Origin of the sequence: Saccharothrix longispora, assembly GCF_030852425.1 — a bacterium.
In the GTDB taxonomy this organism is placed as follows: Bacteria; Actinomycetota; Actinomycetes; order Mycobacteriales; family Pseudonocardiaceae; genus Actinosynnema; species Actinosynnema longispora.
In genome coordinates, this window is the sequence record NZ_NSDM01000004.1 from 112,154 (window position 1) to 167,317 (window position 55,164).

Annotated in this window: 52 protein-coding genes and 1 pseudogene; 20 read left to right on the forward strand and 33 right to left on the reverse strand. The window is 74.9% G+C overall.

The genetic code is table 11. The features are described from left to right. Nucleotides 1-156: 156 nt before the first annotated feature. Together CKY47_RS11280 and CKY47_RS11285 are read right to left on the reverse strand one after the other, a co-directional pair. The gene (locus CKY47_RS11280) at nucleotides 157-1,599 is read right to left on the reverse strand and encodes a glycerol-3-phosphate dehydrogenase/oxidase (RefSeq protein ID WP_306745668.1); all 1,443 of its coding nucleotides are present in this window, start codon (nucleotides 1,597-1,599) and stop codon (nucleotides 157-159) included. Continuing rightward, a complete protein-coding gene (locus tag CKY47_RS11285) occupies nucleotides 1,596-2,162 on the reverse strand; it encodes a TetR/AcrR family transcriptional regulator (protein ID WP_306745669.1) in 567 nt (188 codons plus the stop codon). Before CKY47_RS11285 ends, CKY47_RS11280 begins: the two co-directional genes overlap by 4 nt. Before the next feature lie 16 nt (nucleotides 2,163-2,178). On the opposite strand from CKY47_RS11285, the gene CKY47_RS11290 reads away from it, so the two are divergent. Further along, entirely contained in the window at nucleotides 2,179-3,837 is a 1,659-nt protein-coding gene (locus CKY47_RS11290; protein ID WP_306745670.1) for an FAD-binding oxidoreductase, read from the forward strand. Beyond that, entirely contained in the window at nucleotides 3,827-5,023 is a 1,197-nt protein-coding gene (locus tag CKY47_RS11295; RefSeq protein WP_306745671.1) for an amidohydrolase, read from the forward strand. Before CKY47_RS11290 ends, CKY47_RS11295 begins: the two co-directional genes overlap by 11 nt. On the opposite strand, the gene CKY47_RS11300 is transcribed toward CKY47_RS11295, so the two are convergent. Continuing rightward, nucleotides 5,020-5,292 (reverse strand): hypothetical protein, encoded by a 273-nt coding sequence (locus CKY47_RS11300; protein ID WP_306745672.1) that lies wholly within the window; start codon nucleotides 5,290-5,292, stop codon nucleotides 5,020-5,022. The genes CKY47_RS11295 and CKY47_RS11300 overlap by 4 nt on opposite strands. A gap of 80 nt (nucleotides 5,293-5,372) precedes the next feature. Continuing rightward, the gene (locus CKY47_RS11305) at nucleotides 5,373-6,230 is read right to left on the reverse strand and encodes a GNAT family N-acetyltransferase (RefSeq protein WP_306745673.1); all 858 of its coding nucleotides are present in this window, start codon (nucleotides 6,228-6,230) and stop codon (nucleotides 5,373-5,375) included. A 36-nt stretch (nucleotides 6,231-6,266) separates the two neighbouring features. On the opposite strand from CKY47_RS11305, the gene CKY47_RS11310 reads away from it, so the two are divergent. Beyond that, complete coding sequence (locus CKY47_RS11310; protein WP_306745674.1) at nucleotides 6,267-6,674, forward strand: GNAT family N-acetyltransferase; 408 nt, start codon at nucleotides 6,267-6,269, stop codon at nucleotides 6,672-6,674. A 16-nt stretch (nucleotides 6,675-6,690) separates the two neighbouring features. On the opposite strand, the gene CKY47_RS11315 is transcribed toward CKY47_RS11310, so the two are convergent. The 5 genes from CKY47_RS11315 to CKY47_RS11335 form a co-directional block, all read right to left on the reverse strand. After that, nucleotides 6,691-7,146 carry a hypothetical protein gene (locus tag CKY47_RS11315; protein ID WP_306745675.1) on the reverse strand — a complete coding sequence of 152 codons (456 nt, stop codon included), beginning with the start codon at nucleotides 7,144-7,146 and terminating at the stop codon, nucleotides 6,691-6,693. Beyond that, a complete protein-coding gene (locus CKY47_RS11320; protein WP_306745676.1) occupies nucleotides 7,143-9,902 on the reverse strand; it encodes an FtsK/SpoIIIE domain-containing protein in 2,760 nt (919 codons plus the stop codon). The genes CKY47_RS11315 and CKY47_RS11320 overlap by 4 nt, the downstream gene beginning before the upstream one ends. 1 nt (nucleotide 9,903) lies before the next feature. After that, a complete protein-coding gene (locus CKY47_RS11325; protein ID WP_306745677.1) occupies nucleotides 9,904-10,146 on the reverse strand; it encodes a hypothetical protein in 243 nt (80 codons plus the stop codon). A gap of 10 nt (nucleotides 10,147-10,156) precedes the next feature. After that, entirely contained in the window at nucleotides 10,157-10,417 is a 261-nt protein-coding gene (locus CKY47_RS11330; protein ID WP_306745678.1) for a hypothetical protein, read from the reverse strand. 138 nt (nucleotides 10,418-10,555) lie between these two features. After that, nucleotides 10,556-11,347 carry a hypothetical protein gene (locus CKY47_RS11335; protein WP_306745679.1) on the reverse strand — a complete coding sequence of 264 codons (792 nt, stop codon included), beginning with the start codon at nucleotides 11,345-11,347 and terminating at the stop codon, nucleotides 10,556-10,558. Between the two features lie 218 nt (nucleotides 11,348-11,565). On the opposite strand from CKY47_RS11335, the gene CKY47_RS11340 reads away from it, so the two are divergent. Next, nucleotides 11,566-11,943, forward strand: a complete 378-nt coding sequence (locus CKY47_RS11340) for a hypothetical protein (RefSeq protein WP_306745680.1) — start codon at nucleotides 11,566-11,568, stop codon at nucleotides 11,941-11,943. 105 nt (nucleotides 11,944-12,048) lie between these two features. On the opposite strand, the gene CKY47_RS11345 is transcribed toward CKY47_RS11340, so the two are convergent. From CKY47_RS11345 to CKY47_RS11360, 4 genes are all read right to left on the reverse strand, one after another. Then, nucleotides 12,049-12,834: an alpha/beta hydrolase gene (locus tag CKY47_RS11345; protein ID WP_306745681.1), complete on the reverse strand. Its 786-nt coding sequence runs from the start codon at nucleotides 12,832-12,834 to the stop codon at nucleotides 12,049-12,051. Further along, nucleotides 12,835-13,464 carry a DUF4232 domain-containing protein gene (locus tag CKY47_RS11350; RefSeq protein ID WP_306745682.1) on the reverse strand — a complete coding sequence of 210 codons (630 nt, stop codon included), beginning with the start codon at nucleotides 13,462-13,464 and terminating at the stop codon, nucleotides 12,835-12,837. 98 nt (nucleotides 13,465-13,562) lie between these two features. Next, nucleotides 13,563-14,570, reverse strand: coding sequence for a gamma-glutamylcyclotransferase (locus CKY47_RS11355; RefSeq protein ID WP_306745683.1), 1,008 nt, complete (start codon nucleotides 14,568-14,570; stop codon nucleotides 13,563-13,565). 224 nt (nucleotides 14,571-14,794) lie between these two features. Next, entirely contained in the window at nucleotides 14,795-15,169 is a 375-nt protein-coding gene (locus tag CKY47_RS11360; RefSeq protein ID WP_306745684.1) for a winged helix-turn-helix transcriptional regulator, read from the reverse strand. A 95-nt stretch (nucleotides 15,170-15,264) separates the two neighbouring features. On the opposite strand from CKY47_RS11360, the gene CKY47_RS11365 reads away from it, so the two are divergent. Further along, the gene (locus CKY47_RS11365) at nucleotides 15,265-16,059 is read left to right on the forward strand and encodes an NAD(P)H-binding protein (protein ID WP_306745685.1); all 795 of its coding nucleotides are present in this window, start codon (nucleotides 15,265-15,267) and stop codon (nucleotides 16,057-16,059) included. Nucleotides 16,060-16,063: 4 nt separating this feature from the next. Here the strand turns inward: CKY47_RS11365 and CKY47_RS11370 are convergent, their stop codons facing one another. Beyond that, nucleotides 16,064-16,378, reverse strand: coding sequence for a type 2 periplasmic-binding domain-containing protein (locus CKY47_RS11370; RefSeq protein ID WP_306745686.1), 315 nt, complete (start codon nucleotides 16,376-16,378; stop codon nucleotides 16,064-16,066). Nucleotides 16,379-16,472: 94 nt separating this feature from the next. Then, nucleotides 16,473-17,063 (reverse strand): annotated as a pseudogene (locus CKY47_RS11375) (LysR family transcriptional regulator); the annotation flags it as partial. A gap of 310 nt (nucleotides 17,064-17,373) precedes the next feature. Here CKY47_RS11375 and CKY47_RS11380 point away from each other — a divergent pair. After that, nucleotides 17,374-17,799, forward strand: coding sequence for a nitroreductase family deazaflavin-dependent oxidoreductase (locus CKY47_RS11380; RefSeq protein WP_306745687.1), 426 nt, complete (start codon nucleotides 17,374-17,376; stop codon nucleotides 17,797-17,799). Here CKY47_RS11380 and CKY47_RS11385 read toward each other — a convergent pair. Beyond that, the gene (locus CKY47_RS11385) at nucleotides 17,796-18,689 is read right to left on the reverse strand and encodes a PhzF family phenazine biosynthesis protein (RefSeq protein WP_306745688.1); all 894 of its coding nucleotides are present in this window, start codon (nucleotides 18,687-18,689) and stop codon (nucleotides 17,796-17,798) included. The two genes, CKY47_RS11380 and CKY47_RS11385, sit on opposite strands and share 4 nt — an antisense overlap. Before the next feature lie 76 nt (nucleotides 18,690-18,765). Here CKY47_RS11385 and CKY47_RS11390 point away from each other — a divergent pair, with 76 nt between their 5' ends. Then, nucleotides 18,766-19,581, forward strand: coding sequence for a LysR family transcriptional regulator (locus tag CKY47_RS11390; protein ID WP_306745689.1), 816 nt, complete (start codon nucleotides 18,766-18,768; stop codon nucleotides 19,579-19,581). Nucleotides 19,582-19,678: 97 nt separating this feature from the next. Here the strand turns inward: CKY47_RS11390 and CKY47_RS11395 are convergent, their stop codons facing one another. The 3 genes from CKY47_RS11395 to CKY47_RS11405 all read right to left on the reverse strand — a co-directional run bounded on the left by CKY47_RS11395 (nucleotide 19,679) and on the right by CKY47_RS11405 (nucleotide 23,915). Continuing rightward, the gene (locus tag CKY47_RS11395; RefSeq protein ID WP_306745690.1) at nucleotides 19,679-21,103 is read right to left on the reverse strand and encodes a P-loop NTPase family protein; all 1,425 of its coding nucleotides are present in this window, start codon (nucleotides 21,101-21,103) and stop codon (nucleotides 19,679-19,681) included. Further along, on the reverse strand, nucleotides 21,100-22,902 hold the full coding sequence (locus tag CKY47_RS11400) for a dynamin family protein (protein WP_306745691.1): 1,803 nt from the start codon (nucleotides 22,900-22,902) through the stop codon (nucleotides 21,100-21,102). The genes CKY47_RS11395 and CKY47_RS11400 overlap by 4 nt, the downstream gene beginning before the upstream one ends. A gap of 95 nt (nucleotides 22,903-22,997) precedes the next feature. After that, nucleotides 22,998-23,915, reverse strand: a complete 918-nt coding sequence (locus CKY47_RS11405; protein WP_306745693.1) for an IniB N-terminal domain-containing protein — start codon at nucleotides 23,913-23,915, stop codon at nucleotides 22,998-23,000. Between the two features lie 226 nt (nucleotides 23,916-24,141). Between CKY47_RS11405 and CKY47_RS11410 the strand changes: the two genes are divergently transcribed. Together CKY47_RS11410 and CKY47_RS11415 are read left to right on the forward strand one after the other, a co-directional pair. Next, nucleotides 24,142-25,461: an Hsp70 family protein gene (locus CKY47_RS11410; RefSeq protein WP_306745694.1), complete on the forward strand. Its 1,320-nt coding sequence runs from the start codon at nucleotides 24,142-24,144 to the stop codon at nucleotides 25,459-25,461. Continuing rightward, nucleotides 25,458-27,881 (forward strand): helix-turn-helix transcriptional regulator, encoded by a 2,424-nt coding sequence (locus CKY47_RS11415; protein ID WP_306745695.1) that lies wholly within the window; start codon nucleotides 25,458-25,460, stop codon nucleotides 27,879-27,881. Before CKY47_RS11410 ends, CKY47_RS11415 begins: the two co-directional genes overlap by 4 nt. A gap of 27 nt (nucleotides 27,882-27,908) precedes the next feature. On the opposite strand, the gene CKY47_RS11420 is transcribed toward CKY47_RS11415, so the two are convergent. Then, entirely contained in the window at nucleotides 27,909-28,406 is a 498-nt protein-coding gene (locus tag CKY47_RS11420; protein ID WP_306745696.1) for a DUF2165 domain-containing protein, read from the reverse strand. A 98-nt stretch (nucleotides 28,407-28,504) separates the two neighbouring features. Beyond that, the gene (locus tag CKY47_RS11425; protein WP_306745697.1) at nucleotides 28,505-32,566 is read right to left on the reverse strand and encodes an nSTAND1 domain-containing NTPase; all 4,062 of its coding nucleotides are present in this window, start codon (nucleotides 32,564-32,566) and stop codon (nucleotides 28,505-28,507) included. 293 nt (nucleotides 32,567-32,859) lie between these two features. Between CKY47_RS11425 and CKY47_RS11430 the strand changes: the two genes are divergently transcribed. The 6 genes from CKY47_RS11430 (at nucleotide 32,860) to CKY47_RS11455 (ending at nucleotide 37,413) form a co-directional block, all read left to right on the forward strand. After that, complete coding sequence (locus CKY47_RS11430; protein WP_306745698.1) at nucleotides 32,860-33,045, forward strand: hypothetical protein; 186 nt, start codon at nucleotides 32,860-32,862, stop codon at nucleotides 33,043-33,045. A 130-nt stretch (nucleotides 33,046-33,175) separates the two neighbouring features. Then, entirely contained in the window at nucleotides 33,176-34,693 is a 1,518-nt protein-coding gene (locus CKY47_RS11435; RefSeq protein ID WP_306745699.1) for a DNA-3-methyladenine glycosylase 2 family protein, read from the forward strand. Nucleotides 34,694-34,713: 20 nt separating this feature from the next. Then, nucleotides 34,714-35,250, forward strand: coding sequence for a methylated-DNA--[protein]-cysteine S-methyltransferase (locus tag CKY47_RS11440; protein WP_306745700.1), 537 nt, complete (start codon nucleotides 34,714-34,716; stop codon nucleotides 35,248-35,250). A 31-nt stretch (nucleotides 35,251-35,281) separates the two neighbouring features. Next, nucleotides 35,282-35,866 (forward strand): ArsR/SmtB family transcription factor, encoded by a 585-nt coding sequence (locus tag CKY47_RS11445; protein ID WP_306745701.1) that lies wholly within the window; start codon nucleotides 35,282-35,284, stop codon nucleotides 35,864-35,866. Between the two features lie 2 nt (nucleotides 35,867-35,868). Next, a complete protein-coding gene (locus CKY47_RS11450; RefSeq protein WP_306745702.1) occupies nucleotides 35,869-36,609 on the forward strand; it encodes an SRPBCC family protein in 741 nt (246 codons plus the stop codon). A gap of 9 nt (nucleotides 36,610-36,618) precedes the next feature. After that, complete coding sequence (locus CKY47_RS11455) at nucleotides 36,619-37,413, forward strand: alpha/beta fold hydrolase (protein ID WP_306745703.1); 795 nt, start codon at nucleotides 36,619-36,621, stop codon at nucleotides 37,411-37,413. Nucleotides 37,414-37,499: 86 nt separating this feature from the next. Here the strand turns inward: CKY47_RS11455 and CKY47_RS11460 are convergent, their stop codons facing one another. Continuing rightward, complete coding sequence (locus tag CKY47_RS11460; RefSeq protein WP_306745704.1) at nucleotides 37,500-38,333, reverse strand: SAM-dependent methyltransferase; 834 nt, start codon at nucleotides 38,331-38,333, stop codon at nucleotides 37,500-37,502. 214 nt (nucleotides 38,334-38,547) lie between these two features. Here CKY47_RS11460 and CKY47_RS11465 point away from each other — a divergent pair, with 214 nt between their 5' ends. The 3 genes from CKY47_RS11465 to CKY47_RS11475 all read left to right on the forward strand — a co-directional run bounded on the left by CKY47_RS11465 (nucleotide 38,548) and on the right by CKY47_RS11475 (nucleotide 40,083). Continuing rightward, nucleotides 38,548-39,423, forward strand: a complete 876-nt coding sequence (locus CKY47_RS11465; RefSeq protein ID WP_306745705.1) for a Sco1979 family transcriptional regulator — start codon at nucleotides 38,548-38,550, stop codon at nucleotides 39,421-39,423. A 131-nt stretch (nucleotides 39,424-39,554) separates the two neighbouring features. Further along, nucleotides 39,555-39,794 carry a DUF397 domain-containing protein gene (locus CKY47_RS11470; RefSeq protein WP_306745706.1) on the forward strand — a complete coding sequence of 80 codons (240 nt, stop codon included), beginning with the start codon at nucleotides 39,555-39,557 and terminating at the stop codon, nucleotides 39,792-39,794. Next, nucleotides 39,778-40,083 (forward strand): hypothetical protein, encoded by a 306-nt coding sequence (locus tag CKY47_RS11475; RefSeq protein WP_306745707.1) that lies wholly within the window; start codon nucleotides 39,778-39,780, stop codon nucleotides 40,081-40,083. The genes CKY47_RS11470 and CKY47_RS11475 overlap by 17 nt, the downstream gene beginning before the upstream one ends. 204 nt (nucleotides 40,084-40,287) lie before the next feature. Here the strand turns inward: CKY47_RS11475 and CKY47_RS11480 are convergent, their stop codons facing one another. The 11 genes from CKY47_RS11480 to CKY47_RS11530 all read right to left on the reverse strand — a co-directional run bounded on the left by CKY47_RS11480 (nucleotide 40,288) and on the right by CKY47_RS11530 (nucleotide 52,653). Continuing rightward, the gene (locus tag CKY47_RS11480) at nucleotides 40,288-40,911 is read right to left on the reverse strand and encodes a TetR/AcrR family transcriptional regulator (protein WP_306745708.1); all 624 of its coding nucleotides are present in this window, start codon (nucleotides 40,909-40,911) and stop codon (nucleotides 40,288-40,290) included. Between the two features lie 256 nt (nucleotides 40,912-41,167). Continuing rightward, nucleotides 41,168-42,109, reverse strand: a complete 942-nt coding sequence (locus tag CKY47_RS11485) for a hypothetical protein (protein ID WP_306745709.1) — start codon at nucleotides 42,107-42,109, stop codon at nucleotides 41,168-41,170. A gap of 155 nt (nucleotides 42,110-42,264) precedes the next feature. Further along, nucleotides 42,265-45,045, reverse strand: a complete 2,781-nt coding sequence (locus CKY47_RS11490; protein ID WP_306745710.1) for a helix-turn-helix transcriptional regulator — start codon at nucleotides 45,043-45,045, stop codon at nucleotides 42,265-42,267. Beyond that, a complete protein-coding gene (locus CKY47_RS11495) occupies nucleotides 45,042-45,671 on the reverse strand; it encodes an MBL fold metallo-hydrolase (RefSeq protein ID WP_306745711.1) in 630 nt (209 codons plus the stop codon). Before CKY47_RS11495 ends, CKY47_RS11490 begins: the two co-directional genes overlap by 4 nt. A gap of 60 nt (nucleotides 45,672-45,731) precedes the next feature. Then, entirely contained in the window at nucleotides 45,732-46,907 is a 1,176-nt protein-coding gene (locus tag CKY47_RS11500; protein ID WP_306745712.1) for a cytochrome P450, read from the reverse strand. 25 nt (nucleotides 46,908-46,932) lie between these two features. Further along, nucleotides 46,933-47,772, reverse strand: a complete 840-nt coding sequence (locus CKY47_RS11505; RefSeq protein WP_306745713.1) for a DUF4097 family beta strand repeat-containing protein — start codon at nucleotides 47,770-47,772, stop codon at nucleotides 46,933-46,935. Between the two features lie 46 nt (nucleotides 47,773-47,818). After that, nucleotides 47,819-48,367 (reverse strand): toxin-antitoxin system HicB family antitoxin, encoded by a 549-nt coding sequence (locus tag CKY47_RS11510; protein WP_306745714.1) that lies wholly within the window; start codon nucleotides 48,365-48,367, stop codon nucleotides 47,819-47,821. Between the two features lie 58 nt (nucleotides 48,368-48,425). Beyond that, nucleotides 48,426-48,686 (reverse strand): helix-turn-helix domain-containing protein, encoded by a 261-nt coding sequence (locus CKY47_RS11515; RefSeq protein WP_306745715.1) that lies wholly within the window; start codon nucleotides 48,684-48,686, stop codon nucleotides 48,426-48,428. 131 nt (nucleotides 48,687-48,817) lie between these two features. Beyond that, nucleotides 48,818-49,678, reverse strand: a complete 861-nt coding sequence (locus CKY47_RS11520) for a GNAT family N-acetyltransferase (protein ID WP_306745716.1) — start codon at nucleotides 49,676-49,678, stop codon at nucleotides 48,818-48,820. A gap of 70 nt (nucleotides 49,679-49,748) precedes the next feature. Next, nucleotides 49,749-50,900, reverse strand: a complete 1,152-nt coding sequence (locus tag CKY47_RS11525) for a M23 family metallopeptidase (protein ID WP_306745717.1) — start codon at nucleotides 50,898-50,900, stop codon at nucleotides 49,749-49,751. Between the two features lie 160 nt (nucleotides 50,901-51,060). Further along, nucleotides 51,061-52,653, reverse strand: a complete 1,593-nt coding sequence (locus CKY47_RS11530) for a helix-turn-helix domain-containing protein (RefSeq protein ID WP_306745718.1) — start codon at nucleotides 52,651-52,653, stop codon at nucleotides 51,061-51,063. Nucleotides 52,654-52,798: 145 nt separating this feature from the next. Between CKY47_RS11530 and CKY47_RS11535 the strand changes: the two genes are divergently transcribed. Both CKY47_RS11535 and CKY47_RS11540 read left to right on the forward strand, forming a co-directional pair. After that, nucleotides 52,799-54,022: a peptidoglycan DD-metalloendopeptidase family protein gene (locus CKY47_RS11535; protein WP_306745719.1), complete on the forward strand. Its 1,224-nt coding sequence runs from the start codon at nucleotides 52,799-52,801 to the stop codon at nucleotides 54,020-54,022. A gap of 442 nt (nucleotides 54,023-54,464) precedes the next feature. Beyond that, nucleotides 54,465-54,650, forward strand: coding sequence for a hypothetical protein (locus tag CKY47_RS11540; RefSeq protein WP_306745720.1), 186 nt, complete (start codon nucleotides 54,465-54,467; stop codon nucleotides 54,648-54,650). Nucleotides 54,651-55,164 lie beyond the last annotated feature (514 nt).

Genomic DNA, 55,164 nt, shown 5'->3' on the forward strand with positions numbered 1-55,164 from the left:
TTCCCCACCCCGAAAGTCCACCCTCCAGGTCGCGAGAGTCCAACCCCGGGGCACGGTGGGTTCTTCACTCGCGAGTAAAGAACTCAGAGGCCCCGAGCGTCGGACTCTCGCGACTTGAGCGTTGGACCCTCGCGACCTGGAGGGTGGACTCTCGGGTCAGGGGAGGGTGGACAGGGCTTCTGCCACTTGGCGGGTCACGTCCGGTTCGGCTGCCGCGCGGTCGGCGGGGACCAGGCCCGTGCGGGTCCGGCGGTCCAGGACGTCGGCCGCGTCGAGGGCGCCCTCGTGGTGGACCGCCCACGTCACCTCGCCCGTCCTGGCGACCTCGGCGGCTTCGGCGCCGTAGCGGGGGGTCAGGTGGGCGGGGCCCGTCGGAGCGCCGGCGCCCACCAGGGGGAGGGTGGCGGTCCGGCTGCGGGCGGCGGTGAGGGCGGTGGCGTCCACGGCGTCGGCGGCCATGCGGCGGTAGGTGGTGAGCTTGCCGCCCACGACCGTGGTCACGTTGTCCCGCTTGATGATCGCGTGGCGGCGGGAGAGGTCCGCGCTCGCGCCCGCGCCCGCCAGGAGGGGGCGCAGGCCGGCGAACGAGCCCAGGACGTCCGACCGGGTCGGGGGGCGGTCCAGGACCGAGGACGCCACCCCCAGGAGGAAGTCGACGTCGGAGCGCGGGACCTCGGGCACGTCGGGGATCGGGCCGTCCACCGGCTCGTCGGTCAGGCCCACGTAGACACGGCCGTCCTGCTGGGGGAGCAGGAGGGCGAAGCGGTTCCGGGTCCCGGGCACCGGGACGGTCAGGGCCGTGGTGGTCAGGCCGAGGGCGGAGGCGGCCAGGACCAGGTGCGAGCCGCGCGACGGGCGCAGGTCCACGTCCACCAGCCCGCCCGCCCACACGCCCGCCGCGTTGACGACCGCGCGCGCCGTCACGGTGAACGACTCGCCGGTCAGGGTGTCGGTGGCCGAGGCGCCCGAGGGGGTCAGGGCGTCCACGCGGGCGCGGGTGACGATCCGCGCGCCGAAGCCGGCCGCGGTGCGGGCCAGGGCGACGACCAGGCGGGCGTCGTCGACCAGTTGGCCGTCGAACCCGAGCAGGCCGCCGCGCAGGTCGGTGCGGCGCAGGCCGGGCGCGAGGGCCAGGGCCTCGGCGGCGGGCACGCGGCGCGGTGGCGGCAGCACGCGGGACGGGGTGCGGGCCGCGCGGCGCAGCACGTCGCCCGCGCGCAGGCCCGCCATCACCAGCGGGTCGTGCGAGCGGCCGTGCAGCGGCACGAGCTGCGGCAGGGTGCGCACGAGGTGCGGTGCCGTGCGGGTCATCAGGATGCCGCGCTCCACGGCGCTCTCGTGGGCCAGGCCGACCTCGCCCTGCGCCAGGTAGCGCAGACCGCCGTGGACGAGCTTGCTGGACCACCGCGACGTGCCGAACGCCAGGTCGTGCGCCTCCAGCAGGCACACCGACAGGCCGCGCGACGCCGCGTCGAGCGCCACGCCGGCGCCCGTCACCCCGCCGCCCACGACGAGCAGGTCCACGGCGGTCGACGAGACGTGGTCGAGGTCGCGGGTGCGGCGCGACGCGTTCAGCGACGTGGTCGGGGGCGTGGTCACGACAGGGCCGCGTCCAGGTAGGCGGCCAGTTCGGCCAGCAGCTCGGCGAAGTCCAGGTCCGTGGTCGCGGGCCGGATCGACAGCACCAGCGACTGCGTCGTCAGCAGCACGAGCCGCGCCTGCGCGGCGGCCGACCCCGCCCGGATCGACCCGTCGGCGTGCCCCTCGGCGATCCGCGCGGTCAGGAACTGCTCGACCAGCTTCTGCGTGCTGCCGAGCCGCTGCACCAGGTACGGCAGCATCAGCTCGGCGTCCAGGTCGAGCACGCGCCGCATCAGCGGGTCGGCGGCGAGCAGCCGGATGCCCGTGACGGCCTGGTCGACCAACCGTTCCCGCGCGGTCGCCCCGGTCACCTCGATGCGCCCGAGCAGCTGGGTGAACTCCCTGGTCATCAGGGCGCGCACGAGCGTCCCGACGTCGGGGAACCGGCGGTAGAGGGTCATCCGGCTCACGCCGGCGCGCTTCGCGATGTCCGTCAGCGTGGTGCGGCGGACCCCCACCTCGACCACGCAGTCGCGGGCCGCGTCGAGGAGCGCGTCATCACTGTGACGTTGAGACGTCATGTGTCACACTGTAGCGGTGACCGAGCGCATCGACCACACCCTCCGGGGCCGGTGGACCACCGAGCAGGCCCACGTGCCGCCGCACGCCCTGAAGTGGCTCCGCGCACGCATCGGGGCCGGCGCCGGGGCCGTCACGCCGGCGCGCACGCCCGCCGTGCCCGACTCGGCCCTGGGCGACGCCGCGCGCACCGCGCTGGACGCCGTCGTCGGCCCCGGCCACGTGCGGGTGGACCCCGGCTCGCGCCTCGGCCGCGCCGGCGGCCTGTCCTACCTGGACCTGCTGCGGCAGCGCGGTGACGGCGACCTCGCCGTGCCCGACGCCGTCGTGCTGCCCGGCACGCCCGAGCAGGTCACCGAGGTCCTGGAGACCTGCGTCGAGCACGACGTGGCGGTGGTCCCGTTCGGCGGCGGCACGTCCGTCGTCGGCGGCGTCACGGCCCTGCGCGGCGACAAGGCCGCGGTGATCGCCCTGGACCTGTCCAGGCTCGACCGGCTCGTCTCGGTCGACCCGGTGTCGCGCCTGGCCGTGCTCCAGGCCGGCCTGACCGCGCCGGAGGCCGACCGGCTGCTCGCCGCGCACGGCTTCACGCTCGGCCACGTCCCGCAGTCCTACGAGCGGGCGACCGTCGGCGGGTTCGCCGCGACCCGCTCGGCCGGTCAGGCGTCCTCCGGCTACGGCCGGTTCGAGGACCTGGTCGAGGGCGTGCGGCTGAGCACTCCGGTGGGCGAGTGGCGGCTGGGCGCGGCGCCCGCGTCCGCCGCCGGCCCCGACCTCAAGCAGCTCGTCGTCGGCAGCGAGGGCGCGTTCGGCGTGATCACGGAGGTCGGCGTGCGGCTGCGCCCGCGCCCGGCGGTCGAGCGCTACGAGGGGTTCTTCGTGGACGGTTGGGCGCGCGGCGCGGACGTCGTGCGCGACCTCGCCCAGCGGCGCGTGCTCGCCGACGTCACCCGGCTGTCCGATGTGGACGAGAGCGAGGTGTCGCTGGCGCTGGCCGGCGGCTGGAAGACCACGGCGCTCAAGGCCTACCTGGGGGCGCGCGGGATCGGGCAGCCGTGCCTGCTCGTGCTCGGCTGGCACGGTCGGGACCGGCAGGAGGTCCGGCGCCGCAGGCGGGAGACCCTGCGCGGCGTCGAGGCCGTGCGCCTCGGCACCCCGCTCGGCGAGGCGTGGCGGCACGGCCGGTTCAACGGCCCGCGCCAGCGCGACGCGCTGGTGGAGGTCGGCGTGTGCGTCGAGACCCTGGAGACCGCCGCGCACTGGTCGCGCCTCTCCGAGCTGCGCACCGCCGTGCGCGGGGCGCTCGTCGACGCGCTCGGCGACGGCTGCCTGGTCATGTGCCACATCTCGCACGCCTACGAGACCGGCGCGTCCCTCTACTTCACCGTCCTCGCCGCCCGCGACGCCGACGACCCGGTGCGCCAGTGGCAGGTCGCCAAGGCCGCAGCCGGCGAGGCCATCGCCGGGCTCGGCACGATCACCCACCACCACGCGGTGGGCACCGACCACGCCCCGTACCTGGAGGGCGAGGTGGGCGCGCTCGGCGTGGACGTGCTGGCCTCGGTCAAGCGCGCCCTCGACCCGACCGGCGTGCTCAACCCCGGCAAGCTGATCCCCGGCCGGACCCTCGCCGGCGGGTTCCCGCCGGCCGGGCTAGCGTCGCGGGATGACCGGTGACCTGCTGATCCGCTCCGTGCGGCCGTGGCCGAACGTCCCCGGCACGCCCGCCGTCGACGTGCTCTGCCGGGACGGCCGCATCGCCGCGACCGCACCCGACCTGGACGTCCCCGCCGGCGCCGCCGAGGCCGACGGGCGCGGTGGTGTGCTGCTGCCCGCGTTCACCGACGCGCACGCGCACCTCGACTCCACGCGCCTCGGCCTGCCGTTCCGCCCGCACAGCGCCGGCGCCGGCCTCGCCGAGCTGATCGACGACGACCGCCGGAACTGGCGCACCGCCGAGGAGTCCGTCGCCGACCGCGCCACCCGCACGCTGGGCCGCACCATCGCCGCCGGCGCCACGCACGTGCGCAGCCACGCGCAGGTCGACGTCGACTCGGGGCTGGACAAGCTGGACGGCGTGCTGGCCGCCCGCGAGGCGCACGCCGACCGCGCGCACGTCGAGGTGGTGGCGTTCCCGCAGTGCGGCATCCTGCGCGAGAAGGGCACCGCCGACCTGCTCGACGCCGCGCTGCGGTCGGGCGCGGACCTCGTCGGCGGCCTCGACCCGGCCGGGTACGACCGCGACCCGGTGCGGCACCTCGACCTCGTGTTCGGCCTGGCCGAGAAGCACCAGTGCGGGGTGGACGTGCACCTGCACGACGCCGGCTCGCTCGGCGCGTTCGAGGTCGAGCTGATCTGCGAGCGGGTCGCGGCGCTCGGCATGCGCGGGCAGACCACGATCAGCCACGCGTTCGCGCTGTCCACTGTGGACGATGACCGGCGGCGCGAGCTGGTGGACCTGCTGGCCGAGCACGACGTCGCGGTCACCACGGTCGCGCCGGGCGTGCGGGAACCCCTGCCGCTGCTCGACCTGCGCCGCGCCGGCGTGCGCCTGGGCCTCGGCCAGGACGGCATCCGCGACTACTGGTCCCCGTACGGCGACGGCGACATGCTCGACCGGACCTGGCAGCTCGCCTACCGCAACGGCTTCCGCCGGGACGACCAGGTCGAGATGTGCGCGGACATCGCCACCCGGGGCGGCGCCGCCGTGCTGGGGCGCACCCTCGGCCTCACCGAGGGCGCGCCCGCCGACCTGGTCGTGGTGCCCGGCGACACGGTCACCGCCGCCGTGATGGACCGCGCGCCCCGCACCCTGGTCGTGCACGGGGGACGCGTCGTCGCCGCCGACGGCGAACTGGTCTAGCCGCGGCTCCGCGGCACGGCCCGCGCCCACACCGCGTCGGCCGGCCCGTCGAGCTCGTACACCTCGTCGTCGCGGCCCTCGGCGATCAGCGCGGCCACCTCGCCGTCCACGTCGCGCCCGGGCAGTGCCAGGGACTCGAACTCCGCCCGCCGGTCCGGTCGGCAGCCGTCCAGCACCTCGTCGAGGAAGTCGAGCGGGTCACCGCGCACGTCGAGGGCCCGCGGGTCGGACAGGGCGGCCAGGACGGCGGGCAGGGCGTGCGGCGTCACCGACCACACCGTGCTCTGGTGCACCACCGCCGACCGCAGGTGGCGCGCGGCGCGGGCGCGGGCGGCCGGGTCGTCCCCGGTCAGCGCCGCCAGGTGGGCGGGGTGTCGGACGCGACGCCGTGGGCGTGCAGCAGGCGGGGGAAGTCGGCGGCTCCGGGGACCCCGGAGCCGTGCCGCGGCGGACGGGGCGCGGCGACGTCGCCGACCGCGCGATCCGGGCCGGGCAGGGCCGCCACGCTCCGGTAGGCGAACCCCAGCCGGCGGTAGACGGCGATGGCGGCCGGGTTGTCGGCGTTCACCATCAGCGCGCAGCCGCCGTGCTCCGCCAGGAGGTCCCGGGCGACGAACGCGCAGACGGCCGTCGACAACGAGCGCCCCCGGTGGTCGGGGTGCGTGGCCACACCCGCGAGGAACCCCACGCCCGGCGCCGACCACGCGTCCGCCGCCACGGCCGCGAGCACGCCGTCCACCCGGATGCCTGCCCACCGGCGCGGCCCCGGTTCGTGCGGCCACACGTACGAGTGAGGGCTGGCCTTGCGCAGCAACGACTCGACGGCGTCCCACTCGTCCTCGCCCAGCCACTCCGGGGCGCCGTGCGAGGAGGTCGGGTCGTCCGGCAGCCGCCCGCCGCGCTCCATCCAGCCGAACACGACCCGGTCCGGCCGGTCCAGCTCGACCGCCAGCTCCTCGGTGACCAGCGGCGTGACCCCCGGCCGGTCGTGCGCGCGGAGCAGCACGGCCACGTCGTCCACCGGTCCCACCGCCACCAGCCGGTCGCGCCGGTTCAGGCCGGGCGCGAGCACGGCCACCGCGTCGCCGTGCGCCCACGCCGCGCCGCCGCCGCGCCAGTGGCCGGGCAGGAGGACCTGGGCGGCCCAGCGCACCAGGGTGTCGGGGCCGGCCGCGGCCACGTCGGCGGGGGTGGGCAGTTCGCGCATGACCGCATCATCACCCGGGGGACTACCCTCGCGCGCATGGACATCCGCCGCGTCACGTCGTTCGACGCCGTCCTGGCCGCGGGCCACCTGTTCGACGGGCCGCCGCGCGAGGACGCCACCCGCGCGTTCCTCGCCGACGACCGGCACCACCTGCTCGTCGCCTACGTCGACGGCGCGCCCGCCGGGTTCGCCTCCGGCGTGGAGACCATCCACCCCGACAAGGGCGTGGAGATGTTCCTCTACGAGCTGGGCGTGGACGACGCGTTCCAGCGGCGCGGCATCGGCACCGCGCTCGTCGGCGCCCTCGTCGAGCTGGCCCGCGAGCGGGGCTGCACCGGCGCGTGGACCGGCACCGAGAAGGACAACGCCGCCGCGCTGGCCACCTACCGCAAGTCGGACGCCGAGCTCGACTTCGACACCGTCGCCGTCTCCTGGGGCTTCTAGCCCCCGGACGGCCCGCTCAGGCGCTCTTGCGGCGCAGCAGCGTGCGCCGCTGGAGCGACTCCTCCAGCGCCTCGAACGCGCGGTTCATCGCCGCGTCGTACTCCTCCTGCGGGCGTGGCGGCACCGACTCGTCCGGCGCGGGCACCGGGGTCATCGTCATCCACCGCTCCTCCCAGAGCAGCTCGACGACGGCCTCCCAGTGCACCCGCACCACGGCGCGCACCAGCTTCTCCCGCTCGACGACCTCGACCACCTGCTCCTGCGACGCGGCCAGCCGGGCCATCAGCTCGCGGACCCTGTCCCGGTCGCGGGCGCGCATGCGGTCGACGGACTCGGCGGCGAGGCCGACCAGCTCCTTGTACCGCTCGACCGCCGAGACCGCCGGAACCGCCCCGGCGTCACCTCCGGCAGCACCTCCGGCGGGCACCCCGCGGGTGCGCTGCGCCGGCACCGCGGACACGTGGCTGATCATGGTTCCTCCCCGGTGTCGAACGGGATGACGACCTCGGGCCGCGAGTGCTCGAACCGGTCGAAGAACAGGCCGCGCCGCGGTCGGGGCGACCACGACAGCACCGGCTCCGGACCGAGCGACAGCAGCTCCTTGCCCTGGATGTCGAACGCCACCCACGCGCCGATGTCGTCGTAGGCGCCGGGCGACAGGCTGTTCTTCAACCGCTGCACGCCACGCCACCAGCCCAGCACGTGGGTGCGGTGCTCCGGGCCGTGCCGCAGCACGGTGCGCAGCCGGTCCACCCCGGACGTCCTGGACTCGTCCTTCTGCTCCAAGAGGGTGTGCGCCGCGTCCACGCCGTAAACCACCAGGTAGTGGGGAACCGGCGGGGCGGGCGTCTCGTCGGTCGTCCGCACCTGGATGTCCCCGGCGATCTCCTTGAGCAGGGCCTGCACGTCCTTGAGGTCCTTCAGGCCCGTCTCGTGGCCCACGTCGTGCAGCTGCTTGCACAGCCTCTCGGCGAACGGCTTCGCGTCCTCGACCAGCCACACCACGCTGAACCGGGCCTCGCCGGGCTCGTGCTGGCGGGCCAGGGACAGCGCCGCGCCGTTCAGCACGGCCGCCGCCTCCGCGGCGATGGAGCCGAGCACCGCGACGTTGCGCCCCGGCGTGCGGGCCAGCCGCACCTTGGCCGCGCTGCCCGCCACGTCGATGACCTGGCCCAGCAGCACGGTCGGGTTGCCGTCGCTCGGCCGCAGCGCCCGGAAGTCCGGCAGCGTGGCCAGCGCGGGCACCTTGCTGCCGTCGAACAGGATCGGTTCGGCCAGGTCGGGCGGCCGGCGGCGGTGCAGCTCGGCCTGGAGCGCGTCGATCGTGCCCCGGGCGGTGGCGTCCGGGATGCGCGCCACCTCGTTGCCCGGACGCACGCCCGACTCGTGGTTGACCACCGCGTGCCAGCGCGGCAGCTCCGTGGCGGCGTCGTTCATGTCGGCCAGCACCCGCCGCGACTTGGGCAGCGCGATGCGCACGGTGAACTGCTCGAAGATCGCCGACCGACCCCAGAACGCCTGGATGCTCGACACGTCCTGGCTCGACAGCACCAGGTGGATGCCCTGCGACCGGCCGCGCCGGGCCACGTCCTCCAGCAGTTGCGTCGCCTGGGCGGTGACCGGGTCGCGCTCGCCGAACATGTACTGGAACTCGTCGATCACGGCCACGATCCGCGGCCAGTGGCCGGTCGGGTCCTCCTCGCGCAGCTGCTCCAGCTTGGTGACCTCGTGCCGCTTCGCCGCGTCCGCCCGCCTGCGCATCTCGTCGGACAGGAACGCCAGCAGCGCCACGCCGAACTCGCGGTCGGTGTTGACGTTCACGCCGACCAGCCGGGCGTGCGGCAGCCACGTCGGGTCCTTGCGACCCGGCGCGAACTGCGCGAACGACACGCCCTCCTTGAAGTCGAGCAGGTACAGCTCCAGCTCGTCGGGCGAGTACCGGGCGGCGAGGCTGCCCAGCATGGCGTAGAGGAAGTTCGTCTTGCCCGAGCCGCTGGGGCCGCCGATCAGCGCGTGCGGCGAGGTGTCGCCCAGCGCCACCGGCACCGGCTCGCCGTCCTGGTGGCCGACGGGGGCCGCGACGCCGGCGGCGGACGACTCCCGCCACAGGTGCTCGGGCAGCAGGTCGGCGAACGTGCTCTGCCGCGTGCGGCGGGCCTCCCGCTCGTCGGCGATGGCCGCGCAGGCCCGCGGCACGGCGGCGCGCGGGAACGGCGGGTCCAGCGCCACGGTGACGTGCGCGCCGGTCATGGTGCACGTCGCGGTCTGGTCCGGGGCGATCGTCACGGTCTCGATCGGCGAGTTCACCGTGATCGGGATGTCGACGATGACCAGCTCGATGCCCGCCGCGAGGCCGTTGCGGGCGACCCGCTGGAGCTGCTGCTGGTGCTCCTCGCGCAGCGGTCGCCGGTTGCCGAACAGCACGGCCACCCGCCACGGTTCGGTGCGCCGCCCGCCGGCGGCCCGCACCGACTGGTGGCCCTCCACCAGCACGCCGGTGTGCACCCGCCGGATGTGGTCGGACAGCTCGTCGAGCAGCTCGTGCAGCCGGGCCGGGTCGTGCACGGTGAGCAGACCCGCCCTGGTCAGCGGGTACAGGCCGGGCAGCGAGCCGGTGAGCGCGTTGACGTCCCACACGTGGACGTGCACCAGGCCCGGCTGGAAGTGGCTGAGCACCCGCAGCAGGAGGTTCTCCACCAGCCCCTCGGCGGTGTGCCGGCTCTCGTGCGTGGACGCGACGTGCAGGTGCGCGTGGTCGAGCAGCGGGACCGCCACCGGGAACCGCCGCGGCTCCGGCGCGCTGCGCACCACGCCCGTGCCGACGCGCCACAGCTCCGGCACGGGCTCGCTGCCGTCCGCCGTGCCGGGCCGGCCCAGCCACGACTCGTGCGGCTGCGACGCCGGGCCCCTGGCGACCGAGTCGACCAGGGCGGCCAGCTCGTCGGGGCCGTGCTCGGACCACTCGCGGAACGCCTCGACCCGGTCCACGAGCGCCCGCGCGAGCTGCTGGGAGAACAGCGGGTTCGCCAGCGCCCCGGCGAGCAGCGGGTCGTCCAGCGCCCGGTCCACGCCGTCGCCGCGCAGCATCACCTCGAACATGTCGCGGGCGCGCTCGTCGGCGAGGAGCCGGTGCTCCCGCGAGGCGTTGCCCAGCGCGGCGGCGACCGCCGCGCGGAACTCCTCGAAGGCGCCCTCGATCCTCCTGCGGCGTTCGTCGCGCCTGCTCACGTCACAGCTCCCCGGCCACGCGCTGGACCAGCTCGATGCTGCCGACGATCAGCTCCAGCTCGTCGGCGAACAGCTCACCGGCCTTGGTGAACTCCGGCGGCACGAGCGACTCCGGGTGGTTCGCGCTCGCGGCGACCAGCAGCCCGACCGCCTCGTCCAGCGCTTCCCCGGCCTCCCTGACGCAGCGGTAGGCGTCGCGGAGGTACTCGCAGCTCTGGTCGAGCGCGGCCCTGATCTCGCCCACCGTCGCCACGTCAGAGCCCGGAGTTGTAGCTCTCGGCCTGGTTGATCCCGGCCCGGAGTTGGTTCTGCAGGTCGGTGACGCCGTTGGCGACCTCGGCGAAGTGCGCGTTGGCCTGCTCGACCTCGGACTGGCCGCTGCCCTGGGTCGTCTGGCTCAGCAGCGCCTGCGCGTCCGTGGCCAGGTCCGCGGCCTGTTGCAGGGCGTTGATGCTGTCGTTCGCCTTGCTGACGGCCTGGGCGATCGCCGTGCGGACTTCTTCGACGGTGGCCATGTCGGGTACCGACCCCTCCTGCGCTTTCGCTGGTGTTCCTATAGTTGAAAGTAGTACCCAAGGGTTCGCGTTCCACAAGCAAGATCGGCTGACCGGGTGGAATGGGGAATCCACTCGTTCGGTTCAGCGAAGTGGATCTCAGTCGGGCACCGTCCACACGAATGCCGAGGCGGGCGTCGCTGTGAGTCCCAGGGCCGTGATCCCACTGGGTGGGAGGGCTGCTGCTGACCAGCGCGTGGTCGCGGACCCCTCGGACCACTCCACGGACGTCCACCCCGAACGGCCCAGCGACGTGACGGCGTCCTGTAGCGCCACCTCGGCCGAAGTTTCCGCCGAACCGAGGTCGACGTGCACGCTCAGTACGTGCCCAAGGGGAGCCACCCGGGTGATCTTGCCATTCCTCGCGACGCGGCTCGCTACCGCCCGCGCCCGCCACTCGGCCCGTTCCACCCGATCCGTTTCCACGTCGACGCGCAGCAGGAGGCGCGTGGTCGGCCGTTCGGCCCCCACCGGCTCGGCCGGCTCGGCCGCCGCCTCCTCCCGGTGCGCCGGGTCGCCGCCGACCCACGCCTCCACCAGCAGCCGCTCCGCGCCCGGCAGCAGGCCGTCGAGCCGGTCCGGGTCGTCCAGCACCGTCCACGCCGTCGGCGGCTCGCACGACACCCGCGGCACCGGCAGGTCGTCGCCCAGCCGCCGGACGTACGACCGCACCGCGCGCGCCAGCGCGGCGGCCACGTTCCGGGCCACCCGCTCGCCGCTCGGGCTGCTGATCGTCACCGACCAGCAGCCCGGCTCCTCGTCGGAGCAGTCGGAGGCGCGCACCACCCGCCCGCCCAGGCGCAGCAGGCCGGCGCAGGCCGCGCGCGCCTGCCGCTCGTCGTCGGCCGCCACCACCGCGGTGATCAGCAGCTCCAGGTCTTCTCCCACCATGTCGGGACGGAATTGTCCACGACACGGACAGGGGGTGTCAGCGGCCCTTTGCCGTCACCCACAAGCAGGGCTTACCGGACACCCCTCGTGATGAGCCCTGATCAGCGTGTTTTGGCACGTCGAAACAGCACGTCACCCGATGTGGTCGGCGGCGGGCGGCGGCGTGTCGCCGAGGTGACGATGGCTCCCGCATGGTCACAAACACCCAGGAGGTTCCCATGCGCAGTGTCATCCGGTTCATCGCCGCCGGCGCGGTCTCGCTGCCCCTGCTGATCGGAGCCGCGGGCATCGCGTCGGCCGATTCCGGCACCCACGCCGAGCACGAGAACTACACCGTGGCCGCCTCGTCGGAGGGCGCGCTCGTCCACGAGGTCCAGGCCGGTGCGCACGAGTACGGCGTGGCGTACTTCCACGAGAGCTTCGTGGGCGCCGGGTCGGAAGGCGCGGGCTACTACGAGGTGAGCGCGGTGTCCTACCCCGGTGGTGCGCACTACGAGGACGAGTACGCGTTCGCGGGTCCGCACGGCGCGGTCGTGGGCGGTGCGGAGAGCAGCGCCGACAGCGGTGACGGGGACGACGAGGGCTGGGACGACTGACCCGGTCCCGACCCGACCCCCCGGACCCGGGCGCGCGACGCGCGCCCGGGTCCGGGGGTCACCCGCTCGACCCGGAGCGCGTTCCGGTACCACCCGACCGGGTGATCAGTCCAGGTCCAGCACCCGCCGGACGAACGCGACCACGTCCGCCAGCACCTCGGCCGCGTTGGTCTCGTTGAACACCTCGTGCCGGGCGCCGGGGTAGACGCGCTCCTCGAACAGCAGGCCGCGCAGGCGGTCGGTGCCGGTGCGGGTGTCCGCGAGCGGCACCAGCCCGTCGGCCTCGCCGTGCAGCCAGAGGGTCGGCAGGTGCTCCAGGGACGGGCCGTAGTTGACCTCGTCGAGGGCCCGCTCCAGGGACTCCAGCGTGGGGCGCTTGAACGGGCCGTGCCAGACCAGGGGATCGGCGGCGTAGCGCTTGCCGACCTCCGGGTCGCGCGAGAGGGTGTCCGGGTCGATCGGCGTGTCCGGCACCTCCGGCAGCGCGAGCGCGTCCAGGCCCTGCCAGGTGCCCAGCACGGGGGCGGAGAGCACGAGGGCGGCCGGCGGGTGCAGCTGCGCGTACCTCGCCGCGACCAGGCCGCCCATCGAGTGCCCGACGAGCACCAGCGGCAGCTCGGACGCGGCCGAGGCGATCGCGGCGCCGACGTCGGCGACCAGGCCCTCGAAGTCGGTGATCAGCGCGCGCTCGCCCTCCGAGCGGCCATGGCCGACGTGGTCGGCGGCCACCACCAGCGCGCCCGCCTCGACCAGCGCGTCCGCGACGTGCCCGTACCTGCCGCCGTGCTCGCCGTACCCGTGCACGAGCACGGCGAGCCAGGAGGCGTCCAGGTTGGGCCAGGTGCGGACGGCGAGTTCCCCGGCGTGGCCGGGGACGTTGGACTCGATCACCTACGCAGCGTAGAACGCGCTGATGGCGATCCGTCCCCCGGCGCACACCGGGCCGAAGTGCCAGTCCAGCGTCATCGGCTGGGTCTCGTCCGGCGGGATGGCCGCCGCCCGCGCCGCCTCCGGCTCGCACGGCCGCTCGACCGGCTCGTCACCGGTGGCCACGACCGTCCAGTGCAGGTTCGCCGCGGCCTGCGCCTTCGGCGGCAGCACCACCCGCGACGGACCCGGGTCGGCCTCGCGCTCCAGGTCGGTCGGCACCGGCTGCCCGGCGGCGTCGAGCAGTTGGAGGCCGCTGTAGCCGTTGAGCGTGCACGGCGTCGTGCCGTTGTTGGTCACCACCAGCTTGGCGTAGCGGTTGCCGGCGGCCGCGTCGGTCGGCCGGACCTCGCCCGCCAGCACGGCCGCCGTGCAGCGGTTCGACGCCGGGCCGGCCGTGGCCTGGTCCGTGGCCGGGGGCTGGGTCGTCGGCGAGCTCGGCGGCACCGGCGCGACGCCGGTCGTGGCGTCCGAGGACGGCGGCGCGAGCCCGATGCTCGACTCGTTCGCCGCCGGCCGGGCGCCGCCGCCGCACGCGGACAGCACGACCGCGAGGGCGCCGACCGCCGCGGTTGCCGCGAGTGGTCGTCTCATGTCCACCTCCTGGTCCAGTGAGTGGTCCCTGTGAGGAGGACGTACCCAACGGCCGGGAGGTTGGGTCGTTCTGCCAACAATTCACCGTATTGGGCGCGTCAGTGGTTGCTCTCGACCCAACCGTCGGGCAGGACGGGCATGTCGTCCAGTTCGGCGGTCCACAGGTAGGTCCAGCAGACCCGCCCGTCGGGCAGCGTGACGCGCACGCGGGTGTACTCGTCGCCCTCGTACTCGTCGAGCACGGGCAGGGCGTCCTCGGGGTTCTCCAGCCGCAGCACGTGGCCGGGCACGCCGGGGCCGACGCCGCCGTCGGTGGTGGCGAGGGGGCGCAGCGCCGGGTAGCCGCGGCCGGTGTCGTGCAGCGTGCCGGGCAGGCGGGCGGGCTCCGGGTCACCGCTGGTCAGCGGTTCCACGAGGGGCCAGGCGGCCATGCCGGGGCGGAGCGTGCCGTAGGTGAAGAGGCGGTCGGGCCAGTCGTCGGGGGACGGGTCGCCGTGCACCGGCGTCACGTCCAGGCCGTCGTTCGCGGCGGGCCGCCCGGCCAGCCGCGCCGCGCCCCGCTGGTCCACGTCGGCGCAGCGCACCGGCCGCCCGTTGACCAGCAGCGGCATCCGCCTCGACCCGGCGCCGGTGTAGGCGAGCACGGAGTCGACGACGCCGCCGTCGAACAGGGTCACCCGGCCGGTGCGCAGCCGCACGAGCCGGTAGCGCAGCCCCCGCCCCTCGCAGCGGTCGAGCACCCGCAACTGCTCCGCGGTGGCGAACCACACCGCGTGCTCCTCCTCGACGCCCGGCACGGCGGCGAGCGTCGCCGGGCGCTGCCCGTCGACCTTGCGCAGCCCGGCCGCCCAGACGGCGGCCAGCCCCTCGCACCGGGCGCGCAGCACGACCGCCGGGCCGGTCAGGCCGAGTTCCTCCCGCAGCCAGGTCACCTTGGCGGGGTTGGCGTTGGAGCCGTAGGCGAGCACCGGCATCCGGCCCGCGAGGGGCGGTTCGCCGTGCTCGGCCAGCCACTCGTCGAGGTCGCGGCCGTCCGGGGCCACGCGCCACCCCGAGTCGGCGCCCGGGTCGGGGGTGACCGGCCAGCCGGCGCCGTCGAGGTGCACGAAGCAGTGTCCCGGCCGAGCTCCCGGATAGGGCTCGGCCGGGTGACTATCGTCCGTGAAGGGCTGCGTCATGGCGCCCATTCTGGCAAAGCCCACCTGGAATTCACCCGTTGTTGGGTTCGGCCGACCGTCGGAGATCCGATCTCTGGCCGGGATCGCAGGGGCTGCTCCCGGGAATCGGGGGTGCGCGGATCGGTACAGATCGGATGTCCGGGCGTGAGCTGTCACACGTTCCCGTCCCGCCGCGCGTCGTAGGCGCGTTGGGCCGCCACCAGTTCCGGCAGGTTCTCCTGGATCCACCCGAACAACCCCCTGATCCGCTCCGCGACGTGGGTACCCGCCGGGGTGAGCGAGTAGTCCACGTGCGGCGGGATCACCGGGTGCACCTCGCGGTGCACGAGGCCGTCCCGCTCCAGCGCCTGCAACGTCTGGGCCAGCATCTTCTCGCTCACGCCGGTCACCGCGCGGCGCAGTTCGCCGAACCGCAGCGTGCCGTCCAGCAGCTTGCCGAGCACCAGGCTGCCCCACTGGCTCGTGGCGTGGCCGACGATCGCACGGGACGGGCAGTTGCGGTCGTACACATCACCCTCGGGCAGCATGGCACCGACCCTACCTGGAGGCTTTCCTCGACGTAAGTACCCCACCGAAAGGTGGGTACTGTCGAAAAGTTAGCGCTCGACCTAGCGTTGCCGGCATGACGATCCTGATCACCGGCGCGACCGGCCACCTCGGCTCACTGATCATCGAGCACGCCCGGCGGCTCGCCCCGACCGGCGAGGTCCTGGGGTCGGCGCGCGACCCGCGCAAGGCGGAGCACGCCGGGGTGGAGGTGCGGCCGGGCGACTTCGCGGGCGACCTGACCTCGACCTTCGCGGGCGTCGACCGGCTCGTGCTCGTGTCCGCCGACGGCCCGAACCGGCTCGACCTGCACCGGGCGGCGGTGCGGGCGGCCGTGGACGCGGGCGTGCGGCACGTGCTCTACACGTCGGTCACCGACGCCGACACCTCGCCGCTGTCGCTGGCCGCCGACCACGCCGCCACCGAGCGGCTGATCCGCGCGAGCGGCCTCGCCTTCACGTTCCTGCGCAACGGCATGTACCACGAGAACTACCTGAACCCCGGCCCGGTCGTGACGGCCGCGGGCGACGGGCGGATCGCGTCGGCGTCCCGGGACGACCTGGCGCTGGCCGCCGCCGTCGCGGCCACCACCGACGGCCACGAGGGCGTCGCCTACGAGCTGACCGGGCCGCGCGCGTGGAGCTTCGACGAGCTGGCCGCGCTGCGCGGCACCACGCACACCAAGGTCACGGCGGAGGAGCGCGCGGCCGGTCTGAGGGGCTTCGGCCTGCCGGACTTCCTGGTCGAGCTGCTGACCGACATCGAGGTCAACATCGGCCGCGGCGCGCTGTCGGAGGTGCGGCCCGACCTGGAGAAGCTGATCGGCCGCGCGCCCACGACCATCGAGGACGCCGCGCGCGCCGCGGCGTGACGGGTCAGTCGGCGGCGGGGCGCTCCAGGGCCAGGGCGGCGTCGATCTCGCGGTGCGCCCCGGGGTGCTCCTCCCACCACCTCGCGTAACGCGGGTTGCGGGGCAGCAGCGCCCGGTGCGCCCGCGCGGCGGCGGCGAACACGTCGTGCGCCCGCCCGGCGGCCGGTCCCTCCCGCCGCGTCGCGAGCATCAGGTCCACCATCAGCGGGGCACCGCGCAGGGGCCGGACGACGATGCCGTCGCCGCTGCGGGACTGCGGCAGCGCGAACGACACCGCGCCGTTGGCCACCAGGCCGCGCGCGGTGCTCGCCTCGTTCACGTGGTGGGTGAACCGGGGCGTGAACCCGGCCGCCGAGCACGCCGTGAAGATCGCGATGCGGTTGCCGAGCAGCTCGTCCGGCGGGGGACACCCAGTCGCGGTCGACGAGCTGCGCCAGGTCCACCTCGTCCTGCTCGCCGAGCGGGTCCGTCTCCGGCAGCGCCACGAACTGCGGCTCGCTGACCAGCCGCCGGATCTCCAGGCCGCGCGTCTCCCGCCGCTCCAACCCCTCGAACCGGTCGAACACGCCGAGCTGGACCCGGCCGGACACCAGCAGCTCCAGCAGGTCCGAGGGGCCCCGCGTGATCTCGGTGCGGACCTCCGAGCAGGGGATCGCGCGCCGCAGCTCCTCCACGAAGCGGCCGAAGAACAGCGTGGGCACGCCGCCGACGAGCAGCGGTCCGGGCGTGGCGCCGCGGGTGCGCTCGCGCGCCAGGGACACCAGCTGGTCGACCTCGTCCAGCACCAGCCGGGCCGTGCCGACGACCTGCCTGCCCAGGTCCGTGGGCGGCGACCCGGCGGGGGTTCGGTCGAACAACCGGCCGCCGACGATCCGCTCCACGGTCCGCAGCTGGGCGCTCATCGCGGGCTGGGTGAGGCCCAGGCGGGCCGCCGCCTTGGTGAGGCTGCCCTCGTCGGCGATCGCGCAGACCGCCCTGAGGTGGCGCAGTTCGAGCTCGGGCATAACGCTCTTCCATCCCCCTTTCGCATGACCTGCCAGCCCCCGCGCCGGTCATAGTCGGTGGAGTCCCCGCGACGGAGGAGAGCGCATGAGCCAGATCTGCCGAGCCGCGGCCGTCCCGGTCCCGGCCGCGCCGGGGACCGGTGACGAGCCGGGGGTGACGGGCGGACGTCCCACCCCGTGCGGGCCGCCGGCCGCGACTGCGGAGCAGCGACCGGCGGCCCCGATCCGTGATCGGCGCTCCGTGATCGGCGCTCCGTGATCGGCGCTCCGTGATCGGCGCGGTGGACCGGACCTCGGTAGCGTCGAGGCCATGTCAGTAGTGGACAGCCCCGTCGACTGGGTGAAGCAGCACATCCAGCGCTACGTCGAGACGAACGGCGCCGAGGGCCACGAGTGGCGGCCGGGCGTCTTCACCCTCCTGCTCACCACGACCGGCCGGAAGTCCGGCCGGCCGCGCCGCACCGCGCTGATCTACCAGCGGCACGGCGACGCGTACGTGGTGGTCGCCTCCCAGGGCGGCGCGCCCGACCACCCCGCCTGGTTCAAGAACCTCGTCGAGGACGACTCGGTCGAGGTCCAGGTCGCGGAGGACGAGTTCCGGGCGCGGGCGCGGGTGGCGACCCCCGAGGAGCGGCCCGCGCTGTGGGCGCTCATGACCGAGGTGTGGCCGGCCTACGACGAGTACGCCGCCAAGACCGACCGCGAGATCCCGGTCGTCGTGCTGGAACGCGCCTAGACCTCCCGGTCCGCGGTCCCCGCCGCGGGGATCTCCTCCGCGGGGATCGCCACCGCCGCGCCGGTCACCGCGACCCGCGGGTCGTCGGGGGAGACGCGCACGGTCAGCGTGCTCGGCCGGCCCATGTCCACGCCCTGGTGGACGGTCAGCACGCGCGGCGCGGTCACCAGGCCCAGCTCGCGCAGGTAACCGCCGAACGCCGCGGCCGCCGCCCCGGTGGCGGCGTCCTCGACGACCCCGCCCACCGGGAACGGGTCGCGGGCGTCGAAGGTGTCCTCGTCGCGCTGGTGCACCAGGTGCGCGGTGACGGCGCCGCGCGCCCGCAGCAGGTCGCCCAGGGCGTCGAAGTCGTAGTCGAGCGCGGCCAGCCGGGCCCGGTCGCGCACCGCGACCACGAGGTGCCGCGCGCCGCCGAACGCCCAGTGCCCGGGGTAGCGCGGGTCGAGGTCGGCGGCGTCCCAGCGCAGCGCCGCGAGGGCGGCGGCGACGTCCTCGTCGGGGGCGGGTTCGGACGACGTGGGGACGCTGGTCAGCGTCGCCGTGACGCCGTCGGTGTCGATCTCCACCGGGCCGGCCGCGGTGTGGAAGCGCAGCGTGCCGGTGCGGCCGAGGGCGACCGCGGTGGCGACCGTGGCGTGGCCGCAGAACGGGACCTCCACCAGGGGGCTGAAGTAGCGCACGTCGTACTCGCCGCCGGTGTCGCGGGGGACGGCGAAGGCGGTCTCGGAGTAGCCGATCTCGGCGGCGATCCGGAGCATCGCCGCGTCGTCGAGACCGGTAGCGTCCAGCACCACACCGGCGGGGTTGCCGCCCGCCGGGTCGCTGCTGAACGCGCTGTAGCGGAGGATCGCGGGTTCGGCCCGCCGGGTACCGGGTGTCGCGGTGGTCATGGGACCAGGGTCCCCCGGGTGCCGTCATCGAGTCCAACGATTCCCCGTGATGACCTCGATCGCTATCCTCGATCCGGTGGACACCCGCCTCCTGCGCACCCTCCTGGTGCTCGCGCGCACGAGCAGCTTCACCGCCACCGCGGCCGAGCTGCACCTCGTGCAATCCACGGTGACCAGCCAGGTCAAGGCGCTGGAGCGGCACCTCGGCGCGCGGCTGTTCGACCGCCTGCCCACCGGGGCCCGGCTGACCGAGGCCGGTCGGCAGGCCGTCGAGCACGCGCGGGAGGTGCTGACGGCCGAGCAGCGGCTGCGGGACGCGGTGCGCGGCGGCACCGCCGTGGAGGGGGACGTGCGGCTGGCGGCGCCGGAGTCCGTGTGCGCCTACCGGCTGCCCCAGCGGGTGGCCGACGTGGCGATGCGCTACCCCGGCATCCGCGTGCACCTGTCGCCCGCCGGGACCAGGCAGGCGCTCGCCGGCGTCCGCGACGGCACGCTCGACCTCGCCCTGGTGCTGGAGGACACCGTCGTCGCGCCGGGGTTGAAGGTGACGGCGGTCGGCGTCGAGCCGATCGAGCTGGTGTCCGCGCCGGGCGTCGTGCTCGACGACCGGTACTTCCTGCTGGAGGAGGGTTGCTCCTACAGCGACCGGTTCGTGCGCGAGCTGTCTGCGGCGTCGAGCGTCACCCGGTTCGGCAGCATCGAGGCCGTCCGCTCGTGCGTGGTGGCGGGCCTGGGCTGGGCCGTGCTGCCCCGCGTGGCGGTCGCCGATCACCTGGACGCGGGCACCCTGCACCGGGTCCGCGAACTCCCCGACAGCACCCTCTTCCTGGTCACCGACCCCCGCCGCACCCCCTCGGCCGCCGTCCGGGCCGTGATCACCGCGACGACCTGACCCGAACGCACGACTCGCGGGGCGCGAACGCACGACTCGCGCGAGTCGTAAGTTCGCGCCGGGTGAGTCGTAGGTTCGGGAGGGGTGAGTTCTGCGTTCAGGTCTGGGTGGCCAGGCGGGTCAGCATGGCTTCGCAGGTGCGGACCACCACGGCGGCCGCCTGGCGCTGGGCGTGGTCGAGGGTGGGGTCGGCGGTGTGGTCGCGCCAGCGGTTCAGGGTGTCCAGGACCGCGTGCCGGAGTTCGGGGGCGGTGGGCTCGTACTCCATGCCGAGGCGGGTCGGCAGGTCCGTGCCCAGGCCGCCGACCAGGCGGGACGCCTCGGGCTCCAGGTCGTCGGGGAGGCGGGTCCGGCCGCCTTGCAGCGCGGCCAGCAGGCGGAGTTCGCGGAAGTCGTGGGCCGTGGCCAGGACGCGCTCCAGGGCCGCCGCCAGCGGGGCCGAGCCGGGACGGGGTTCGGCGCGCAGCACGACGTCCAGCCCGAGCAGCGCGGACCGCGCCTTGAGCACCTCGCGCCGCTCGGTGAAGTACACGCCGATCGAGTCGCGCAGCTCGCCCAGACCGCTGCGCTGCACGAGCTGACCGGTCAGCTTGACCTGGGTGTCGAAGCCCTGGCGGATCAACGTCGTGGTCAGCCGCACGCCGAACACGCCGAACCGCTCCACCAGCCCGCGCCGCACCGCCGGGTCCAGCCGCACCGGGAAGTCGTCGCCCACGAACCGGTCGGCGGACAGCAGGTGGTCCTCCAGCTCGGTGCGGGCGAGGGAGGCCAGGGCCGACAGCGCGGCGAACTCGTCGGCGCGGATGGTGCGCCCGGCCACCGCGAGCAGCCCGGCCACCGCGACCACGTTCTGGCACAGCGGCTTCACCGCCGCTTCGCGCCGGTAGCGGCGGGCGATCTGCTTGGCCGAGGACAGCGCGTCGATCCGGCCGCCGCCGATCTCGTCGGCGCGCGCCAGCACCAGCACGGTGTTCACCGGCGCGGCCCGCGCCACGGGGTGGTCGTGCGCGGTGCGCAGGAACCGCACGTCGTCGGTGTGCAGGTGCCGGGTCAGGTACAGCACGGCGTCGGCCTCGCCGTACACCTGCTCGACCGGCGTGCCGCCGGGCGTGTCCACCAGGGTGAGGTCGCGCAGCGACCGCGACGGCCACTGGACCACGACCCGCTCCGCGTCCGGCGCGTCGACGAACGCCCTGCCGTCGCGCCGCACCACGGGCACCTCGTAGTGCCCGACCCAGGCGCGGGGCTGCTGCCCGTCGTAGTACCAGGTGGTCGCCCCGGTGGGCGCGAACTCCTCGCCGATCAGCGCGCTGACCACGGTCGACTTGCCGGAACGCGGCCCGCCCGCCACCGCCACCCGCACCGGCTCGGTGAACCGCTGCCGGTGCCCGCGCAGCCACGCCACCGCGCGCGGGCTGTCCCGGTAGACCACCAGCGCCTCCTCCAGCAGCGACCACACCTCGTCACCGAGCGAGTCGGGAGGGGCGGGAGGGGTGGGGGAGTCGGGTGGGGGGAGGGTCATGCGCTGATGCCCAGTTGCGGGGCCTGGCCCCCCGCCAGCGCCTGCACGCGCTGGTAGAGGGCGACGAGGGCGTCCAGCTCGCGCTTGGCCTCGCGGTCGCGGCGCTCCCGCTCGGACGTGTCGTCCTGCACGGCGCGGCGCGCGCTGCGGGCCGATTCGAGCAGCGTCTCCTGCATCTCCTCGGCCAGCGTGGAGAAGTGGTTGCGCAGGTTGCGCTGCACGAGCCGGGCCGCGTCGCGGCAGTCCTTGCTGAACTTGATGAAGAAGTCGTCGACGTGCCGGGCGGCGGCGGCCTTCGCGGCGGCCTGGCGGCGGCGCAGCCGCTGGTCGCCCTCGTCCACGATGGACTTGCCGCCGAACAGCGCGCCCGCGCCCAGCGAGATCGCGTTGATCAGCGGCATCCCGGCGAGGCTGGTGGCCAGGCCGAGCATCAGCACGCCGCCGTACGAGCCCTTCAGGCCGGTGAACGCCTTCTGCGCCAGCGTGAACCTCTCGATCAGCGGCTTGTCCATCGGCGACACGCGGTCGAGCACGTCGTCGGGGAACAGCGACTCGGGCAGCAGGTCGTCGCGCGGCACGGGGAAGCTCCTGGCCACCTTCCCGGCCACCCACTCGGAGCGCTCCAGCAGCCAGGCGAAGTTCGCGGTGGCGGCCTCGGTGAGGTTGTCCTCCAGCCACTCCTCGAACTTCTCCCAGCCCAGCACCGGGTCCGCCGTCTCGAACGTCCGCTCGACCTCGCGCAGGATGCGCCGGGTCCGGTCGCGCAGGTCGTGCTCGATGTCCGACACCAGGTCGGCCATCTCGTCGGCCAGCACCGTCTGCCAGCGCGCGGACCGGCGGCGCAGCTCGTCGATGCGGCGCTGCGCCTCGTTCAGCGCGGCCAGGGTGTCCTCGGCGCGGCGCGATCCCCGCGCGGACAGCTCCTCGCGGACCGGCGCGACGAGCTGCTTGATCGCGGACGCGGCGGTGACCGCGACCGAGCGGCGGGCCAGCACGTCGGCGGCGGCCACGATGTCCTGCTGCACGCACGCCAGCAGCTCGGGGAACCCGGACTCGGCGTTCAGCGCCTTGTCGCCGGTCCTGGCGGCGCGCAGCCGCAGCGCGGCCGACACCGGGACGATCTTCACGGCCACGCCCGCGCGCGTCAGGTGCGCCCGGTTGCGCTCGACGACCCGTCGCCACTGCGGCGAGATGTCGATCTTGGTCAGCACCACGGTGACGTTCGGGCACGACGTCATGACCTGTTTGAGCAGCTCCACCTCGGACGCGGTCAGCTCGGCCGTCGCGTCGGACACCATGAGCACCGCGTCGGCCTGGAGCAGGGCGGCGAACGTGCTGGCGGTGTGCGCGGGCCGCAGGTCGCCGACACCGGGGGTGTCGATCAGCACGAGGCCGGAGCCGAGCAGGGCGCGCGGGATGCCGACCTCGGCGCGCACCACGTCGCCGCCGAGGTGCTGCGCGGCGCTGCCCAGCTCGTCCAGCGGCACGGGGATGCGCTCGGTGGGCGTGTTCGCGATGGTCGCGCCCCGCACGAGCGCCGCCGACGGCGTCTCCGCGTGCTGCACGAACGTGGGCACGGGGGTCGTGACGTCGTCGCCGACCGCGCACACCGGGGCGTTCACCATGGCGTTGACCAGCTGGCTCTTGCCCTGCTTCGGCTCGCCCATGACGAGCACCCGGAGCTTCGGGTCCAGCTGGCGGGTGCGCTTCTCGCGCAACCGCTCCGCCAGGTCGGGCCGGTTGTGCGCGGCGCAGGCCCGGATCGTGTCGTCGAGCACGTCGAGCCAGGGCGCGGACATCACCCGGAAGAGTGTGCCGCTACTCCGCCCCGGAGTGGAAGTGAGGGCCGGCCCCGCCGCGTGGGCGGGGCCGGCCCCCTGGTCCTCGGTCGGCGTCAGAACAGCAGGTCGTCCACGCCGAGGGAGTCCACGACCGGCAGGTCGAGGCCGCCCACCGCGCCGGTGACCGTCCCGGTGACGTTGGTCACCACGCCGTCGACACCGGCGGTGTGCGCGACGGCACCCACCGTGTCGGTGACGGCCGCGAGCGGGGCGTCGTCCTCGACGGTGTGGTGCTGCCCCAGGCCCCGGCCGGAGACGTCCAGGTCGAGGCCCCGGGCGAGGTCGCCCGCGGGCAGGGTGCTGGTGAGGCCACCGGTCACGTCGCCGAGCACGCCGTGCAGCGTGTCGAGCGAGCCGAACGCGGTGCTGGTCAGGCCGTCCGCGCCGGGCAGCGAGCCGGTGACCCCACCCGCGGTGGCGACGGCGCCGTCGAGGCCGCCCGTCGCCGTGGAGGTCAGGTCGGAGACCTGACCGTGGGCGGTGTGCAGCGTGCCGTCCAGGGTGCCGGTCACGTCGTTCACCGCGGAGAAGTCACCCTCCACCGTCAGCTTGGCCGAGCCGGAGGCGTCGAGCAGGTCCCAGCTCGACACGCCGCCGAACACGGTGAGGCCGCCGGCGTCCGCGCTGAGCGTGCCCGCCACGGCGGCCTTCACGTCACCGGCGCCGGTCGCGCCCGACAGCGCGATCTGGTCGGTGACGGCCTTGAGCCGGAAGATGGCGCCCGCGTGCCCGGCGTCGGCCAGGTCCAGCGGCAGGTCCTCCAGCAGCGAGCCGTCGAGAGCGGGCAGGCTCCCGGTCGGCACGTAGTCGAGGACCAGCGGGATGACTTCCTGCACGTCCAGCGCGCTGATGTCGCCCAGGCCCGCCTTCGCCAGGGTGCCCGCCGCGTCGGCCTGGAAGTCGGCGAGGGCGGTCGGGTCGCTCAGCAGGTCGAGGACGAAGTCGTGCAGCGTGGTGGGGCTGGTGCCCATGTCTGTCTCCAGGTCGGGGATGGCGAACGCGAAGAGGCGCGGACCGGCAGGGGGAGCCCGGCGATGGAGATCACGTTACGACCGGGGGAAAGCCGGGCCATCGGGGATTACTCCCTGTAGATGCCGCATCCACGATGGGGTGGTACTCGTTCACTCCCTAGGGGATTAGGGGATGCGGTTGTGACCTCCTCGTGATCCATGTAGGTGTTGGTCGTACTTCGAACAGGTGAGCAAGGGAGGCTCCGAGTTGCCGTACGTCCTCGGGGTCGACGTGGGCACGACGCGCACCGCGGCGGCCGTGTGCCGGCTGGGCGGCGTCGGTCGGGCCGAGCCCGAGCCGGTGGGCCTGGGCGGTCCCGGCGGCGGCGTGGCCTCGGTCCTCCAGCTCACCCCGGACGGCGCGTTCGCGGTCGGCGAGCCGGGCGACCCCCGGTGCACGGCCACCGGGTTCGTCCGCCGGGTCGGCGACGCCGTGCCCGTGTTCCTGGACGGCGAGCCGTGCACCCCGGAGGAGCTGACCGCGCTGCTGGTCCGCTGGGTGGTCGACCAGGTGGCCCGCCGCGAGGGCGAACCGCCGGCGCACGTCGCGCTGGCCCACCCCGTCGGGTGGGGCGTCCACGCCAGGGGCCTCGCGCACCAGGCCCTGCGGGCGGCCGGGGTGGACGCCTCCCTGGTCCCCGAACCGGTCGCCGCCGCCCACAACCACGCGTTCGGCGGGCCGCGCCCGGGCGGTCCGGACGCCTTCCCCCCGAACACGTCCCCCTTGGGCGTCTTCGGCCTGGGCAGCCACGGTTCCTGCGCCGCCGTCGTGGGCCGGGACTTCGAGCTGGTGGCCGCGGTCGACGGCGTCGAGCAGGACGCGGGCGCCGCCTTCGACGACGCGGTCGCCGCGCACGTCCGGGCCTCCCTCGGCCGCGAGCTGGACGAGTTGGACGCCGACGACCCGCGCACCCGCGGCCTGTTCGCCCGGCTGCGGCGCGACTGCGAGGCGGCCAAGCGGCTGCTGTCCGGCACGGTGGAGACGTCGATCCCCGTGCACCTGCCGTCCGGGCGCGTCGACGTGCCGCTGACCAGGGCGCGGTTCGAGGAGCTCATCCGGCCCCCGGTCGAGCACGCCGCGGCGGCGTTCGCCCGGCTCGTCGCCAACGCCGGCGGCGTCGGGACCACCGTGCTGGTGGGAGGCAGCGCCCGCATCCCGCTGGTCGCGGCGGCCGTGCCGGGCCGGGTGGTGCTGGAGGCCGCCCCGGAGACCTCCGTCGTCAAGGGCGCGGCGCTGGCCGCCCGGCGGTTCGTCGTCGGCCCCGAGGACGAACCCGAGCCCATCGAGACGTCGGTGATGGTGCGGGACGACGACCCGCTGCTGCGCTTCCCTGTGGGCGGGCTGGACGCGTCGGACGCGGAGATCGCCGCGCCGCCGCCGCCCCGCCCGCCCGTCGACATCACGCCGCTGGACCTGCCGGAACGCCGCACGGTGAAGCGCGTCGTGCGCGCCCTCGCGGCCACCGGGGGCCGGCGTCGTGCCCGTGACCACGAGGACGGTCGTTGAGCCGGATCATGATCGCGCACCCGGTGCTGCCCGAACAGGTCTCGCGGGTGCTGGACGCCGTCGCGGACGGCGCGGCGCCCCGCTTCGGCATCGTCGCGCCCGGCGGGTACGGCAAGACGACCGTGCTGCGCGAGGTGGCGCGGGCCTGCGAGGACGCCGGGACCACCGCGACCACCGTGGACGACGCCCACCTGCTGCCCGACGCCGAGCTGCTCGCCCTGCGCGCCCGGGTGGAGCGCGGCGACGGGGCGGTGGTCGTGGCGTACCGGCCCTGGCCGAGGTCGCGGGCGCTGTCCGCGCTGGCCGAGTCGCTCGGCCGCGCCCGGCCCGCGCTGGCGCTGGAGCCCTTCACCCGCGAGCAGGTGCGGGCCGTGCTGCCCGCCCCGGCGCGCGCGCACGCCGAATTCGTGCACCGGCAGACCGGCGGCGTGCCGCGGTTCGTGCTGCGCTTCGCCGGGATCACCGCGGCCGAGGTGCCGCCGGACGTCGTGGCGTCCTTCCGGGCCGACCTGGACTGGCTGGACGTCGACGTGCAGAAGTTCCTGCTGGCCGCCGAGGCGGGCGCGGCGCTGCGGCTCGACCTGCTCGGCGGGCTGCTCGGCGGCGACGTGGACGCGGTCGGCGACGTGATCGAGGCGGGCCGCGCCACCGGCCTCCTCGCCCCCGACGGCGCGCTGCTGCCCGTCGCCCGGCTGGCGGTGGCCGAGCTGAGCCGCACCGACCGGCGCATCGCCGTGCGGCAGCGGCTCGCCGAACTCCAGCTGCGCTCCGGTGGACCGGTGCTGGAGCTGGTGCGGCCCCTGCTCGGGGCGGCCGGCCCGGAGGCCGCGGGGCCCGGTCCGGAGGCGGCGGGGGCGACGGTGGCGGCCGGTCCGGAGATGGCGGCGGCGTTCCAGGCGGCGGCGGCCGAGGCGCTGCCGGCCGACCCGGCGCTCGCCGCCCGGTTGCTCGCCGCCGTCGGCACGCCGTCCGCGGAGGTGGCCGTGCGCCGCGCGGTGGCCTGCGCGATGGCGGGCGACCTCGACGCCGCGCTGCGGCTGGCCGACGGGGTCATCTCCTCCGACCCGGCGCACCGGGGGCGGGCGGCCGAGGTCGCCGCCATCGCCCTGGCCCACCGGGGCCAGCTGGCCCGCGCCACCGAGCTGCACCGCTGGTCGCCCAGCTCGACGTCCACCGCGTTCGCGGTGATCGGCGAGGTCGGCACGGGCCGGTTGCCCGCCGAGCCGCTGCCGGTCGCCCCGCCGACCATGCTCGACGGCGGCGCGTCGCTGATGGCGCAGGGAGTGCTGGAATCCGTCACGGGGTCCGCCACCACCGCGCTGTCCACGCTGGTGCGCGCGGCCGGGCTGCTGGAACCCGCCGGGAGCGCCGTGCTGCTGCCGGACTCGCCCGCCGCCCTGGCCGCGCTCGTCGCGCTGCACGGCGGCGAGCCGGCGGTCGCGGAGTCCGTGCTGGACCGGGCCGTGGCCACCTCGCTCGGCGGCGCGCTGATGGCGGTGCGGCACCGGCTGCTGCGGGCGTGGGTGGCGATGCTGCGCGGCAACCTGGCCCGCGCCCGGGAGACCCTGGTGGCGCTGCGCAGGACGGGACGCCCGCTGGAGCCGCGCGACTGGGTGTTCGCCATCGCGCTGGAGGTCGGCATCGCCCGGCGCAACAGCGACCTGGCCACGCTCAGGCGTACGTGGGAGCAGGCGTGCGAGGCCGTGCTGCGGCACCCGGTCGACCTGTTCACGTTCCTGCCGCTCGGCGAGTTCGCGGCGGCGGCGGCCCGGATGCGCGACCAGCACCGGCTCGCGCCGCACCTGGCCGAGGCCCGCGAGCTGCTGCACGCGCTGGGCGACCCGCCGCTGTGGGGCGTGCCGCTGCACTGGAGCGCGCTGCACGCCGCCGTCACCGCCGAGGAGACCCGCGCCGCCGAGGAGCACGCCGCGTCGCTCGCCGCGGTCGCGGACCGCGGCCGCTACGCGGGCGTCATGTCGACGGCCGCGGAGAACTGGCTCGACGTCCTCGCGGGCCGGGTCGACCCCGACCGGGTCGAGGAGGCGGCCCGCGGCCTGCACGCGGTCGGCCAGTGGTGGGACGCGGCCCGGCTGGCCGGTCAGGCGGCGATCCGCACGTCCGACCGGCAGGCCATGGTGCGGCTGCTGGACTGCGCCCGCCTGCTCCAGGGCCGACCGGCCGGCGGCGCGGGCCGCGCGAAGGCACCCGAGCCCGTGGTGGAGCACGACGGGGGCAAGCTCAGCGACCGGGAGCGCGAGGTGGCCGAGCTGGTCGTGCGCGGCCTGACCTACAAGCAGGTCGGCGACCGGCTGTTCATCTCGGCCAAGACCGTCGAGCACCACGTGGCCCGCATCCGGCAGCGCCTGGGCTGCGGCAGCCGGGCGGAGCTGCTGGACCAGCTCCGCCAGATCGTCGGCTGACGCGGCGCGGCCCGCCGGACCGCGCGGTCAGCCGCGCCGGGGCGAGGTCGAGTGCAGCAGGACCAGGCCGAGGCCGGCGATCACGAAGTTCTGGAACGCCGCCGCCAGGCCGTTCCAGTCCTTCGACTGCCACATCACGAACCACTCGCCGCCGATGGCGATGAACCCGCCGCCGAACAGCAGCGCCTGCATCACCCAGCCCGTCGACGACAGCTGCCGGGCCGTCTCCTCGCGGCGGCGCAGCCACGTCACCAGCGCGGCCAGCAGCACCAGCGCGGTCACCGCCTCCCAGGCGATGATCATCACGTAGGCCGCGGTGACCAGCGCCGGGCTGGTGATGGCGCGCCACGAGGTGTCGGGCGAGCCGAACGTGGTGTCCATCGCGAGGACGTGCCGCACGAACGCGTGGTTGGTCTCGTAGTCGGTGACGTTCCCGAACACGACGAGGGTCATGTAGAGCGCGCTGACGCCGGTCAGGGCCGCGATCGCCGCCCGGGGGCTCCCCACCCTGGAAAGAAGACGCATGTCCCGCAACCTATCCACAACCCGAAGGAAATCCACGAAAATCGGTGCCCGCCGGCGGGCGGCCGTGCGGTCCGGGTCCCGCGCGGGTTCGGGGTCCCTCACCGGCAGGGCGGCTCGTAGTCCAGTTGCGGCAGGTGCTCCCGCCACTCCTCCTCCGGCAGCACGCCCCGCGTCTTCGCGCAGATCCGCTCCTCGGCGTGCGACTGGTCGAGGTCCCACACCCGGACCGTGCTGTCCGTGCTGGTCGAGCCCAGCCGGGTGCCGTCCGGCGAGAACTCCAGGTCGCGCAGCGCGCCGTCGTGCCCGGTCAGCGACTGCCCCAGCGACGCCGGCCGCAGCGGGGTGCGCACGTTCCACAGCCGGATCGTGCGGTCGCCGCCGCCGGACGCCAGGACCCGCCCGTCCGGGCTGAACTCGACCGCGACCACGCTCTCCACGTGCCCGGTGATCGGCGCCCCGATCTGCCGGACCCGGTCCGGCGACGTCAGGTCCCACAGCCGGATCGAGCTGTCGTCGCCCGCGGTCACCAGGGTCCGCCCGTCGGGGCTGATGTCGCCGGCGCGCACCGCGCCCGAGTGGCCCCGCAACGGCTGCCCCAGCGGTTGCGCGCCGGCCGGGTCGGCGGTGCCCCACAGCCGCACGGTCTGGTCCGCGCCCGCCGTGACCAGGGTGCGGTCGTCGGGGGTGAACCCCGCGTAGTAGACGTACCCCTCGTGCCCGACGAGCGGTTCGCCGAGCCTCCTCGGGTGTTCCCGGTCGCCGATGTCCCACAGCTGCACGGTCTTGTCGTCGTGCCCGGTGAGCAGCACCCGGCCGGAGTGGCTGAACGCCACCGGCGAGCTGTACCGGGTGCCCAGCTCGACCGGCAGGCCCAGCGAGCGGGGTCGCGCCGGGTCGGCGAGGTCCCACAGCCGCACCACCTTGTCGCTGGCGGTGGCGAGCGTGCGGCCGTCGTCGCTGATCGCCGTCGCCCACACCGGCGCGCCGTGGTCCACGACGCCGACAGCGGTCGTGCCCCCCGGCGCGCCGGTGTCCCACACCCGCACCAGCCGGTCCTCGCCCGCCGACACGACGTACCGGCCGTCGGGGGTGAACAGGGGGCCGGTGGTGCGCGCGGCGTGGCCCACGAGCACGTCCCGCGGCAGGGACCACAGCCGCACGACGGCGTCGTTGCTGCCGGTGGCCAGGGTGCGCCCGTCCGGGCTGAACGACACCGCGTACACGGGTCCGCCGCGGCTGCCCAGGGGTTGGCCGAGCTCCAGCGGGTGCGCGGGGTCGGTGACGTTCCACAGCCGGGTCGTGCCGTCCGAGCTGGCCGACGCCAGCACCCGGCCGTCCGGGCTGAACGCCACCGACCACACGCCGTTGGTGTGCTCGGTCATCGGCCTGCCGAGCGCGTGCGGCACGGCCGGGTCGGCCACGTCGTACAGCCGCACGGACCAGTCCTCGCTGCCCGCCGCCAGCACCCGGCCGTCCGGGCTGAACGCGAGCGAGCGGACGATGTTGTCGAACCCGGAGATCGGGTCGCCGAGCTGCTTCGGGTGCGCGGGGTCGCGCACGTCGAACAGCACCGCGGTCCGGTCGTCGCCGCCGGTGGCGAGCAGCGTGCCGTCCGGGCTGAACGCCACCGAGCGCACCTGCCCGGTGTGCCCGCCCAGGGGGGTGCCGAGCCGGGCAGGGTGCGCCGGGTCGCCCACGTCCCACAGCCTGGCCGTGTGGTCGGCGTTCGCCGTGACCAGCGTCTTCGAGTCCGGGGTGAACGCGAGCAGGTAGATGGTGCCGTTCCCGCCGAGCAGCGGCTCGCCCAGGGAACGCGGGTGCGCCGGGTCGCCCACGTCCCACAGCCGCAGGGTCCCGTCGTCGCCCGCGGTCGCCAGCGTCCGCCCGTCGGGGGAGAACACCGCCGAGGTCACCCAGCTCTGGTGGCCGATCAGGGGCGACCCGAGGGCCTTCGGGTCGTCCGGGTCCCGCAGGTCCCACAGCCGCACGGTGTCGTCGTAGCTGGCCGAGGCCAGCGTCTTCCCGTCCGGGGAGAACGACGTCAGGTAGACCGCGCCGGTGTGCCCCGCCAGCGGGGCGGCCAGCGGCGACGACTGCGTGGACAGCAGCCGCGTCCGCACCTCCTGGTCGTCGGGGCGCATCCGGTGCGCCACCAGGTCGAACTGCGCGGACAGCGACGGGTCGCTCTCGCGCAACCGGTCGGCCTCGGCGACGACCTGCCGGAACACCGCGTCGTCGCGCTGCCGCACGGCCAGCACCGCGGCGGTGCCCGCGATGACCGCCAGCACGACGACGCACGCCACCGCCGCGCGCCTGGCCCACGCGGCGCGCCTGCGGTGCTGCGTGGAGACGGCCAGGAAGTCCTGCGCGGTGCCGGTGAGGCCCTCGGGACCGGCCGCGCCCGCCCAGTGCCGCGCCGTCTCCAGCCGCGCGCCCCGGTAGAGCAGCGACGAGTCGCGGTCCTGCGCCGCCCACGTCGCCGCGTCCTCCTCCAGCCGCTGGCGCAGCAGCTGGCCCTCGCGGTCCTGGTCGATCCAGCTGCGCAGCCGGGGCCACGCCTGGAGCAGCGCCTCGTGCGTGATCTCCACCGACCCCGCGTCCAGCGTCACGAGCCGGGCGCGGGCCAGCACCTCCAGCGCCTCCTCGCCCGCAGCCCGGTCCGCGGCCTGCCCGACCAGCTCGTGCCGGGTGGAGCGGCGGCGCGTGTCCTGGGTGTCCTCGCCGATGCGGACCAGCCGCAGCAGCAGCGGGCGCGCCGCGTGCTGGGCGCCCGGCGCGAGGTCGGCCCACGCCCGTTCCGCGGTGGCCGCCACCGCGCCCTGGATGCCGCCCGCCGCCCGGTAGCCCGCGATGGTGAGCTTGCCGGACTGCCGCCGCTGCCACGTCGCCAGCAGCGCGTGCGACAGCAGCGGCAGCGCGCCCGCGTCGTACGCGCCCTGGCCGCCCCGGGGCTGCGCCCGCCCGCTGCGCACGCCCAGGTCGCGCAGCATCAGCTCGACCAGACCGGGCTCCAGCTGGAGCCCGGCGGCCCTCGCCGGGCGGGACACCGCCTCGCGCAGCTCCGCCGACGTCATCGGGCCGAGCACCATCTGCCGGTCCTGGAGCGCGTCGGCCAGCTCCGGGAACGCCAGGCACCGGCCGTAGAAGTCGGCCCGCACGCCCACCAGCACCAGCGCCGGGGCCGTGCCGCCGGGCACCGCGGGCGTGCACGCCACCGTGAGCGCCTGCACGAACACCTGCACCCGGGCCTCGTCCGGGGACAGCGTGAACGCCTCCTCGAACTGGTCGACGACCACCACGACCCGCTCGGCGCCGTGCCGCGCCGCGTGCGCCGCGAACGCGGCCCGGATCTGGGCGGCGAACCGCATCACGCCCACCAGCGCCTGGCCGAGGTAGGTGTCCACCCCGCCCTGGCCGAACGCGGGGAACTCGGTGTCCGCCCCTTCCTGGCCGAATGCCAGGTCGAGGACGTCCGCCAATTCCGGGATCTCGCCCACCAATTCCCCGATGGGGTCCGCGCCGGGCGTGATGACGATCGCCGGCCATTTCTCCGAGCCCTCTATCGCGAGCGCGCCGTTGCGGATGGACGGGATGACGCCCGCGCCCACCAATGACGATTTCCCGGCGCCCGAGGCGCCGACCAGCATCACTATTCCGCCGGTTTCCGCGGCACTGCCCATCCGGGACACGAGCGCGGCGGTGCTGCGTTCCCGGCCGAAGAACCAGTTCGAGTCCTCGCACTGGAAGGCGGCCAGCCCCCGGTACGGGCACACGCCGATCCCGTCGGAGCTGGGCGGCTCCTCGGGCTCGCCCGTCGACACCGGGCTCGCCAGCGCCTCCTCCCACAGCCCGCGCCACGCGTCCAGGTCGTACAACCCGGCCACCGGGGGCTGCGGACGGGCCTTGCGGGCCTCGCCGATGAGGACTTCGAGGACTACCGAGAGTGCCGAGAACCGGGCCGGCACGTTGCGTCCGCGCCGCCAGTCGCTGACCCGCTGGGCGGTCGCCCGGACCGGCCTGCCGCGTTCGTCGGTGCGCCGCGCGCGGGACACGGACTCGGTCACCCGCTTCAGCGGAGGGTCGCCCGCCTCGGCGTAGAGCAGCGCGAACCGCTCGGCGAAGACGGTGCGGGGACCCGACCCCTGACCGGAACCAGCCATCCGCGGCGTGCCTCCTCGGGTCCGGTCTTCCGGACCGGAAAACCGGGTGTGAGCGCGTGAACAGGTCATTCGTGGACCGGTGTTGCTCCAGGAAGTCCACCCTAACGACTCACGCTGACAAGGTGTGGAGGACGTTCCGGTGGCGTCGTCGAGTTGCGCGGAAGGACCGGTCGAAGTGGTTTCGCAGACAGTCGGCGCGAGTGGCGGCACATTCTCCGCTGAGGGGTCCTGGGGGTCCTCTCAGCGGACGGCACGGGACGTCCCCGGTCGGTGGAACGGTTCGGCGACCTGCCATGCCGACCACCACCGGGGGTGATCCGACCGGCGTCACGCCGGTCACGGCCCGTGAGGACCGGGAACCCCCCGGTGAAGCACGGGTCTGCCCGATCCTGAGGACCGTCGCGGACGGCCACCGCCGGGGTCGCGCCGAGGTGGGACTGGCCCTGCTGGCCAGGATCGCCGCCCCGGCGCGCGGCTAGCGCCCTCCCCGGGCGGCGGGACCGGGTCGCCAGGACCGGGTGCGCACAGCGCGGTGCGACCCGCCCGGCCCGCCACTCGATGTCGCATTTCCGCCAGCGGCGACGGCCGCCGGTGCCGGATGCTGGACCGGTGCACGAAGACACGGAACGCTGCGTCCGGGCCGTCCGGTCGAAAGACGCCCGCTTCGACGGGTGGTTCTTCACCGCGGTCCTGACGACCGGGATCTATTGCCGGCCGAGTTGTCCGGTGGCGCCGCCCAAGGCCGAGAACATGAGCTTCCACCCGAGTGCGGCGGCGGCCCAACAAGCGGGATTCCGCGCGTGCAAGAGGTGCCGTCCCGACGCGAGTCCCGGATCACCGCTGTGGAACCACCGCGCGGACGCCGTGGCCAAGGCGATGCGGCTCATCGCGGACGGCGTGGTCGACCGCGAGGGCGTGCCCGGCCTCGCCGCCGGGCTCGGCTACAGCGTGCGCCAGGTCGAGCGGCTGCTGCTCGCCGAACTCGGCGCCGGACCGCTCGCGCTGGCCAGGGCGCAGCGCGCGCAGACCGCCCGGCTGCTCGTCGAGACCACGTCCCTGCCGATGGCGGAGGTGGCCCTGGCCGCCGGGTTCGCCAGCGTGCGGGCGTTCAACGACACGGTGCGCGAGGTGTTCGCCCTCTCGCCCACGGAACTGCGCGCCCGGCACCGGCCCGCGCCGGGAGGACCGGGGAGGGGCACGCCCGGCGTGCTGTCGCTGCGCCTGCCGTTCCGCGCGCCGCTGTGCCCCGACAACCTGTTCGGGCACCTCGCGGCCACCGGCGTGCCGGGGGTGGAGGAGTGGCGCGACGGCGCGTACCGGCGCACGCTCCGGCTCCCGCGCGGGCACGCCGCGGTGTCGCTGAGCCCCGGACCCGACCACGTGGCCTGCCGGCTGGCGCTGACCGACCTGCGCGACCTGTCGATCGCCATCGCCCGCTGCCGCCGCATGCTCGACCTGGACGCCGACCCGGTGGCCGTGGACGAGCAGCTGCGCGAGGACCCGCTGCTGGCGCCGGTGGTGGACCGCGCGCCCGGGCGCCGGGTGCCGGGCACGGTCGACCCCGCCGAGTTCGCCGTCCGCGCCCTGCTCGGCCAGCAGGTGTCCACCGCCGCCGCCCGCACGCACGCCGGCAGGCTGGTCGCGGCGGTCGGCGACCCCGTGGACGTCGACCACGCGGACGGCGGCCCGGTGGACGGCGGCCCGGTGGACGGCGGCGGCCTCACCCACCTGTTCCCGACGCCGGAGGCGCTGGCCGGGATCGACCCGGGGACCCTGGCCGTGCCGCGGTCGCGCCGGGCGGCGTTCCACGCGCTCGTCACGGCGCTCGCGGACGGCTCGCTCGACCTCGGGGTCGGCGCGGACTGGGCGAAGGCCCGCGCCGACCTGCTCGCGCTGCCCGGCATCGGGCCGTGGACGGTCGAGGTGATCGCGATGCGCGCGCTCGGCGACCCGGACGCGTTCATCCCCACCGACCTGGGCATCCGGTACGCCGCCCGCGACCTCGGCCTGCCCGACACGCCCGCCGCGCTGGTGCGGCGGGCGGAGGCGTGGCGCCCGTGGCGCGCCTACGCCGTCCAGTACCTCTGGGCCACCGGTGACCACGCGGTCAACCGGCTGCCCGCCTGAACCCGACCGGAGAACACGACGTGAAGACCCACACGACGATCGACAGCCCCGTGGGCGTCCTGACGCTCGTCGCCACCGGCGGCGTGCTGTGCGGCCTCTACATGACCGACCAGCGCCACCGGCCCGCGCAGGAGTCGTTCGGCGTCGAGGACCCCTCGTGCTTCGACGAGGCCACCGCGCAGCTGGGCGAGTACTTCGCGGGCCGGCGGACCTCGTTCGACCTGCCGCTGGAGCTGATCGGCACGCCGTTCCAGCGCACCGTCTGGCGCGCGCTGCTCGACATCCCCTACGGGGAGACCGTGTCCTACGGCGAGCTGGCCGCCGTGCTGGGCCGGCCGTCCGCGGCGAGGGCGGTCGGCCTGGCCAACGGCAAGAACCCGGTCGGCGTGATCGTGCCGTGCCACCGCGTCGTCGGGTCCACCGGCGACCTCACCGGCTACGGCGGCGGGCTGGCCCGCAAGCGGCAGCTGCTCGACTTCGAGCGCGGCGCGCGCGCCGACCACCTCCTGTTCCGACCCGACGGGGGACCCGCGCACCGACAAGTGCGTTTGTCTTGACAGATTCACTTGTCGGTGAGAGGGTTTCCCCATGCTCGAAGTAGCGGTGATCGAGGACCCGGCCGCGGCCGAGGTCTCACTGGACCCGGTGCGGGTGAGGCTGCTGGCCGAACTGGCCGAGCCGAACTCGGCGACCACGCTGGCGGCCAAGGTGGGGCTGCCCCGGCAGAAGGTCAACTACCACCTGCGGACGCTGGAGCGGCACGGCCTGGTCGAACTCGCGGAGGAGCGCCGCAAGGGCAACATGACCGAGCGGGTCATGCGCGCCACGGCCGCGTCCTACGTGATCTCGCCGACCGCGCTCGCCGCCGTGCAGCCCGACCCGGGGCGCTCGCCCGACCGGCTGTCGGCCCGCTGGCTGCTGGCCGTCGCGGCCCGCCTGGTCCGCGACGTGGGCACCCTGATCACCGGCTCGACCAGGGCCGGCAAGCGGGCCGCGACCTTCGCGCTCGACGGCGAGGTCCGCTTCGCGTCCGCGGTCGACCGCGCGGCGTTCGCCGAGGAGCTCGCGGTCGCGGTCACCGGCCTGGTCGCCAAGTACCACGACGAGCGCGCCGAGGGCGGTCGCGCCCACCGCGTCGTCGTGGCCGTCCACCCCGACATCCCCGAGGAGTGACGATGGGTCACGCGTTCACGTCGGCAGACGAGGAGGAGCTGCCCGGCGTCACGCCCGAGCAGGTGTGGGAGGCCATCGCGACCGGCCCCGGCATCGACTCGTGGTTCATGGGCGTCAACGAGGTCGAGCCGGGGGTGGCGGTGGAGCAGGCCTTCGGCGCGTACCGACCGCGCCACCCGATCACCGCGTGGGAGCCGGGCGAGCGCCTCGCCTACGGCGGCGAGGAGGAACCCGACGGCCGGTTCGTCGCCTACGAGTTCCTGGTCGGGGCCCGCGAGCGGGGCAGCACGGTGCTGCGCGTGGTCACCAGCGGCTTCCTGCCCGGCGACGACTGGGCGGACGAGTTCGAGGCCATGACGGCCGGCGGGCAGATGTTCCGCCGGACCCTCGTCACCTACCTGCGGCACTTCGCCGGGCGCACCGCGCGCCCGCTCACCGCGCCGGGCCCCCGGGTGACCGACTGGCCCGCGCTGTGGGCGGCCCTGGGCCGGCGGCTCGGCCTCGACCGGGCGGCGCGGACCGGCGACGAGGTCGTGCTCGACGGCATGCCCGGCGTCGTGTACTTCGCCAACGGGCAGACGCTCGGCATCCGCACCGACGGCGCGCTCTACCGCTTCTTCCGGGGCGTGCCGGACACCGTGACGGCGATGCACCACGTGTTCACCGACGACCACCGCGACGAGCGGACCTGGTCGACCTGGCTGGGCGACCTCCTGGTCGCGACGACCCGCTCCGAGAACTGAGGGAAGACGATGGGCACGGTCCTCTCGAAGGACGGCACGGAGATCGCGTACAGCCGGACCGGCTCCGGCCCCGCGCTGGTGGTCGTGGACGGCGCGATGTGCCACCGCGGGTTCGGCCCGTCGGCCGGGATCGCGAAAGCGCTTGCCGGGCACTTCACCGTCCACACCTACGACCGGCGCGGTCGGGGCGGGAGCGGCGGTGGCACCGAGCGCGACGTGCGGAAGGAGGTGGAGGACCTCGCGGCCGTGGTCGAGGAGGCCGGCGGGTCGGCGCACCTGTTCGGCATGTCCTCCGGCGGCACGCTGGTCGTCGAGGCCGCGCACCGGGGCGTTGCGGCGCGGCGGATCGCGGTCTACGAGTCGCCGATGACCCTGGACGGCACGCGCGCGCCGATGGACCCCGACCTGCCCGCGCGGGTCGACCGGGCGGTGGCCGAGGGGCGGCCGGGCGACGCGGTCAAGCTGTTCCTGCGCTACGTGGGCATGCCCGGCCCGATGGTCGCGCTGTTCCCGCTGCTGCCGGCGTGGAAGAAGCTCAAGGCCGTCGGGCACACCCTGCCCAACGACTTCGCGATCGTCGGCGAGTTCCAGCACGGCACCCCGCCCGCCGCGGACCGCTGGAAGGGCGCCGACGTGCCCGCCCTGGTGATCGCGGGCGGCAAGAGCCCGGAGCACCTGCGCAACGCGCAGCGCCACCTGGCCGAGGCCCTGCCCCAGGGCGAGCTGACCGTCCTCCCCGGACAGACGCACATGGTGAAGGCGGCCGTCACCGCGCCGGTGCTGCTGGACTTCTTCACCCGCTGACCGTCCACAGGGGACGGGCAGCCCCACGACCGCGCCCGCCGCACCCGCCGCCCGGGGTGCGCGCGGGGCGCGGTCGTCGGCGTCCGCTACGGCTTGTGCCCCACGCCGCCCGCGATGCAGTAGCTCACCGCGTCCAGCTCCTTGAGCCGCGGGCCGTCCGGCCACCAGTCGGCGCAGATGACGACACCGGGCTCGACCATGTCCAGGCCGCGGAACAGCCCGCGCAGCTCGTCCATGGTGGCGAACCGGCCGCTGCCCATCGGCGAGTGCAGGAAGGTGTCCTCCATGCGCCGCGCGATGGCCGAGTGCTCCTCGGTTTCCGGGTCCATGAAGTGCGAGATGCCGACGAAGGAGCCGGACGGCAGCGCGTCGATGTACTCGGCCATGATCTCGGCCGTGGACGGCGACGTGCCGTTGTAGTGGTGCAGCGTCCCCATCTGGAAGAACGCGATCGGCTCGGAGAAGTCGATGTGCTTGCGCACCACCGGGTCGTTCAGGATCTCCCGCGGGTTGAAGATGTCGGCCGCGGAGAAGTGCGTCCGGTCGTTCTCCTCCAGCAGCGCGCGGCCGTGGGCGAGCACCACCGGGTCGTTGTCGACGTAGACGACCCGCGCGTCCGGGTTGATCCGTTGGGCCACCTGGTGGGTGTTCTCCGCCGTGGGCAGCCCCGAGCCGCAGTCGAGGAACTGGGTGATACCCGTCTGGCTCGCGACGAACCGGGTGGCGCGGATGAGGAAACTGCGGTTGTCCACGGCCAACGTGGCCGCTTCCGGCGCGACCTGCTGGACGCGGCGCAGGACTTCCCGGTCGATCTCGTAGTTGTCCTTGCCGTTGAGGAACGCGTCGTAAACCCTGGCGATACTGGCCTTGGAGGTGTCGATGTAGACCGGGGCGGCGGCGTCCGGGGACGTACCCGACATTGTGTTGACCTCGCATTGGGGAAGAAGGGGCCGATGTTTTGTGCACCGCGTCACAGTCCGCTTAGCGTAAGAGTATGGGCTCGACGAGTGGGCGGCCCTCGGGTACGCGAGACGACGGGATCAGGGGTGTACGTTCAGTGACCTTGCGAGTTCACCCACCTCGCGCGCAACCGCTGTTCGGGTGGACGGGGCACGACGGTCGGGAGGAGCGGCGATGGTGACGGTAGAGCCCACACCCGAACGGGAGAGCGGTCCCACCGCGCTGCGCATCGTGCTCGGCGCGCAGCTGCGCAGGCTCCGCGAGGCGGCCGAGATCAGCCGCGCGGACGCGGGGTACGCCATCCGCGGCTCCGAGTCGAAGATCAGCCGCATGGAGCTGGGGCGCGTCGGGCTCAAGGAGCGCGACGTCAAGGACCTGCTGACCATGTACGGCGTCACGGACGAGGACGCGCGCACGAAGTTCCTGGAGATGGTGCGGCGGTCGAACTCGCCGGGCTGGTGGCACCGCTACTCGGACCTGCTGCCGGACTGGTTCCAGGACTACGTCGGACTGGAGGAGGCGGCGGCGCGCATCCTCACCTACGAGACCCAGTTCGTGCCGGGTCTGCTCCAGACCGAGGACTACGCGATGGCGATCGTCAGCAGCGGTCGGCCGGAGCTGGCGGGCCCGGCGGTGAAGCGGCGCGTGTCGCTGCGCATGCAGCGCCAGCGCATCCTGGCCAGGCCGGGCGCGCCGAGGGTGTGGGCGGTGGTCGACGAGTCGGTGCTGCACCGGCCCATCGGCGGCCGGGCGGTCATGCTCCGGCAGATCGACCACTTGCTGTCGGTGACCAAGGACGGTCCCGTCACCCTCCAGATCATCCCGTACCAGCTCAGCGGTTACGCGGCGGAAGGTCCGTTCACCATGCTGCGGTTCGGTGAGCCCGACCTGCCGGACATCGTGTACCTGGAGCACCTGGCGGGTGCGTTGTACCTGGACAAGCTCGAGGAGTTGGAGATCTACAGCCGGGTCTTCGACCGGCTGACGGTCGACGCGGAGACGCCCGACCGCAGCCGGCAGTTCCTGGCGAAGATCCGAGCGGACCTGTAGGGGTCCTCCGTCCGGGGGAGATTTGGGTTCGCATCTGCACGTGCATTTACCCGTGCGGGGCCCACTGCTACGGTCTGTGCACAGTCGGATGCACGTGCAGATGCATCACTGCTACGGGGAGGGTGGCGTCGATGGCCGGCAAGGTCCACAACGGCATGTCCGCGGCTGATCTCATCGGCGTGTCGTGGCGCAAGAGCGCGCGCAGCGGCAAGTTGGGCAACTGCGTGGAACTCGCCAGACTCGGCGGCGGCGACATCGCCATGCGCAACTCCCGCTTCCCCGACGGCCCGGCGCTGGTCTACACCCGCACCGAGATCGCGGCCTTCGTGGCGGGGGCGAGGGACGGGGAGTTCGATGACCTCCTCGACTGAGCACCCCTCGCGGACGACCTTCCAGCTGCGCGAGCTGGTCGCGCGCGGTTTCCAGTTCCTCCACCCGCGGGATGCCAGGGGAGAACTCGCGGCAGTGGTCGGGGTGCGGGCGCACCACGCCGTCATCGACGTCGTCCGCCTGCACGACGAGGACGACGCGGTGGCGATGAGGATGCCCGCCGACGAGGTGAACGTCCTGTCCCCCAGTCGTTTCTCCTGGCGCAGGCGCGGTTCGGCGACGAGCGTGCTGGAAGAGCTGCTCGAACTGCCCGACGACCGGATCGCCTGATGGACCACCCGTCCGCGCCGCGGTGGCGGACGGGCCGAGGGGCGTCCCAGGCCCCTCACCGGCGAACCTGACCTGGAGACGCAGCGGGAGTCGACACCGCGCCGGATGTCGGCACCACGCTCGGAGCGCAACTCCGTGTTCGTCGCGATCGGAGCGGGGGCCGAGGTCGGCTTCGGCCCCCGCACCGCTTTCCGGGAGCACCGTTCAGGGGCGGCGCAGGCCGCCCAGCACGACCATGAGACCGCGCCGGAACTCGTCGGCGGGCGACACCGCCCGCGCCGCCGCCGTCGTCTCGGCGAGCAGCGGGTGGTCCTCCGCCACCCCGGCAGCCATCCCGGCCACCGCCCCGGTCCAGTCCCCGGGCGACGGGCTGTGGTGCTCCAGTCCGATCGCGCCGGTGAGGTAACCGAGCAGGGCGTGCAACGCCACCGCCCGCTCCACCCCGGTGAAACCGGCCGCGGTCAGCACCTCCAGCACGGCCTCGTCCCAGCGCATCGCGCTCGGGCAGCGGTGCCGGTGCGCCGTGGTGAGCGGCACGGCGTTCGGGTGCCTGCCCACGGCCTCGCGCGCCCGTTCGGCGAGCACCAGGACCTGCTTGTCCCACAATGCGTTGCGCGGCGGCACGACGTCCACGGCGGACAGCACCAGTTCGGCGGCCAGGGCCTCCAGTTCCGCGCGGTCGGCGACGTACCGGTACAGCGACATGGTGCCCACGCCCAGTTCGGCGGCGACCGCGCGCATGGACAGCGCGGCCAGGCCGTCGCGGTCGACGACGGCCAGCGCGGTGGTGGCGAGCGCGGTCGGGGTCAGTGACTTGGGGCGGGGCATGCCGTGAGAGCGTACAGCATACGCGCATGACCTCGATCGTGAGCGTACAGCGTACGCTGACGAGGGGCGGTCGTGGTCCACCGGTGGGCCGCCGACGAACCGATCGCCCATGCACAGCCCGTGACCAGCAGGGACCGACTTGTCCACAGGCTTGTCCCCAGCTGTGGACGGATCGAACGCGTGTTCGATGTGACTCGTGGGGCGAACGTGGCGACAGGCCCCGCCCGGCATGGGCGGGGCCTGCCGGGGGTGGTCGTCAGCCCACCGGCGGGGACATCACGAACCAGTTGAAGCCCTCGACCATCGGGCGCGACGAGCCGATGTACTCCGGACCGCTCAGCTCCCAGCGCTCCACCGTGCGGTAGGTGCCCGGCTGCTTGCTCTCGTCGACGGGGGTGGCCTCGTCGTCCTTGACCGGCACGTACTCGAACACCGACCGGCGCACGAGGGTCACGTTCAGCGCCTCGTACTGCGACTGCGTGTCCAGGTAGCCGGGGTCGCCGCTGTCGGCGGCGCGGCCCGGGTCGGCGAGCTTGAGCTGCACGACGTCGCCGCCGAACGAGCCCTTGGCCTGGACGACCGTGACGATGTGCCCGCCGTCGCGCACCATGCTGCTCTGCGGACCGGTGACGTAGCGGCCGTACCACATCTGCACGGGCCCCTGGTTGAGCTTCTTCGCCAGCTCACCGGCGAAGTCCGTCGCGGTCGCGGTGCTCACCGCGCCGGTCGAGGCGGACCACCCGGCGTTCAGCGCCGGCTTCACCGCGACGTTCCACGCGGCGCGCAGACCGCCCGCGCTGGAACCGCTCTTGGCCGACCAGCCCGCGTCCGTCGCGATGCGGCCGATCGAGTTGGTGACGATGCCGTAGTCGGCGGGGTCCTTCGGGTCCAGGTCCTTGACCTTGGTGGTGAGCCAGCCGACGGGCGCCTTCTTCTCGTGCCCCCAGTAGTGCAGCACGTTGTAGAGCGACGCCGGCCCGCAGTGGGTGTTGCCGTTGCCGGCGAACCCGGCGCGGAACTGGTCGACGTCGCTGACGCCGCACTGGCGGACCTCGAAGTCCGGGCCGGTGACGTCGGCGACCCGCACGCACGGCTGGGGCGTGCCGAGCACCGGGTCGGCAGAGGCGGCGCCGGGCAGGGTGAGGGCCGCGGCGGCGGCGGCGGTGACGGCGGCGGCGAGAACGGTCCTGCGTGACATGGTCTACCTCCTGTGGAGCGGGCCACCTCCCTGCGGCCCGTTCGTGGACCAAGACTGACCTGCGACGACGTCGAAGGCATGAGGGGTGCTCCCTCAACCTCGGAGCGCCGGAAGTTGGGTGTATCAGACCCACCCCCAGGCGACTCCTCCTCTGATCAGGCCAGTGCGCGGGACAGGTCGCGACGACCGCTGATGCCCAGCTTCGCGTAGATCCGGCCCAGGTGGTTCTCCACCGTCTTGGGCGTCACGAACAGCTCCTGCGCGATCTCCCGGTTCGCCCGGCCCCGCGCCGCCAGGTCCGCGACCCGCCGCTCGCTCGCGGTCAGCGCCTCCGCGCCCGCGACGGAGAGGCGGCGCGGCCGGTCGCCCAGCGCCTCCAGCGCGTCCGCCGCCCTCGTGCGCAGCGCGGGCGAGCCGCACGCGTCCGCCAGGTCCAGGGCCCGGCGCAGCGGTTCCCGCGCGTCGGCGCGCCGCCGGTCCACCCGCAGCGCCTCGCCGAGGTCCACCAGCGACCGGGCCAGGCACAGCCGCGACGGCGCGCCCTCCAGCACCCGCACCGACTCCACGAGCAGGTCGGTGCGGCCGTCCGCGTCGGCGTGCGCCAGCAGCCGCAGCGCCGCGCCCACCTCCGTGGCGGCGCCCCACCGGCGGGCCAGCGCCACCTGCTCCTCGGCCAGCGCCACGGCCTCGGCGGTGTCGCCGAGCAGCATCGCCGCCCGCACCGCCGGCCCCCGCCACGGGATGGTCGGCGGGTCCACCTGGGCGGCGGCCATCGCGTCGCGCTGCCGGTGCGCCTCGGCGCGGGCCAGTCGCGGGTCGCCCTGGGCCAGGGCGACCCGGGCGCGCGGCTCGTGCAGCCAGATCGTCGGCATGATCTGCGGCGCCCCGGTGTGCTCCGCGTCGAACCGGGCCAGCACCGAGGCCGCGCCCGCCACGTCGCCGCGCTCGAACGCGCCGTAGGCCAGGAAGTGCGCGGCCGTGGCGCGCACGGCGACCACGTGCGGCACCGGGTCCTCGTCCCGCACCGCCGCCAGCGCGCCCTCCGACTCGGCCGTCATCCGGCGGACGTCGCCGGTCCGCCAGTGCAGGAACGAGGCGGCGTTGGCGACCATCGCGAACTCGACGGGCGAGCCGTGCGCCCGCACCCGCAGCCGGGCCCGCTCGACCTCCGGCTCCGCCTCCGCCACGCCGTCCGCGGCCATCAGGGCGAGCAGCGCCACCAGCCACGCCACCATCGCCTCCGTGCTGCCGGTGGCGTCGTCGAAGTACGCGCCGCGCGACAGCGCCCGCAGCGCGGTGGCGGCCACCTGGTCGGCGGGCCACACCTCGTAGCGCCCGGTCTGGGCGAGCAGGCCGAGCAGGGTGCGCTCGTCGGGGGTGCGGCCGGCGAGCCGGGCGTAGCCGCCCAGGTGCTCGGACGCGGTCCGCCGGTGCCGGGGCGAGAAGGACCGCAGCACCGCCAGCCGCGCCTCCAGGTGCAGCCTGCCCGCGTCCGGTCCGCGCGCCGCGACCGCGTCGGCCAGCTCGGCGATCGCCGCCTCCGGTCCGTCCACGGCGGCGGTGGCGGACGCGGCGGCGGCCAGCAGCTCGGCGTCCGGCAGGTCCGCCGCGGCGGTGCGCAGCTCCCGGCGCGCCCGCTCGGCGTCACCGGTGCGCAGCAGCGCCCGGCCCAGCTCCGCGCGCAGGCCCGCGTCGTCCGGGTGCTCCTCCACGGCGCGCCGCAGGTGCGAGGCCGCCGTGCCCGGGTCGCCCGCCGCCAGCAGCGCCGCCGCCGCCGTCCGCAGCACCTCCGCGGCCTCCGGGAGCGCGCCGCGCGGGGCGTGCGCGAGGTGCGCGGCGACCCGGTCCGCGGGGGCCTTCGCCTCCCACAACCGCCGTGCCGCCGCCGCGTGCAGCCCCGCCCGCGCCACCGGGCCGAGGTCCGCCAGCACCGCCTCGCGCACCACCGGGTGCACGAACGCCAGCTGCTCGCCGGTCAGCACGTGCGCCGCGACCAGCGCCTCCACCGCGTCGGGCAGGGCGTCGGCGGGCAGGTCGGCGACCGCGCCCGCGAGCCACGGGTCGCCACCGGTGCCCAGCACCGCCGCCGCGCCGGCCAGCCGCACCGCCTCGGCGGGCAGTCGGCCGAACGCCGCCCGGAACACCGTGCTCGGCCCGAGGCCCGCCACCCGCTGCGCCGTGCCCGGCTCGTCCACCGGCAGCGCCAGCGCGTCCAGCTCGTCCGCCAGCACGCCGACCAGGAACGGGTTGCCCGCCGCGGCCGCGTGCAGCGCCGCCACGACCTCGGGCGCCGGGCACACCCCCCGCGCCGCGACCAGTTCGCCGAGGGCGGCCGGCGTCAGCGGGCGGGGCAGCAGCCGCTCGGCCTGCCGCGCCACGCTCAGCTGCGCCAGCGGGCCCGTGCTGTCGTCGGGCGGGCGGGTGGCCACCACCAGCGCGATCGGCAGGTCCGCGACCCGTCGCGACAGGTAGGCCAGGAACCGCAGCGACGGCGGGTCCGCCCAGTGCGCGTCGTCCACCGTGATCAGCAGCGGCCGGGTCGCGGACAGGTCGATCGCCACCCACCACAGCGCGTGCAGCGTGCGGGCCAGCTCGGCCTCGCCCGGGTCGGCCGCCGCCGCGTCGAGCGCGGCCAGCGCGTCGCCCGACGGTCCCGCCAGGATCTTCTCCAGCACCTCGCCGCGGTACCGGGACACGGACCGCTCCACCATCTGCCGCACCACGCCCCACGGCATGGCGCTCTCCAGCGCGTCGCCGACCGCCTGGAGCCGGCCGAACCCCCGCCGCTTGGCGAGGTCGCGGGTGTCCTGCACGAGCCGGGTCTTGCCGATGCCCGCCCGGCCCTCGATCACCACGACCCGGCCGTCGCCGCGGGCGGCCGAGTCCAGCGCCGCGGTGATCCGGTCCAGCTCCCGGTCCCGCTCCAGGGTGCTCATCCGACCAGGCGCTTGAGCCGGTCGGGGTCGCGCAGCGGGCGGCCGTGCCCGAACAGGACGAGCTTCGGGCGCAGCTCCGCGAGCCGGCGCATCGACTCGCGGTTGCGCTCGGCGTCGTGGGTGAGGAACCTCGGCGGCCCCGACAGCCGCAGCACGTTGAAGAACACGTCGCCGCAGAGGAGCACGCCGTCGTGGTCGCGCCACAGGGCGATGTGGCCGGGGGAGTGGCCGGGGGCGTCCAGCACGGTGAACCCGGCGACCTCGTCGCCCTCCCGCAGGCCCCGGGCGACCGGGTGCGGGTCGGGCATCTTCATCTTCGCCAGCAGCGAGGGCAGCAGGCCGGGCGCGGGCACGGGGCTCGCCGTCTCGATCGCCTCCGCGTCCCGCCGCCCCGTCCACAGCGGCACGTCGTACCGCTCGCACACCGCGTGGCTCGACCCGAAGTGGTCGGGGTGGGCGTGCGTCACGACGTGCGCGGCGAGCGCGCGGCCGTCGAGCTGGCGCGTGATGCGCTTGGCGGCGGCCGGTGTGCCGGCGTCCACCAGCACGTCCTCGACCAGGTAGGCGTTCATCATGTGGGGCGGCCGGCCGAGCAGCTGGTGGACCCCGGGAGCCAGTAAGCGCACCTGCGGGATCGTAGCGTCCCCGCTGCTCAGCGCGCGGTCAGCGCGCGGTCCGCGCGTCGGTCACCGCTCCCCGTCGGTGGTCAGGTGCAGGGACCGGACGCCGACCGTGTTCGGCGACGGCATGAACACGGGCCGCCGGTCCGGGTCCGCGCGCAGGCGCGGGAACCGGTCCAGCAGGACGTCGAGCGCGACCCGGCCCTCCAGGCGGGCCAGCGGCGCGCCGAGGCAGAAGTGCACGCCCCGGCCGAAGGCCAGGTGCGGGTTGGGGTCGCGCCGGACGTCGAAGGCGTGCGGGTCGGCGAACCGGCGCTCGTCCCGGTTGGCGGCGCCCGGCCACAGCACGACCACCTGGTCCGCCGGGATCTCCACGCCGCCGAGCGCGGTGGCCGCCTTCGTGGCCCGCGCCACCGAGGCGAACGGGGTCAGGTAGCGCAGCGACTCCTCGACGGCGCCGGGCAGCAGGGCGCGGTCCTCCCGCACGGCGCGCAGCTGGTCGGGGTGCGCGTCCAGGCACAGCACGGTGTTGCCGAGCAGCATGGTGGTCGTGATGTGGCCCGCGACCAGCAGCACGCTCGCGAAGTTGACCACCTCGGCGTCGGACAGCCGCGCACCGTCCACTTCGGCCCGCACCAGGGCGGTCAGCAGGTCCTCGCGGGGCTTCACCCGCCGTTCGGCGGCGTGCCCGCGCAGGTAGTCCAGCATCGGCGCGAGCTGCTCGACGCTGTCACGCAGCGCCTCGCCCTGCTTCTCGGCGTCGGTGAGGGAGAACTCGTCGTCGTTCTCGAACATCGCGTCGACCCACCCCCGGAACAGGTCGCGGTCGCCGCTCGGCACGCCGAGGAGTTCGGCGATCACGATGACCGGCAGCGGGTAGGCGAGGTCCTCCACCAGGTCGAAGCCGCCGTCCACGCGGTCGAGCAGCTCGTGCGTCAGGCGGGCGATGCGCGGTTCGAGGTCGGCGACGACCTTCGGCGTGAACGCCCCGCTCACCAGCCGCCGCAGCTCGCGGTGCGCGGGCGGGTCCACCTGGAGCAGGTTGCCGTCGGTGAGCGACGGGTCCGGCTGCCCCGGGAACAGCCGCAGCACCTCGGACGAGAACCGCTCGTGGTCGCCCAGGGCCTCGACGACCTCCGGGTGGCCGTGGACGTTCCAGAGACCCAGCCGCTCGTCGAACCCGACGATCCGCTCCGGTCGTTCCCCGCGCAGCCAGAACTGCGCCGGGTGCGTGTCCCACATGTCCTGTCCCCCTTGTGCTTCGTGACTAGGCGCGGCGGACGAGGATGTCGCCGAGCGTGGTGCGGCCGCGGACCTCGACCCGCTCGTCGGTCTCGCCCGGCGCGTCCGAGGTGCTCAGCTCGTTGCGCACGCGGCCGGTCCGGGAGCGCACGTCGAGCCAGGCGGCCGTGCCCTCGCGGACGCCCACCTCCAGCTCGCCGACCGAGGTCTCCAGCGTCACCGAGCCGCGCGCGACGTCGTGGACGCGGATGTGGCCGTGGGCGCTCCTGGCGTGCACGTCGCCCCCGGCGCGGTCGATGACGATCCCGCCGTTGGCCGCGTTGACCCGCACCTCGCCGGTGACCTCGCCCAGGCGGGTCGCGCCGTTGGAGTTCTTGATCTCGCCGGACCCGTCGAGCGTGCCGATGCGCACCTCGCCGGAGCCGGTCCGCACGTCCACCCGCCCCGACGCCCGCGCCACCGCGATGTCGCCGGTGGACGTCTCCAGGCGCGCGGCCCCGGTGTCCTGGAGGCGGATGTGACCGGCGGAGGTCTTGATGCGGCACTCGCCGAGCGCGCCCTCGCCGCGGAAGTCGACGAGCTGCCCGCGCGCCGTGACGGCGGAGCCCGCCGGGAGTTCGACGACCAGGTCGACCGAGCCCGGCTTGGCGAGGAAGTTCGTGGTCCGGCGGCTGCGCACGGTCAGCCGGCCGTCGTGGAACTCGACGGTCGTGGTGCCGGCGGCCTTGACGTCCTTCTCCGAGGCCGGGTCGGTGGGGCGGACCTCGACGGTGGTCCGGTCGCGTTCGCCCGCGGTGAGCAGGGTGCCGCCGTAGACGAGGTCGAGGTCGACCTCGATCGGGTCGGGAGTGTCGAAAATGGGCATGGCTGTCCCCTCGGAATGGGTGGTGGGAGCGTTGTCGCAGGTGGGGCTAGCGGACCCAGCCCGTGTAGCGCTGGCCGACGCCGGTCGAGGTGGCGCCCGGGGCCGTGCCCGCCGCCCGCCCCTGGGTCGTCCGGCCCGGAGTCGCTCGGCCCGGCGCCCTCCCGGCCGGGCCGAGCCCGGCCGCCGCGGCCCGCACGAGCCAGGCGTTGACCGAGATCCCCTCGCGGGCGGCGGCCTCCTCGACCCGGGCCTTGAGGTGCTCGGGCAGGCGGAGGTTGATCCGCGCCACCGGACCCTCGTCCGACACCATCGGTGGCACCTCGGTGGCATCATCCTGGTGCACCGTGGCATCATCGGGCACCGCGACGACGAACTCGGGATCGCGTCCCCGCAACCGCACGTCGACGCTGCCCGGCGCCAGGTCCCGCGTGATCTCGTCGGCGGCGGCGGACAGCGCTTCGAGCAGCGTCAACCGCGCGGCCGACTCCAGCGGGAGGACCAGCCGCTCGGCCAGGGCGCGTGCCTCCGCGCCGCCGGCCTCGGCGGCGACGGCGAGTTCCCGGCGGAGGTTGTCGACGTAGGGCGTCAAGTCCATGGCACCACTATGGCACCACTGTGGTGCCACCGCAACCGCCTCGTGGTGCCACCGCGGTTCAGTCCTCGTGGGTGATCTCGAACAGGTCGTCGAACTGCATCGGTGAGAGCGCCACGAGCGCGCCCGCGATGAACGCCCCGCCGGGGCGGAGCGTCCCGTTGACCACGCGGCTGATCGTGGAGCGGTTCACGTCCATCGCCTGGGCGAGCGCGTAGTCGGACCGGAAGCCCGCCAGCCGCACGGCTTTGCTGAAGGCGGCGGTGCGGAGCTTGATGGTGTGCGGCATGCGGACCTCGGGCGGGTTGTGTGGTGGGCGCACAACGTCCAGTGTGTACTCGGGACCCTAGCTCCACGTTCCGGATGGCAACGGGCTTTCCCTTGCGCCACAACAACTCCGCACTTCATGGGCGTGTTCCGGCGTGGTCGCCGTTGTGCACGCGCCACGTGTCGTCACACGTTGGTGGCCAATGCCCGGTCCCCGTCGTCGGAGAAGGCGAACGCGGCGAAGTCGGCGACGGGGACGTACCCGATCCGCCGGTAGAGGGCGTTGCTGGTGGCGTTGCCGGGGTCCGTGAACAGCACGACGTGCGTGGCGCCCGAGTCCAGCGCCGCCCGGCTCACTGCGGCCGTGACGGCGGCCGCGTAGCCGCGCCCGCGGAGGTGCGCCGGGGTGTAGACGGGGTCCACCCGGGCCATGCCGGCGACCACCGGCGTGGAGCCGGCCATGGACACGGGGGTGCCGTCCGGGGTCTCCCAGAACGTGTAGTGCTTGTCGGCGTACCGGGAGTCCTCCCAGGGGGTGCCGGGGGTCTCGTCGACGGCGGCCATGAACCCGTGGCACCAGCGGACGACCTGCCCGCGGTCGTGCGGGTCCTCGGCGCGGGCCCGGCCGGCCGGCGCGGGCTCCGGCGGGGCGAGCGTGCCGAGCCGGTGGAGGCGCACCCCCTGGCCGGGCGTCGGGGTCGCCCCCGTGCGCCGTCGCCAGGCCTCGGCGAACGCGGCGGCGGTGTCCCGCACGGCGGTGACCCCGGCGAGCGGGCGGTCGGCCAGGCGGGCGGCGAGGGCGTCGGCCTGCTCGGGGGAGAGGGGGCTGGTGTTCAGCCGGCGCGACGACGGGAGCAGGTGGAACAGGGCGCGGACCCCGCCGCCGGACTCCAGCCAGCCGAACGAGGTGGCCGCGCCGCGGGTGCGCGCCTTCTCGGCGACCGTCGCCGTCATGGTGTGCAGGTCGGGGCGGGAGCGCAGGAAGTCCCCCGCCCGGGCGAGGAACTCGTCGACGTCATCGGTGAGGTGCCAGCTGTCCGAGCGCATGGTGCATGATCCCCTCCGCCCGTCCCGGGCCGGGCGGAGGGGAAGCCTGCGGGAGAGCCCGGCGGAGGGGTCAGCAGTAACCGTTGACCGGCACCGAGAGGCCGGTCCACATGTAGGCGTCGCTGACCCAGGTGCCGTCGGTGAGCCGGTTCCACAGGCTGGAGGTCCCCCACCTGCCGGTGTGGCTCGTGCCGTTGGCGGAGCAGGCGACGTTCACGGTCGCGCCGTCGGCCACCGTGCCCGCCGGCGCGTGCCCGGAGCCCGGACCGGTGCGCTTGTTCACCACGCCGCCGCCGTTGGCGTCCACGACGGCCTGGGTGAACCCGAGCGCGCCGTGGTTGTGGAGCGAGCCGCCCGCGTAGGCGCGCGCGCTGCCGTGCAGCGCCGAACCCTGGTAGGCGGCGGCCCCGTTCTGCAGCACCCACTTGCCGACGTCGTGGTTGGCGATGCCGATGTACGCGCTGTTCTGGCGCAGCGCGAAGTGCACGTGCCTGCCGGACGCGGCGCCGCCGCAGGTGACGTCCGTGCCGGTGTTGCCGAGGAACGCGCCCTGGCCGACGGACGCGCCGTTGACGTTGACGCTGTTCCACAGGTGGTAGTAGTCGGTGGAGTAGCCGCGGTCGTGGATGACCCGGATCCAGCCCGTGCACATCGTGTACGCCGCGCCGCCCCGGGCGGCGCGCACCACCTGGTCGCCGCCCGCCAGGTCGAGCGAGCTCCACGGCGCCGCCGCGCCGCTCCAGCCGTGGGGGCCGCCGGGCATCCCCCACGACTGGCCCACCGCGAACGGCAGGGCCATGCCGGTGCGCCAGTCGCCGGGCCCCAGCGCCGCCGGTCGGCCCAGCGCGGTCAGCAGCGGGCGCTCCGCCTCGGACACCACCGGCGCCCCGGCCGCGAGGTCGGCGAAGGCCGGCTCGCCCTCCAGGGCGACCTCCCACCCGGCGCCGTCCCGGTGGGCGACGAACAGCCAGCCCGTCGGGTGGTCGTCCGATCCCGGCGCGGTCGCCAGCACCGCCGTGCCGAACGCCCACTCCCCGTCCCGCTCGGTGACGTTCACCCGGGGCGTCGTCGACGCGGTCGCGGCGACGGGCGCGGCGGCGTGCATCCGCGCCGTCACCACCGAGGCGAGGTCGGTCACCGGTTCTGCGGCCGCCGCGCCGGCCACCGCCTGCGTGGCGACCAGCGCGACCACCACCGAGCCGGTCAGGAGTCGTGATCTCATGTCCTACCTCCGCTGTCGGGCGTGACGGCCGGGAGGGGGTCGGCTCCTCCGGGGCGTCCACCGCTCCGGAGGACAGGGAAGCCGGCCGAGTACGCGAGTCGATTCCACCAGGGAGCCCGGTGGCGGCAGGCGTTGTTGCCGGAGCCGCCGGTGATCGCAATTACTCCTCGGGTGCGACCCCGGGCCGCACCAGCCACCAGCCCGCCGCCGCGCGGACCCCCGCCGGCAGGTCCGGCCTGCTCCGCACGTCCGCCAGGACGGACGTCGCGCCCTGCATCCCGGCCGCGTAGACCACGGCGCGCAGCACCTCCTCCGCGTCGTCGCGCCCGCTCCGCCGCCACGCGCCGCCGTGCCGGCGCACGGCCTGCGCGAACACCTCGGGACCGGTGCGCCCCGGCAGGTTCCCGAGGCCCACGGCCGCCTGCGCCGCCACCGCGGACGGCACCCGGCCGCCGAGCAGCGCCTCCAGCGCGCGCCGGTGCCCCGCGCCGCCGAGCGCGCCGAGCGCGAAGACCCGTTCGCCCAGCAGCGGTGACCGGCCGCCGGTCGCCGCCGCCGCGACCAGGTCGTCCGCCAGCGCGTCCCCCAGCGGACCGCCGAACGGGCTCGCCGCCAGCACGGCCGCCGCGCCCAGCCGCACGTCGACCTTCCCGCTGAAGAGCAGCTCGTCCACCAGCCGCGACAGCATGCGGTTCTCGCTCGCCGAGGTCCCCCTGGCGGTCACGTCGAGCGCCGCCTCCGCCGCGGTGGTGAGCGAGGCGACCACCGCCGCGCGTCCCGCCGCGACGTCCTGGTCGCCACGACCCGCTCCGACGGCCGGCCGCGTCCCGGGTGGCGCCAGCCTGGCCGCCAGGTCCACGGCCGCCGGCCGGACGTGCGCGGGCAGGTCCCGGTCGGCCAGGTGGGCGCGGACGAGCACGTCGAGCGCGGCGGCGTCGTCACCGCCGAACCGCCCCGCCTCGGCGGCCAGCTCGCAGACGGCCAGCGCGGCGTGCAGCGTCCGCTCGCTCGTCGGCGCGGCGACCTCCCCCACCAGCAACCGGGTCGAGTGCCGGTCGTGCACCAGCAGCATGAGCGGGTCGACGACGACCTGGCCGGCCGGGTCCGCGACCATCTCGGCCACCGCCGCGGCGATCGCGCCGCGGGCCACGGGATGGCCCTGCAACCTGCGCAGCGCCTCCCACCGGGGCAGGTAGGCGTACCAGCGCGAGACCGACATCTCGGCGAGCAGGCGGGTCGTGAGCAGGCCCCACATGGCCCTCGGCAGGTAGACGTGGGGCAGCGCGAGCACCCGCGCGCTCATCGCGTCCCAGTCCGCGCCGCGCACCGGTGCGTCCCCGAGGCACCGGTCGAGCAGGTCGTCGAGCTCGGAGGCGAGGCGCGCGTCCGGGACGAACCGGCGGTCCAGGCGCGGTGCGCCGGGCCGGACCGAGCGGACCTGGTGCACGGTGTCGACCGCGGCGCTGAGACGTCCGGCGGGCAGGCCGAGGACTTGCTCGTAGGAGCGGATCACGCGGTAGGGCACGGGCTGCACCCCGTTCTCCCACCGGGAGATCCGACTGGGCGTGACCGGACCCAGGTGGGCGGACAGGGCCGTGACGCAGTGCCGCGCCACGGCCAGGTCGGGGTCGTGCCCGTACAGCCTGCTCGTCCGCAGCAACCAGGCGATCCGGGTGCGGCAGGCGAAGCGGCCCTCGTCGTCGACCATCTTGTTGGGGCGCCCCGTGGTCACCCTGCCGGTCGACGTCAGCACGCTCCGCAGTATCGGCGTCGTTCCGGGACAGGCACAAGACGGCGATCGCCGGGTTGTTGCGCGGGCCGGCGCGGCCGGGCAACAACGCCGTCGTCCGGCCGCACCGGCGTTAGCGTCGGGTGCTCGGAGCCACGGAGGTGTCGACATGGGCAGGACCGTCCGGTGGGTGGCCGCGGTCGCGGTCGTGGTGGTGGGGTCCGCGGTCGCCGTCCCGGTCGCGGGAGCGGTCGTGGTGACCCCGGTGACCCCGGTGGCTTCGGTGGCTTCGGTCGGGGGAGCGCCCTCGGCGGACCTGGTCGAGCAGGTGACGCGGGCGGCGCGCGACCGGGTGGGAGCGGCGGAGGCCGCCCACCTGACCGGTGCCGAGGTGCGCGTGCTGCGGTCGGACCGGCGGCAGGCGTACGGCACGGTCGTGCTCACCACGCCGCCGGGCGCGGACGCGCTGCCGAGGGACTGGCTGTTCGTCGCCGAGCGCGACGGCGCGGGACCGGCCTGGCGGGTGGCCCTCGACGGGCAGCCCGCGTTCGCCGACCTCGCCGCGCGGTCCGGCGTGCTCTCGGAGCGGGAGAGCGGCGTGTTCGCCGCGCACGGCGGTCGGCTGGGCGCGGCGGTGAACGGCGACTACCGGACGGGCATGGGCCTGCCGTGGGCGATCGGCCAGTCGTGGACCGCGCTCGGCGGTCCGCACGCCCACGACGCGGGCAGCGGACCGTGGAGCTCGCTCGACCTGGCGGGCGGCGACCAGCGGGTGCTGGCCGTGCGGGACGGGCTGGCCTACACCCCGTGCGTCGGCATGATCAGGATTCTGCACCCCGACGGTTACGCCAGCCGCTACTACCACCTGTGGAACCACCTCCGGGCCGACGGGACGCCGGTGTCGGTGGGCACCCACCTGGGCGACACCGGGACGGAGATCGGGTGCGGCGGCGCCGCGAACGCGCGGCACGTGCACTTCTCCCTGATGCACAACGGGAACTTCGTCGGCATCGCCAACCACATCATCGGGAAGTGGTTGTTCCGCAACGGCGGCGCCCAGTACGGCGGCTCGGCGCTGCACGGCAGCCGTTCCGTCCCCGTGGGCGGCCAGGTGCACAACTACGGCGCGCTCGGCCGCACCCAGGGCATCGTCGACGCCAACGACCTGGCCACGGTGAACCGCCGCTCCGGCCCGGGAGTCGGCTACCCGGTGTCCGGCACGGTGGCCGACGGGGCGACCGTGAGCATCGCCTGCTCGGCCGACGGCACGAGCCACACCGGCAGGTGGGGGACCTCCAGCCTGTGGAACCGGCTCACCGACGGCACCTGGGTCAGCGACGCGTACGTCTACACGGGGCTGGCCGGTCCCGTGAACGGCCGGTGCGGCCCCTGAGCCACCCGCCGGCGGGCGATTCGTACGGGGTGCCACACGAACTCACGGTCGCCGTGGACCGAGGGTTCCGCGAGAGGGTCGGTCGCCGTCGTCCGGGGCGCCTCCGGACCTCCGGGCCCTGTGACGTCCGAGCGGATCGAGGAACCACGACGGAACCGCCGCCCTCGGTGATGTCCTGTGTCGGGCAGGAGGCACGCGGGCGGTGGATCGACCCGAGCGTCGGGGTTCACGGGGCGGTGAGCGCAAGGACGAGAAGTCGCGGGAAGCTCCCCGGTGCTTCGAGGAGGAGATCAAGTCTCGTCGCGTCGCGGCCGGACGGGGTGTGACGCGCTGGCTCCGGTCCGTCCTCCCGCCCGGTTTCACGATGACGGTCCACGGTCCTGAGGGGGCGGGTTCAGGCGGGGATCGAGGGAGGCGGGACCTCGGAGTGGGTGCCTTGGACGTGTACTACCTGTACGAGCACGGCGACGCTCCCATTGTGCTGTCCACTGCGGATGAAGTGGGTGACTCGGTCGACCGTGTTCGCGCCGAGTCTTCGCCGGCAGCGGCCATCCTGATGGACGTCCACTTGTCCGACGACCGTACGCGCAAGGGGCGGACATCGGTATCGCGGTTGATCACGGCGTGATCCGGTACTCCGGGCGTGGCCGCGCGGTGTCGTCAGCGCGGGCGAGGGGGGCGGTGGACGGCGAACCGCGTCGGTACTTCTACAGGGGGCACGAGCGAGTTCCCTCCGAACTCGGAGGTGTCGATCGACATGGCGGGCGTGGACGAGGGGGCCTGAGGTGGGAGGCTGCGGGGTGCGCTGACGCGGTACCTGCTGCCTCCGTCCACTCGCGAGGGAGATTTGTCGACAAGTAACCAGTGGCGGTGGACGCCGTGGAGCAGGAGTTGATCCGGACAATCCGCCGACCGGGGTGCGGCAGTGGCCGCCGAGCCGTCGCCAGGGGACCACGCGTCGGGCGTCCTCGTGCCGGGCGGGGTGCGACCGGCGGCGGGGGAGCGACCGACTCGGGGCAGGCGCACGACTGGTGGGCCTGAAGCGCCGGGACGCGAAGGAGGTGCGGCCGGTGCCGATCCCGCCGGTCCTGGTCGGCCTCTGCGGGACCGCCTCGACCGGTACGGCACCGGGCCGGACGCCC

Coding starts and splice junctions, on each gene's coding strand:
- CKY47_RS11505 (WP_306745713.1), bottom strand. CDS start 47,772: ATGCCCATTTTCGACACTCCCGACCCGATCGAGGTCGACCTCGACCTC.
- CKY47_RS11285 (WP_306745669.1), bottom strand. CDS start 2,162: ATGACGTCTCAACGTCACAGTGATGACGCGCTCCTCGACGCGGCCCGC.
- CKY47_RS11335 (WP_306745679.1), bottom strand. CDS start 11,347: ATGGTGGGAGAAGACCTGGAGCTGCTGATCACCGCGGTGGTGGCGGCC.
- CKY47_RS11385 (WP_306745688.1), bottom strand. CDS start 18,689: ATGACCACCGCGACACCCGGTACCCGGCGGGCCGAACCCGCGATCCTC.
- CKY47_RS11470 (WP_306745706.1), top strand. CDS start 39,555: ATGGCCGGCAAGGTCCACAACGGCATGTCCGCGGCTGATCTCATCGGC.
- CKY47_RS11520 (WP_306745716.1), bottom strand. CDS start 49,678: ATGCGCTCGGACAGCTGGCACCTCACCGATGACGTCGACGAGTTCCTC.
- CKY47_RS11465 (WP_306745705.1), top strand. CDS start 38,548: ATGGTGACGGTAGAGCCCACACCCGAACGGGAGAGCGGTCCCACCGCG.
- CKY47_RS11420 (WP_306745696.1), bottom strand. CDS start 28,406: ATGCGTCTTCTTTCCAGGGTGGGGAGCCCCCGGGCGGCGATCGCGGCC.
- CKY47_RS11395 (WP_306745690.1), bottom strand. CDS start 21,103: ATGACCCTCCCCCCACCCGACTCCCCCACCCCTCCCGCCCCTCCCGAC.
- CKY47_RS11400 (WP_306745691.1), bottom strand. CDS start 22,902: ATGTCCGCGCCCTGGCTCGACGTGCTCGACGACACGATCCGGGCCTGC.
- CKY47_RS11455 (WP_306745703.1), top strand. CDS start 36,619: ATGGGCACGGTCCTCTCGAAGGACGGCACGGAGATCGCGTACAGCCGG.
- CKY47_RS11350 (WP_306745682.1), bottom strand. CDS start 13,464: ATGAGACGACCACTCGCGGCAACCGCGGCGGTCGGCGCCCTCGCGGTC.
- CKY47_RS11475 (WP_306745707.1), top strand. CDS start 39,778: ATGACCTCCTCGACTGAGCACCCCTCGCGGACGACCTTCCAGCTGCGC.
- CKY47_RS11450 (WP_306745702.1), top strand. CDS start 35,869: ATGGGTCACGCGTTCACGTCGGCAGACGAGGAGGAGCTGCCCGGCGTC.
- CKY47_RS11360 (WP_306745684.1), bottom strand. CDS start 15,169: ATGCTGCCCGAGGGTGATGTGTACGACCGCAACTGCCCGTCCCGTGCG.
- CKY47_RS11510 (WP_306745714.1), bottom strand. CDS start 48,367: ATGGACTTGACGCCCTACGTCGACAACCTCCGCCGGGAACTCGCCGTC.
- CKY47_RS11315 (WP_306745675.1), bottom strand. CDS start 7,146: ATGATCAGCCACGTGTCCGCGGTGCCGGCGCAGCGCACCCGCGGGGTG.
- CKY47_RS11305 (WP_306745673.1), bottom strand. CDS start 6,230: ATGCGCGAACTGCCCACCCCCGCCGACGTGGCCGCGGCCGGCCCCGAC.
- CKY47_RS11330 (WP_306745678.1), bottom strand. CDS start 10,417: ATGGCCACCGTCGAAGAAGTCCGCACGGCGATCGCCCAGGCCGTCAGC.
- CKY47_RS11485 (WP_306745709.1), bottom strand. CDS start 42,109: ATGTCACGCAGGACCGTTCTCGCCGCCGCCGTCACCGCCGCCGCCGCC.
- CKY47_RS11310 (WP_306745674.1), top strand. CDS start 6,267: ATGGACATCCGCCGCGTCACGTCGTTCGACGCCGTCCTGGCCGCGGGC.
- CKY47_RS11525 (WP_306745717.1), bottom strand. CDS start 50,900: ATGAGATCACGACTCCTGACCGGCTCGGTGGTGGTCGCGCTGGTCGCC.
- CKY47_RS11460 (WP_306745704.1), bottom strand. CDS start 38,333: ATGTCGGGTACGTCCCCGGACGCCGCCGCCCCGGTCTACATCGACACC.
- CKY47_RS11380 (WP_306745687.1), top strand. CDS start 17,374: ATGTCAGTAGTGGACAGCCCCGTCGACTGGGTGAAGCAGCACATCCAG.
- CKY47_RS11365 (WP_306745685.1), top strand. CDS start 15,265: ATGACGATCCTGATCACCGGCGCGACCGGCCACCTCGGCTCACTGATC.
- CKY47_RS11445 (WP_306745701.1), top strand. CDS start 35,282: ATGCTCGAAGTAGCGGTGATCGAGGACCCGGCCGCGGCCGAGGTCTCA.
- CKY47_RS11425 (WP_306745697.1), bottom strand. CDS start 32,566: ATGGCTGGTTCCGGTCAGGGGTCGGGTCCCCGCACCGTCTTCGCCGAG.
- CKY47_RS11430 (WP_306745698.1), top strand. CDS start 32,860: ATGCCGACCACCACCGGGGGTGATCCGACCGGCGTCACGCCGGTCACG.
- CKY47_RS11480 (WP_306745708.1), bottom strand. CDS start 40,911: ATGCCCCGCCCCAAGTCACTGACCCCGACCGCGCTCGCCACCACCGCG.
- CKY47_RS11535 (WP_306745719.1), top strand. CDS start 52,799: ATGGGCAGGACCGTCCGGTGGGTGGCCGCGGTCGCGGTCGTGGTGGTG.
- CKY47_RS11490 (WP_306745710.1), bottom strand. CDS start 45,045: ATGAGCACCCTGGAGCGGGACCGGGAGCTGGACCGGATCACCGCGGCG.
- CKY47_RS11500 (WP_306745712.1), bottom strand. CDS start 46,907: ATGTGGGACACGCACCCGGCGCAGTTCTGGCTGCGCGGGGAACGACCG.
- CKY47_RS11340 (WP_306745680.1), top strand. CDS start 11,566: ATGCGCAGTGTCATCCGGTTCATCGCCGCCGGCGCGGTCTCGCTGCCC.
- CKY47_RS11295 (WP_306745671.1), top strand. CDS start 3,827: ATGACCGGTGACCTGCTGATCCGCTCCGTGCGGCCGTGGCCGAACGTC.
- CKY47_RS11405 (WP_306745693.1), bottom strand. CDS start 23,915: ATGGGCACCAGCCCCACCACGCTGCACGACTTCGTCCTCGACCTGCTG.